This window comes from Streptococcus sp. HMSC065H07, assembly GCF_001837325.1.
Classification (GTDB): Bacteria; Bacillota; Bacilli; order Lactobacillales; family Streptococcaceae; genus Streptococcus; species Streptococcus salivarius_H.
Window position 1 is genome coordinate 1 of sequence record NZ_KV832050.1, and the last position, 57,671, is coordinate 57,671.

Consider the following 57,671-nt stretch of genomic DNA (forward strand, 5'->3'; position numbering starts at 1 on the left):
AAACGACAGCGCCAGCAGTTCTCCTTGAACTTGGCTTCTTGTCAAATCCTCAAGAAGCAGCCCGTTTGAATACCTCTGCTTATCAAGAGACTTTAGCTAACGCAATTGTGGCAGGGATTAAGTCTTACTACGAAAAAGCAGCTAAAGTTTAAGTTATACGGTTAACCCATCAATATGATGGGTTTTTGTGCTATAATTGAGGTAAATACTAAATACAACTAAAGGAGTGCTTATGGGCTACGATTTACTCTTAGAGCGTTTTTTACGTTACGTTAAAATCAATACACGTAGTGACGAAAATGCGACAAGAACACCAACAACACAAAGCCAGGTAGATTTTGCCTTGAAGGTTCTAAAACCAGAATTAGAAGAACTAGGTTTAAGTAACATCCATTATTTGGAAAGTAATGGTTACCTAGTGGCAACCCTTCCGGCTAACGATGACCAATTAACACGTAAGATTGGTTTCATCTCACATATGGATACTGCTGATTTTAATGCAGAAGGTGTGTCACCTCAAGTCATTGACTCTTATGATGGAGGTATTATTCCCCTTGGAAGTTCAGGTTATAACCTAGACCCAGCTGATTTTCCAAATCTCAAGAATTATGTCGGTCAGACACTTATTACGACAGATGGCACCACTCTTCTTGGAGCTGATGATAAATCTGGCATTGCAGAAATCATGACAGCCTTGGCTTATTTGAAGGCTCATCCTGAAATCAGACATTGTGAGATTCGTGTAGGCTTTGGTCCTGATGAAGAAATTGGAATTGGCGCAGATAAATTTGATGTCGATGATTTTGATGTTGATTTTGCCTACACAGTTGATGGTGGCCCATTGGGTGAATTACAGTATGAAACCTTCTCTGCTGCGGGAGCAGAACTTACCTTCCATGGACGTAATGTTCACCCTGGAACAGCAAAAGACCAAATGGTTAATGCCTTGCAGTTGGCAATTGATTTTCATAATCAGTTACCAGCAGAAGAACGCCCTGAATTGACAGATGGCTATCAAGGTTTCAACCATCTTCAAACCATGACAGGTACTGTCGAAGAAGCAAAAGCATCTTATATCATCCGTGATTTTGAAACAGAGTCTTTTGAAAATCGTAAAGCAGCCTTCCAAAAGATTGCCGATGAAATGAATAAAACTTATGGTCAGACACGAGTTGATTTGGTACTCAAAGATCAATACTATAATATGCGTCAGGTTATTGAAAAAGATATGACGCCTGTTGAGTTGGCTAAAGGAGTTATGGAGGAATTGGATATTACGCCAGTTATTGAACCCATTCGTGGTGGAACAGATGGTTCAAAGATTTCATTTATGGGTATTCCAACTCCAAACCTTTTTGCTGGGGGCGAAAATATGCATGGTCGATATGAGTTTGTTTCCTTGCAGACAATGGAAAAAGCCGTAGATGTTATTCTTGGAATTGTCAGTAAACCTTAATAGAGCTTGCTAAATACTGATTTTATGGTAAAATTAGATGTAATGGAGGTGCTGAGATGATTAAAATTTTCGGCAAGTATCGTTACCATTGGCAACCCGAATTATCTTGGCTAATCATCTACTGGTCTTTAGCCATCACGCCAATCTTTATTGCGGCGGCCCTTCTGTTCGAGTTGTACTCGGTGCCCTCACATATTTTGATGCTCTTCACTATTTTCGTTGCCTTGTTTGGTTTAGGTTTCCATCGTTACTTTATTATTGAAGATCATGGGATTCTGCGTATTGTTTCTTTCAATATTTTTAAACCACGCAAAGTGAAAATTAGTGATATTGAAAAAGTCGAAGTTATTAAAACTGGCTTGAGCCTTATTTTTAAAAATGGTAAAAAACGTCAGTTTTATATGAGAAAGTGGCCAAAGAAATATTTCTTAGATGCTTTAGCGCTTCACCCTGATTTCAAAGGTGAGGTAGAGCTATTGGATCATATGACTAACTTTGATTACTTTGCCTTTTATGAGGAATCAAAAAAAGCCCTCAAGCTTAAACTTCGCAAATAAGGGCTTTAGTGGGACAAGACTTGACAGCAGTCAAAGTCTCAGGGGTGTTTTCAATAATTTGATTGAGTTGGTCGCTATCTCTGAATCTAACAATACCTTCGTCATCATAATCGAAGACGGGAGAGTAGGTTTGGCACAAACCACAAGCGATACATTTTTCTGGAATTAATGATACTTTCATAGTATTATTTTAAAATAGATTTATTGTTTTTACAAGGAGAATATCATGAGTAAAAAACCATGGGAAGATAAGGTTTCTGACGAAGAGTTGGAAGAAGTAGTTGACGCTGATTTTCTAGACGATGAAGATGAGTTTGAGGATTATGAAGAAGAAGAGGATGTAACTCCTTCTGATGAAAAACGCGAAAAAGGTGGCGGCTTCATTAATTCATCATTCTTGACAGTCTTGCTTGGATTATTCTTTGTTATTGTTGTATGTATTTTGTTCTTTGTTTTCTATACTTCAAATGTCGGTGGAAACAAAACTGCGGAATCTAAGGAATCATCTGGATTCTACTCATCATCAACTAGCAAAGTTGTTAAATCTTCATCTAGCAAGAAAGACTCAAATAAAGATGAGGAAAGTGACAAATCTAATACAGAAAAATCTTCAAAAGAGAAATCATCTTCAACTAAAGCATCAAGCTCTTCTAAACATGTAGTAAAAGAAGATGCAACTGAGTCAGCTGAGACAACACCATCAAGCGCTACGGCAGCAGCAGATGGTTCATCAATTGTTGTTCAATCTGGTGAAGGTGCTGGTTCAATCGCCGCACGTGCAGGTATTTCTGTAGATGAATTGGAACGTCTTAACCCTGATCACATGACAAGTGGTTACTGGTATGCTAACCCAGGTGACGTCGTTAACGTTCAATAATTTTTAAAGCAAAGGAACATCATGAAAGATATTAGAATTGCTATTGATGGTCCTGCGTCAAGTGGAAAAAGTACAGTAGCCAAGATTATTGCAAAAAATCTTGGCTATACTTATCTTGACACAGGTGCCATGTACCGATCTGCAACTTATTTGGCCTTGCAGAATAGTTTAACTGAGGAAAATGTACCAGAAATTTTGGAGCAACTATCTCAATATCCGATTTCATTCGGAAAAGCAGCAGATGGTAGTCAGCAAGTTTATGTAGGTGATGTCGATATTACACACCCAATTCGTGATAACCAAGTTACAAATAATGTTTCTTGGGTCGCAGCTATTCCTGAAGTGCGTCAAGAACTCGTTGCGCAACAACAACGTATCGCTCAAGATGGGGCTATTATCATGGATGGTCGTGATATCGGGACCGTAGTTTTGCCTGATGCAGAACTCAAGATTTTCTTGGTTGCTTCAGTTGATGAACGTGCAGAACGTCGTTATAAGGAAAATATCGAAAAAGGTATCCCTGCTGATCTTGAGACACTAAAAAAAGAAATTGCTGAACGTGACTATAAAGATAGTCATCGTAAGGTGTCACCTCTTAAACCAGCGGAAGATGCCATCACTTTTGATACTACAGGTGTGTCTATTGATGGTGTTGTGGAATTTATTCAAGAAAAAGCAAAAAAAATTATTGACAAAGGATGACTCACTTGTTATACTATTAACAATGAGAAAAGCAGAAGTGAGAACTTCTCGCCTTGCGACTTAGGTTGTCTGGCCCAACATGTCAAATCCCTCTAGGGATATTATGTGTGCGGGCTTGTATATCAAGTCCGCTTTGTTTTTCTCTAAAAAAATAAAGAGGTGAAGATCATAGCTAAGAAAGATCTATTCATTAACGATGAAATTCGCGTTCGCGAAGTTCGTCTTGTTGGTCTTGATGGTGAACAATTGGGAATTAAACCATTGTCAGAAGCACAAGCTATTGCAGATGATGCAAATGTTGACTTGGTTCTCATCCAACCACAAGCTACGCCACCTGTTGCGAAGATTATGGACTACGGTAAGTTCAAATTTGAGTATCAAAAGAAACAAAAAGAACAACGTAAGAAACAAAGCGTTGTTACCGTTAAAGAAGTTCGTTTGAGTCCAGTTATTGATAAAGGTGACTTTGAAACTAAACTTCGTAATGGCCGTAAATTCCTTGAAAAAGGAAACAAGGTTAAAGTTTCTATCCGATTTAAAGGTCGTATGATTACTCACAAAGAAATCGGAGCTAAGGTCTTGGCGGAATTTGCTGAAAAAACGCAAGATATTGCGATTATTGAGCAAAGAGCGAAGATGGATGGACGTCAAATGTTCATGCAACTTGCACCAATTCCTGACAAAAAATAATTGTCAAACTAACACTATTTTAAGAGGAGAATTTTAAAATGCCAAAACAAAAAACACACCGCGCATCAGCTAAACGTTTCAAACGTACAGGTTCAGGTGGATTGAAACGCTTCCGTGCCTTCACATCTCACCGTTTCCACGGTAAAACTAAAAAACAACGTCGTCACCTTCGTAAAGCGTCAATGGTACATTCAGGTGACTTTAAACGTATCAAATCAATGCTTTCACAAATGCGTTAATTCGCTACAAGCATTACAAATTAACTAAACTAGAATTAATTCGGAGGAATATATAAATGGCTCGTGTTAAAGGTGGCGTTGTATCACGCAAACGTCGTAAACGTGTATTGAAACTTGCTAAAGGTTACTATGGTGCAAAACACATCTTGTTCCGTACTGCAAAAGAACAAGTAATGAACTCTTACTACTATGCATACCGTGACCGTCGTCAAAAGAAACGTGATTTCCGTAAACTTTGGATCACACGTATCAATGCGGCAGCTCGTTTGAACGGTTTGTCATACTCACAATTGATGCACGGTTTGAAATTGGCTGAAATCGAAGTTAACCGTAAAATGCTTGCTGATTTGGCAGTTAACGATGCAGCAGCTTTCACAGCTCTTGCAGATGCAGCTAAAGCAAAACTTGGTAAATAAGAATTAAGGTGGGTCTTACCCATCTTTTTTTTGTGGAGATAATCATGATTCGTTTAGCAAAATCTGAAGATATTCCAAGATTACAGGAGTTATTGGAGCAGATTCTTATTGTTCATCATCAAGCGCGCCCTGATGTTTTTAAGTCAAAAGGCAGTAAATTTACAGATACAGAGTTAGAAGCAGTAATTAATGATTCAAAAAAACCTGTTTTTGTTTACGAGGATGACGAAGGGCGTATCTTGGGTCATCTTTTCTTAATGATTAAAGAAGAAACTGAAAATGATGGTCCACAAAAGGCTGTTAAGACTCTTTTTATTGATGATTTATGTGTTGATAAGGATGCTCGAGGTCAAAAATTAGGAGAAAAGCTTTACCAATTTGCCTTGGACTATGCTAAGGAGCTAGGGTGTTATAATCTGACACTTCACGTATGGAATGATAATGCGGGTGCTGTACGTTTTTACGAACGTTTAGGTATGAAACCGAGATATACAGAAATGGAAACTATCTTAAAATAATACGTTTTCATGAGAGAAATTTCACTTACGAGGAATAAAAATTTTTGATATGCTGAGAGAGAACTTTTAGAAATGGAGAATTTTAATGCCTCGTAATTTTAAAGAAGCTTTGCTTTTTACGATTTTAATGTGTGGAATGATGGTCTATGTGATGAGTCTCTGGAATCTTCTCATCCTTGATTGGACTGGCGTTGTTCCCTTTGCTTGGGGTCACTTTTTCCAAGGTTATCTTCCTGGATTTGTGGTTGCTTTCTTACTTGATATGATTTTGGTGGGACCACTAGCCAAAACAATTGCATTTGCAATTTTGCATAAAGTAAAAGCCCATGATAAACGATGGGCAAAGATTTTAGTGATTTCTGGAACCATGGCGCTATTCATGGTAACGTTTATGTCATTCCATGGATTAGTTTACAACAGTCAGTCGGTAACGCTATCATCCTATGGTCGTGCTTGGTTGACAAATGTTATCATGGCTTTACCACTTAATTTTCTAGTGGTTGGTCCAATTTCACGTTTTATCTTGGGAAAACTACAAAAACCATTGCCTGGTGAAGAAGTCGTTGAGAATTTTGACGACGATGATGAATTACCAACGATAATATAAAAAAACTGGCGTTTCTTTCCAGTTTTTTTATATCAAAAGCAGCCACGGATGTGACTGCTTAATGATGATTAGTTTTTCTTCTTCATTTCACCATGTGGGTAGTAAGTTCCCTCTGGCATATCATTAATGAAAACATGAATGGCTTCTTTAGGTGCTTTGGCAACACGTGATACAACCTCAGTAACTTCGCGAGCAAGTTCGATTTTTTGTTCTTCAGTACGACCTTCAAAGAGATCAATCTTTACAAATGGCATAATGCATCTCCTTAGTTTTGATAGTCCTATTATAGCATTAATGAGGAGAATATTCTAAAGTTTATGGAAATTCTTGAAATGATATTATCGAAATGCTACAATGTGCTGATTCCTAATAGGAGGGCCTAAAGTATAAAGAGCTAGATAGTCAAGAGCTTTACCTCTTAGCTGATATAAATGCTATTACTTTAGATTCGAGTGTTCCTGTTTTAGGAATTTTTCACATTCTATTGAAGATGGTATGAAGTCTTTTGATATTCGGTAAGGGATTGCATTTTTTATTGGCTTTGTTTATAAGGGATGAAAACTCTTACTAAAAATGGTAAAATAGTGCTAACTAGAGACAGTAAGGAGTAAATTATGACAATTGATTTTCGTGCCGAAGTTGATAAGCGCAAAGATGCCTTGATGGAGGACCTTTTTGGTCTTTTGCGTATTAACTCAGAACGTGATGACAGTAAGGTTGATGATAAGCACCCATTTGGTCCTGGACCAGTAAAAGCTTTGGAACATTTTCTTGCTTTAGCTGAACGTGATGGTTATAAAACTCGTAATATTGATAATTATGCTGGTGACTTTGAATTTGGTCAAGGTGATGAAGTATTGGGTATCTTTGCACACTTGGATGTGGTTCCAGCTGGGAGTGGTTGGGATACAGATCCTTATGAACCTGTAATCAAAGATGGCAAACTTTATGCTCGTGGGTCATCAGATGATAAAGGCCCAACAATGGCTTGTTACTATGCCTTGAAAATTATTAAAGAACTCGAGCTTCCAGTATCTAAGCGTGTGCGTTTCATTGTTGGTACTGATGAAGAATCTGGTTGGGGCGATATGGATTATTACTTCGCTCATAATGGGGTGAAAGATCCTGATTTTGGTTTTTCACCTGATGCAGAATTTCCAATTATCAATGGTGAAAAGGGTAATATTACAGCCTATCTCCATTTTGAAGGTCAAAATGATGGAGAATTTAGTCTTGTGTCTTTTAATGGTGGTTTGCGTGAAAATATGGTTCCTGAATCTGCAAGTGCAGATTTCACTGGACCTATCACTTTGAAAGAACTCGAGGCCAAATTAGGAGACTTTGTTGCTGACCAAGAGGTGACTGGTCAAGTGATTGAAGAAGCAGGTATTTTTCATGTGACTATTCATGGAAAATCAGCTCATGGTATGATGCCTCAAAATGGTATTAATGGAGCAACCTACTTGGCACTCTTCCTTAGCCAATTTGATTTCCAAGGTAATGCTAAAAAGTATTTGGGTTTTATTGCTGAAACACTTCATAAAGATTTCTTTGCTGAAAAGACAGGTCTTGCCTATACAGATCCTAAGATGGGTGAGTTGACTATGAATGCAGGTGTCTTTACCTTCAACAAGGAATCTGAAGATAATACAATTGCTTTGAATTTCCGCTACCCTCAAGGGGTTGATACGAATGCTATTAAGGTTGGTCTTGAAAAACTTGAAGGGCCTAAGGCGGTCAGTCTCTCAGAACATGGTCATGTGCCGCACTATGTACCAGTTAATGATCCTATGGTAGAGACCCTTCTTTCAGTCTATGAGAAACAAACAGGGCTTAAAGGTCATGAACAAATTATTGGTGGTGGGACATTTGGACGTCTCCTAAAACGTGGTGTTGCCTATGGAGCTATGTTCCCTGGTTATGTCAACACTATGCACCAAGCCAATGAGTTTACTGAGGTTGAAGACTTGTACCGTGCAGCTGCCATTTATGCAGAAGCTATCTATGAGTTAATCAAATAAAAAAGAGAGACGGTTTTGTCTCTTTTTTGAGGAGGAAAATATGGAAACACTCGATGAATTAACACAAGCAATCATGTCCGATGAACAAAATATAGCTTATACGGAACAAGGTATAAAACCCTTGTTTTCCATTCCAAAAACGGCACGGATTAATATCGTCGGACAAGCTCCCGGTATTCGTGCACAAGAGTCAGGGCTTTATTGGAATGATCCCAGTGGAGATAATCTCAGAGATTGGATGGGAGTTTCACGTGAAGAATTCTATGAATCTGGTATGTTTGCTATTGTACCAATGGATTTTTATTTCCCAGGTCATGGTAAATCAGGTGATTTACCTCCTCGCAAGGGATTTGCAGATAAGTGGCATGAGAAAGTTCTTGCTTTAGCTCCTGATATCCAATTGACGATTTTAGTAGGTAATTATGCGCAGCATTACTATTTACATCAAAAATCGTCAGCAAAATTAACAGATACAGTTAAGCATTACAAAGATTATCTTCCAGAGTTTTTCCCTCTCGTTCATCCTTCTCCTCGAAATAATATTTGGCAAGCAAAAAATCCATGGTTTATGGAAGAAGTAGTTCCAGATTTGAAGGCCTTGGTCAAAAAAATCTTAAGTCGATGATGTCTGATATCTGCACTTGGATTGTCATTTGGTATTGTTTCAAATCAATGAAGCAACTATCAGAACATACCCAAATATTGTAAAGATTTTAGCCCTTTGGGGCTTTTTTTGATGGTTTAATAAATTATTCGGGAAAATAATTAATAAAAAAATCTAATAATATACTTATCTATAGCCACTTAATTCTAATTTTCAGAAGAAGTAACATATAAAATTAAGCTATCTATCCTTTTAAATTAAAGAATCAATTAAATAATACTTATAAATTGAAAATGAGTGTAAAATTTTAAAAAAATTAAGATGATTCTATTGACAGAAAATTTAAAAGTGATAGACTTTAGGTGTTAAGAAAATATAGAAGGAAATGTGTGATATGGGAAGAAAAGATTCACAACGTTTTTCAATCAGAAAGTATAGCTTTGGAGCTGCTTCTGTTCTTTTGGGTACAACCATTCTTGCGATGGGGGCAACTGGTGTACATGCAGATGAGGTTTCAACTTCAGCTGCTACTGATACACCACTTAGTGCTTCTGTACTAACAGATACTGCTGCTGATCCGGCAACAACTGTTGATCATTCGGAGAAGCAAGTTGTTTCTGTCAAAGAAGAAGGAAATACCACTGTAACAACAAGTGTTGTTACAACTGATAGTCTTGAGGATGCTAAAACTTCTGCGGTAAAAGAAGGGGTAGAAGTCGAAGAAACTGCACCTCAAACACATACATCCCTAGAGGGTGCTATTGCTGACAATCAAGCTCAATCAAAAGAGATTAATACGGTTGTTTCGGATTATCAGAAAGCAAAAGAAAGCCACAAAAAAGATGTAGCTGAGTATGATAAAGCTAAGGCTGAGTACGATGCTAAAGTGGCCGAAAAAGCAGCAGCTGATAAAGCAAACGCTGCTTCTAAAGCACAGTATGATACTGATCAAGCTGCTTATGAAAAAGGGTTAGCTAAATACCAAGCTGATAAAAAAGCCTATGATGCAGCATTGGAAGAGTATAATACTCAAAAATTAACTTATGATTTTAAAGTAGCAGAAAAAGCAGCTGCTGATGCAGCTAATGCTAAGTCAGAAGCCGATTACAAGGTACAGTTGGCCGTTTATGAAACTGCTAAAAAGAACTATGAAGCTGCTATGGCTCAGTATACTAAAGACAAGGCAAAATATGATGCTGAGAAGGAAGCTTATGATGCTAAAGTAGCAGAAAAAGTTCGTACAGAAGTTGAAAACAAGGCTGCTCAAGAGCGGTATGAGAAAGATTTAGCTACTTATAATGCCGCTTACGAAAAATATCAAAGCGATTTGGCTGCCTACAAGACTGCTAAAGCAGCCTATGATGCTAAAGTAGCAGAAAAAGCAGCCGCTGATGCAGCTAATGCAAAAGCTAAATCTAAGTATGATGCAGAAATGGTCACATACAACGCAGCTTTGTCTGAATATAAGGCAAATAAGGCTCTGTATGATGCAGCTCTAGCTGAATACAACACGAAAAAAGCAGCCTATGATGTGAAAGTAGCTGAGAAAACGCAAGCAGAAATTACAGATAAGGCTGCTCAAGAGCAATATGAAAAAGATCTTACTGCATACAATACAGCTTATGAAAAATATCAAACTGATTTAGCGACTTATAATGCAGCTAAAGCAGCCTACGATGCTAAAGTAGCAGAAAAAACAGCAGCTGATAAGGCAAATGCGGAAGCTAAAGCCAAGTATGATGCAGAAATGGCTGTTTATAATACAGCTAAAGCACAATACGATAAAGATTTACAAGAATACCAAGCTAAGAAAGCGCAATACGATAAAGATAAAGCAGCCTATGATCAACTTGTTGCTATTAAAGCAGAAGAAGATGCTGCAAAAGCTAAGTATGAGGTTGAGCTTGCAAAATACAATGTAGATTTAGAGCAATACGGCAAAGATTTTGCTACCTACCAAACAAAACTTGCTGAATATCATACAGCTTTGGCACAGTACAAAGATGCTAAAGCAGCCTATGATAAGTACATGAATGATAATGGTTTCCAAGATCTAAAAGATGTAGAAACTGTTCAAGATTTGACCTTCCAACGTGAAGGTGGAGCCATTCATACCATCGATGGCATCAGTGCTTATCTCACTCGTGATGCTCAAGCTCGTTTGAATACAAGCAATGTACATCAGTATGATTCCAATAAATTGGAAGCTTCAGATATTGTAGCAACTACTCCTTGGGCCAATAATGAAACTGAATTTATTCAAATTAAGGAAGGCGATAAATTTGTTGTTACTTATGATAACTTGAATCAGTCAAGCATGCGTGAAAATACGGATATGCATCCGATCAAGCGCGTGATTTATCGCTATGAAATTTTGAGTCTTCCATCAAATGACGGTAAAGGAATTGCAGCCGTTAGCTCAGACCCAACTGTAACACTAACAGTCGGTGCTTCAACAGACCAAAATAAACCCGTTAAAGTTGCTGTAGATGTTGAATTCTATGATGGTAATGGCAATAAGTTTGATTTGACACAGCACAATGCGATTGTTGCTTTGAACTCTCTTAACCACTGGACAGGTGCTTCTTATGTAGATAGTGGGGATAAACCTCGTGCCCTTACAGTAGAAGCCAAGGATAAAAATGGTAACACTGTTCGAGGAACTTGGAATCCATATGCAGATGGTTCATCAATGAGCATTGAAAACAATGCAGTTGTTGTTAAAAATGGAACAGCTGACTTTGGTACTGCTGACGTCACTATCTCTGCTGAAAACCCAATCAAGATTGTGGCACAAAAAGCAACGTGGAATGGTAGTGAATTTACAGTTAGTGAAGAAACTGTTATTGACGCAACTTCAGTCAATGTTTCAGGTGCTGGGAATGGTCACTCTATCGGAACAGATGAGTTCACATTAGACGGTAAAGATGATGTTATCGGTTCTTATACGATTGATTCAACTTCAGGACGTATCATCTTTACTCCTAAGAAGAAATTTGAAAATGTAGAGCACCAAGAATCTGTAAATGTTGGAAACAATAAATACATTCCAATTCCAAATTCAAGTGTTTCTTATGATTCTGCTACAAAAGAGGTGACATCATTTAAAGATAACCAATACATTGAACATGGATCTATCTTTAATGGTGAATCTTCAACGACTCTTGAAGGTTGGGATAATCCATCTTCTCCATACCTCTATTATGGTGGAGCAGGCTTGAAGATGGCTGATGGTCACTTGGTATTTACGGCTAATGGAGCTAATGCTGCTGGTCAACCAACAGTATATTGGTTTGCGATTAACTCAAATGTTGGTATTCCAAAAAATCCAGGTGAAGCGCCAAAAGAGCCAACAGCTCCTGAAGAACCAAAGGCTCCAACACCACCAACGATTACATTGGAAGTTCTTCCAGCGGTACCAACAGAACCAACTCCGCCAACAGCTCCTACGGCACCAACAGAACCTAACTATACAGTTGTTACAGTTGATGCAGAGGAACCAAAGGCTCCAACAGAACCAAAAGCTCCAACGCCACCAACTCCGACAGTTGTTGAAGTTCCAGCGGAACCAAGCAAACCAGAAGAACCTAAAGCGCCAACACCACCGACAGAACCTAACTACACTGTGGTTACAGTTGATGCAGAGGAACCAAAGGCTCCAACAGAACCAAAAGCTCCAACGCCACCAACTCCAGCTTTAGTTGAAGTGCCAGTGGAGCCACGTAAGATTACGGCTCCAGTAGAACCTAAGGCTCCGACTCCACCTACACCAGTAGTTGTAGAGGTACCTGGTGAGCCAAGAAAACCAACGCCACCAACAGCTCCAACAGCTCCAACACCACCAACTATGGTCACAGTTAATGTTCCTAATAAACCTGTTTCACCTAAAGAACTTGTAGCTCCTAAGGTAAAATGGCATAAAAATTATCTTGTTGAGCGCGTAACACGTCCAGTACCAACGACGCCACCAACACCTCAAAAACCAAAAACTCCTGGAACACCTACGGGACCAAGCGTTACACCAACTTCTTCTGTAGTTGCTAAGCAAGAAACAGCAAGAACTAATAGCGCCGTATTGCCAGAAACAGGTGACTCTAACCAAAAATTAGCATCTGTAACAGGTCTAGGCTTGCTTTCAATGGCCCTTACAGGTCTATGGTCAGCTCGCAAACGTAAACATTAATAAGATAAAATGAAAGATTAGGTTGTTTTGCTATACAAGACAGTCTAGTCTTTTTTTGTTACCTGTTCTTTGCATATTATCGCTATAAATAAGTTTGAAACTTAAAACTAATAGGGGAAACGAGAGGACATGATTTAGGTGAAAGAGCTATCCCAAAGCTAAATATCACAATGAAAAGTAAAATGAAAGCTTATAGTTGATTGTTTTTCATAATCTTTTCAATAAAAAAACATTAAAGCGAATTGGACTAGATATTATAAAATTAAACCGCCTATTTGTATCGTAAACACTATTAATTATAGGATTTTGTCTATCAAATATTTTGATATTAAAAAGTATTTGAATTTAAGAATCTAATCGAATTTAAAGGAATGCGTGTTTTTATGAGATATCTCAAATTGACATGGTTCTTTCTTTTGTTAGAATATGAACATAACTAAATATAGAAGGACGTAATTTAAATGGGGAAAAAGGAATTACAACGTTATTTACTCAGAAAGTCTAGCCTTGGTGCGGCTTCTGTTCTTTTGGGGACTGCAGTTCTTGCAGTAGGAGCTTCAAATGCAAGCGCTGATGAGGTAGCAACAACTACAGATTCAGCAACACCAGCAGTTGAAGCAACAGATGCTGTTGAAGAAAACACTTCAGCCGTAGCAGATTCAACTGAAAAGAAAGTTGTTAACGTTACTGAAGAAGGCAACACAACTGTTACAACGAGTGAAGTAACAAATACAAGCTTAGAAGCTGCAAAAACAGCTGCAACTAACGAAGGGGTTGAGGTTAAGGAAGAACCTGCTCAAACCAAAGAAACTGTTGAAGCAGCTGCTGCAGATAATAAAGCACAAGCAGAGAAAATCAATACAGTCGTTTCTGATTATAAAGCGGCTAAAGAACAATACAAGTCAGATAAAGCTGACTATGATAAAGCAAAAGCAAACTATGATGCAAAATTAGCTGAGAAAGCACTTGCTGATAAAACAAATGCTGAAGCTCAGGCTAAATATGATACTGAAAAAACAGCTTATGATAAAGCTTCAGAGCAATACCAAATTGCTAAGCAAGCTTATGACTCAGCTCTTTCAGAGTACAAGACTAAGAAAGTTACTTATGATGCTAAGGTAGCAGAAAAAGAAGCTGCTGATAAAGAAAATGCGTTTTCTGCAGCTAAATACCAAGCAGAATTGGCAACATATAACCAAGCAAAAGCTGATTATGAAGCAGCCCTTGCTCAGTACAATAGCGATAAAGCTAAATACAATGCTGAAAAAGCTAACTATGATAATAAAGTAGCTGAAAAAGTTGTTACTGAAAAACGTAACGCTGAAGCTGAAGCTAAATATCAAACTGAGCTAGCAGCATACAATGAAGCAAAAGCTAAATATGATGTAGAAAAAGCAGCATATGACAAGAATCTTGAACTTTATAACGCTAAGAAAACAGCTTATGAAGCAGATCTTGAAACAAAACAAGCTATTGAAAAATACAATGCAGATGCAAAAGCTAAATACGAAGCTGCCTTGGTTGTCTACAATGAGCAAAAAGCTAAATATGACCAAGAGTACCTTGAGTATCAAAACAAATTAGCTGTCTACCAAACAGCACTTAAACAATATCAAGATGCTAAAACAGCTTACGATAAATACATGAATGATCCTGTATATCGTAACCTTAAAGATGCTGAAGTTGTTCAAGAATTGACTTTCCAACGTGAAAACGATGCGACACACAAAGTTGAAGGTGTAAGCAACTACTTGACAAAAGAAGCACAAGAGCGTCTTAACACAAGTAATGTTTTCCAATATGACTCTAACAAGTTACAAGCATCTGACATTGTTTCAAACAGTCCTTGGACAAACACTGAAGATGAGTGGATTCAAGTTAAAGAAGGTGACAAATTTGTTGTTACTTACGATGGCTTGAACCAATCAAGCATGCTTGTAGAGAATGAAGCGTCAGCAATCAAACGTGTTGTATACCGTTACGAAATCGTTAGCCTTCCATCAAATGACGGAAAAGGTATCGCGAAAATCAGTAAAGATCCAACAGTAACTATGACAGTTGGAGCATCAACTGATCAAGATAAACCGGTTAAAGTAGCTGTAGATGTTGAGTTTTACGATAAAGATGGTAAAATGTTCAACCTTAGTGAGCGTAATGCTATCGTAGCACTTAACTCACTAAACCACTGGAATGGTGCAGCTTATGTTGAAACATCTGAGCGCCCACGTCCACTTACAGTAGAAGCGAAAGACGTTAATGGTAATACTGTCCGCGGTACATATAATCCTTACGCAGATGGCTCTACTTTGGCAATCCAAAACGGTGAAGTTGTTACTAAATCTGGATACGCTGATTTCGGTGGCGCTACTGTTAACATTTCTGATGAGAACCCACTTAAGGTAGTTGTTCCTATCACTGACTGGAATGGTTCAGAATGGGTTGTCTCACGTGAAATTCCATCTGATGTAACAACTCTTAATGCTTCAGGTAGTGGTAATGGACACGCTCTTGGTAACGAAGATTATACATTTGGTGATAAAGATGATGTTATTGGTTCGTACAGCGTTTCTGCTGAAACTGGTTTGATTACATTCACACCTAAGAAAAAATACCAATCAACACGTCACCAAGAATATGTAAATATTGGTGATAACCAATTCATCGCTATTCCAAAATCATCAGTTACTTATGATGCTGCTACTAAAGAAGTAACATCAGTTAATGATAACCAATACATTGACCATGGTGCAGTCTTTAATGGTGAGACAACGTCAGAATTGACAGGTTGGGATAACGCTGATTCACCTTACCTCTATTATGGAGGTGCAGGTATCAAGATGACAAATGGTCACTTGGTATTTACTGCTGAAGGTGCAAATGCTGATGGTGCACCAACAGTATATTGGTTCGCAATCAACTCTAATCTTGGTTTGCCTAAGAATCCAGGTGAAAAACCTGAAGAACCTAAGGCACCAACACCACCAACAGCACCGGTTAAACCAGTTATTAAAACAGTTGGTATCAATCCACAAGAACCAACACCACCAACACCACCAAAAGAGCCAGTGGCACCGACGCCACCAACTCCAGAGGTAGTTGAAGTACCTGGTAAACCACAAGAACCAACACCACCAACAGGTCCAACGGCACCAACGCCACCAACACCAAAAGTGGTTGAAGTACCTGGTAAACCACAAGAACCAACACCACCAACAGGTCCAACGGCACCAACGCCACCAACACCAAAAGTAGTTGAAGTTCCTGCTAAACCAGTAGAACCTAAAACTCCTGAAAAACCAAGTGTTGTATGGCACAAGAACTATGTCGTTGAGAGAGAGTCTCACGTGGTACCACCAACACCACCGACTCCACAAACACCACCAAAACCTGTTACTCCTCCAACTCCAGTGACACCGCCAACTACACCAACTCCAGATACTGAAGTTCCTGTAGTGCCTCAAGCTGAGTTGCCACAAACTGGTGAGCACACTAGCAATGCTGGATTTATTGGACTTCTTTCAATGATTTTTGCGGCCTTTGTAGGATTCTTCAAACGTCGTAAAGAAGATTAAGTGGTGCTATTAAATTAGTTCCCCATCAAAACTAGATTCTATTTAGGATCTAGTTTTTATTTTTGCTAGGTTTTACTCCTTCGTATCATTTCTATTTACTGTTGAAACATGTTATAATTGTTTTGAACGACTATTATAGAAAGATGCAAGGAGACGAGCATGGAAGAACTTAAGAAAATCGCTGGCGTAACCGCTGCCAAATACGTTGAAGATGGAATGGTTGTTGGACTTGGTACAGGGTCAACAGCTTATTTCTTCGTGGAGGAAATTGGCCGTCGTATTAAGGAAGAAGGCCTTAGTGTTGTTGGAGTAACGACATCCAGTCAAACCACTAAACAAGCTGAAGGATTAGGTATTCCTTTGAAGGCAGTGGATGATATTGACAGTATTGATGTTACTGTTGATGGCGCCGACGAAGTAGACCCTCAACTCAATGGGATTAAAGGTGGCGGTGGTGCCCTTTTGATGGAAAAAATCGTCGCTACACCTACGAAAGAATATATCTGGGTAGTTGATGAGTCAAAAATGGTTAATCAATTAGGTGCTTTCAAATTACCAGTTGAAGTGGTTCAATATGGTGCTGATCGTCTCTATCGTGTCTTTGAGTCGAAGGGCTATAAGCCATCATTCCGACTTACGGAGGAAGGTAATCGCTTTGTTACAGATATGAAGAACTATATCATCGATCTTGATTTAGGTAAGATTGAAAATCCAGTAGCTCTTGGTGAAGAACTAAAAGCTATGACAGGTGTTGTCGATCATGGATTATTCAATGGTATGGTTAACAAAGTCATCGTTGCAGGAAAAGACGGTGTTAAGGTCGTTGAAGTCAAGGCCTAGTCCAATTTTGATTTCCCCTCACTTTTTATGAGGAAAACTAATTAATTTTTGTCAAACTATTAAATAATATAGAAAGGCAAGAGGTAATTTCGAAAAGATTTTATCTCTTTGTGGTGTTATTATGTCCAAATTTAACCGAATGCATTTAGTCGTTCTTGATTCAGTAGGAATTGGTGCTGCTCCAGATGCCAATGACTTTGTCAATGCAGGTGTGCCAGATGGTGCTTCAGATACCCTTGGTCATATCTCTAAATCAGTAGGATTGAATGTGCCAAATATGGCTAAGCTTGGTCTAGGAAATATTCCTCGTGAAACACCTTTGAAAACAGTACCGACAGAAAGCAACCCAACTGGTTATGCAACAAAATTGCAGGAAGTGTCTCTTGGTAAAGATACGATGACTGGTCACTGGGAAATCATGGGTCTCAATATTACTGAACCTTTTGATACTTTCTGGAACGGATTCCCAGAAGAAATTCTCACTAAAATTGAGGAATTCTCAGGCCGTAAAGTCATTCGTGAAGCTAATAAACCATACTCAGGTACAGCTGTTATTGAAGACTTTGGACCTCGTCAAATGGAAACTGGTGAATTGATTATTTACACTTCAGCTGACCCAGTTCTTCAAATTGCCGCACACGAAGACGTTATTCCTTTGGATGAATTGTATCGTATTTGTGAATATGCGCGTTCAATTACCCTTGAGCGTCCAGCTCTTCTAGGGCGTATCATTGCTCGTCCTTACGTTGGTGAACCTGGAAACTTCACTCGTACGTCTAACCGTCGTGATTTGGCTGTTTCACCATTTGCACCAACTGTTTTGGATAAATTGAATGAAGCTGGTATCGATACTTATGCCGTTGGTAAAATCAATGATATTTTCAATGGAGCTGGTATCAACCACGATATGGGACACAACAAATCAAATAGCCATGGTATTGATAATTTGATTAAAGCTATGACTTCTGAAGACTTCAAACATGGTTTCTCATTCACAAACTTGGTAGACTTCGATGCCCTTTATGGACACCGTCGTGACCCACATGGATACCGTGATTGCTTGCACGAATTTGACCAACGTTTGCCTGAAATCATTGCTGCTATGCGTGAAGATGATCTCTTGATGATTACAGCAGACCACGGAAATGATTCAACTTATGCAGGTACAGACCATACTCGTGAATATATTCCTTTCTTGGCTTATAGCCCATCATTCAAAGGGAATGGACTTATTCCAGTAGGTCATTTCTCTGACATCTCAGCAACTGTCGCTGAAAACTTTGGTGTAGATAAAGCCATGATTGGTGAAAGCTTCTTGGATAAACTTGTCTAAAATGAAGCGCTATGCATTTTTGGTTCGTGGGATAAACGTTGGTGGTCGTCACAAGGTAGTCATGAAAGAATTTTGTCGTGAGTTAGAAGAACTCGGTATGTCACATGTTTCTTCCTATATAAATAGTGGAAATCTTTTCTTTGATTCTACCTTGATGAAAGAGGAACTCCTCTTAGTTTTAGAGGGATTTCTAAATAAGGCTTATCCATTTATTAAGGTATTTTCTCTTTTTACTCTTGAAGATTATCAAAATGAAGTGGCCTCATTACCTAAGTGGTGGGAAGATGATTTCTATAGAAAAGACGTCCTCTTATTCACTGAAAGACTTGATAAGAACGAAATGAAGAAGATTATTAACTCTTTAGAGTTGAAAGATGAAAGACTTCATTTTGGTCAACTTGGTGTCTACTGGGTAAAGTATGATAAATCAACTTATAGACAAACAGCTTATCATAAGAAGTTATTGAAAACACCTTTTTATCCTGATATAACCATTCGAAATGCAAGAACTTTTTCAAATATTGGTCACTTTTTAAGAATGAAATAAAATTAAGGGAGAAATAACATGTCGCTACTTGAAAAAATTAGAGTTACTCAAGCCTTCTTGGAAAGCAAAGGAATTGAAAAACCTGAATTTGGTTTGATTTTGGGCTCTGGACTTGGTGAGCTAGCTGAAGAAGTTGAAGATGCCATTGTCATTGATTATGCGGACATTCCTAACTGGGGACAATCAACGGTTGTTGGTCATGCTGGTAAACTTGTATATGGTACATTGTCTGGACGTAAGGTTTTGGCTCTACAAGGACGTTTCCATTTCTATGAAGGAAATCCGCTAGAAGTGGTTACTTTCCCTGTACGTGTTATGAAAGCTCTTGGATGTGAAGGAGTTGTTGTAACCAATGCAGCAGGTGGTATCGGCTATGGTCCTGGTACTTTGATGGCCATCACTGACCACATTAACATGACTGGTCAAAACCCATTGATTGGTGAAAACTTGGATGATTTTGGACCACGTTTCCCTGATATGTCTAAAGCTTACACACCTGAATACCGTGAAACCGCTCATAAAGTGGCTGATAAACTTGGTATCAAATTGGATGATGGTGTTTATATCGGTGTGACAGGTCCAACCTATGAAACACCAGCTGAAATCCGTGCTTATAAGACACTTGGTGCAGATGCTGTTGGGATGTCTACCGTTCCTGAGGTTATTGTTGCAGCTCACTCTGGCTTAAAAGTTCTTGGAATTTCATGTATTACCAACTTTGCGGCTGGTTTCCAAGAAGAATTGAACCACGAAGAAGTGGTGGAAGTGACAGAGCGTGTTAAAGGGGACTTCAAAGGATTGCTAAAAGCGATTCTTGCTGAACTCTAAAATATGATAGCTCGGGGAATAAAACCTATAACGTCATTACCCAAGTCGACTAGGTTAAGTTTAGCTGTTTTTGGAACCGGTATTGCTTCAGGTTTGGTAGGCATTCTTTGTCATTACCTTTTGGAGTTTATACAAATTCTTGTATTTGGTAATGATAAATCGAATTTATTGTCACAGTTTAACTCTGTAAGTCCCTTTCGACGATTTGCAGTATTGCTTGTAGTAGGTGTTTTGGCTAGTTTATTTTGGTATTTCCTTCAGCGACGAGTGTCCCTCCTTTCTATTAGTAAGGCTAAGCAACTCGTTGGTAAGAAGAGTCCAAATTTTCTTGGCCAGAGTCTACACGCTTTGATGCAGGTTGCAATCGTTGGGGCTGGTTCCTCAATTGGTAAAGAAGGAGCGCCTCGAGAATTAGGCGCTCTATTTGGTGGTAATCTCTCCAAAGCCTTGCACTTGGATATTATTGATAGACAGTTGCTAATTGCTTGCGGGGCTGGCGCTGGCTTAGCTGCGGTTTACCAAGTCCCCTTTGCCAGTACACTGTTTGTTCTGGAAACCTTAGGTGTTGCTTGGAAATCAAAAAATATTATTATCATTCTTGTGACAACCTACTTGTCAGCTTATTGTGCTCGACCAATCGTTGGTAAGGAGGCAATGTACCTAGTCAGTAAAGTTAGCTCAGACCCTGCTAGTCTGATTCAGGTTATTGTTCTTGTATTAGTGATAACTCCGCTGGCGATGATGTTTAGCTTCTTAGCCAAAAAGGCTAGCAAAAGTCGTATTACTGATAAACGTATTCTGTGGACCATGCCACTATCTTATGTAGTATTAGGTGGGATTGCAGCTTTCTATCCTTTAATCATGGGAAATGGTCAGGTTCTAGCACAATGGTTATTTTCAGGTGGGGTTTCAGCATACCTACCTCTTATCCTTGTCGTCAAAGGACTTGTGGTATGTTTGCTTTTATGGGCAGGCTCTTATGGAGGAACCCTAACCCCTTCCTTTACTTTAGGTGCTGGATTGGGTTTCTTATTGACAAGTTGTCTTGAGATTTTTGGCTTATCACTCAATCCTACTCTAGGAATGTTACTCGGTGCAACCGTATTTTTAGGAACAACTTTAGATGCTCCTCTAACTGGGATAGCCTTAGTTCTAGGTTTTACTGGTCAAGGAGGGCTGGTAGCAGTACCACTAATCTTAGCGAGTCTACTATCGAGGATAATTAAAAATAGATGGAAGAAAAAACAATGAATATTCATTTTATTTTACACGAAACGTTTGAAGTTCCAGGAGCCTATTTAAAATGGGCTCAAGACCGTGGGCATAATATCACATCAACCAAGGTATATGAGGAAGAGCCTCTTCCTGAAACCGTTGAAGGTATTGATTTTCTAATTGTTATGGGTGGCCCTCAGTCACCTGATGAGGATCGTCAGGCCTTCCCTTATTATGACCCAGAGGCTGAGATTGCATTTATGCAAAAAGCAATTGCTGCTGATATCTATATTGTTGGGGTTTGCCTAGGTGCTCAACTTTTATCTGTAGCCTATGGTGGTAAGTATGAACATAGTCCAGAACGTGAGATTGGGGTTTTCTCTGTAACATTAACTGAGGCAGGTTTAGCGGATGAGCATATCAAAGGTTTTGGCGAAACCCTAAATACTGGTCACTGGCATGGTGATATGCCTGGATTGACTGATAATGCAGTTGTTCTTGCTACTAGTCAAGGTTGTCCACGCCAAATTGTTCGCTTCAGTCCTAAACATTATGCCTTTCAGGCACACTTGGAGTTTGATCCTGAAGCCATTGATTTACTTATAGCTGCTGACGGTGAAGAGCATTTACGTAAGCAAAATAAAGTCTTGCCTTTTGTTCAAACACCTGAACAATTGCGTGCCAACGATTATTCTGAAATGAACAAAAAGTTATACGATTTTCTTGATTCATTGACTCAAGCTTAATCCACTTTTAAAGTAGTTATTTATCCACTATATAATAGTGGAAAAATATTTAAAAAATAAAAATTAAGAAAGGTAGAGCGTGTGTTCTGATTTGAACACGAGCGGAAAGCTCGGAAAATAGATAGTCTTCATTTGTTTTCTGTCTGCTCCTTTACCATCAAAAAATGAAAGGAAGGGTAGTTCGGGTTTGAAACTGAACCCGGGCTAGAGGCTGTGTAAAAAAGATAAAACCTCCTAGATGCGAAGCATCTTTGTCGGATTTCCTATTTTTACTTTGCCTCTTTAACGCCCTTGGTATCTTATATTATGTCTATCCATATTGCTGCTAAGCAAGGTGAAATTGCTGATAAAATTCTCCTACCTGGAGATCCTTTACGTGCGAAATTCATTGCCGAGAATTTCCTCGAAGACGCTGTATGTTTCAATGAAGTTCGTAATATGTTTGGTTACACAGGAACATACAAAGGTGAACGTGTCTCAGTAATGGGAACTGGAATGGGGATGCCATCTATCTCTATCTATGCTCGTGAGCTTATTGTTGACTACGGGGTTAAAAAATTGATTCGTGTGGGAACTGCTGGTTCATTGAATGAGGATGTTCACGTTCGTGAGTTAGTTCTAGCGCAAGCGGCAGCGACAAACTCTAACATTATTCGTAACGATTGGCCACAATACGATTTCCCACAAATTGCAAGTTTCAATCTCTTAGATAAGGCTTACCACATTGCTAAAGAGCTTGGTATGACTACACATGTTGGTAATGTCTTGTCATCTGATGTTTTCTATTCAAATTATTTCGAAAAAAACATTGAGCTTGGTAAGTGGGGAGTGAAGGCTGTTGAAATGGAAGCAGCAGCACTTTACTACCTTGCAGCCCAACACCAAGTAGATGCTCTTGCCATCATGACTATTTCTGATAGTTTGGTCAATCCAGATGAAGACACTACAGCTGAGGAACGTCAAAACACTTTCACTGACATGATGAAAGTTGGTCTTGAAACACTTATTGCAGACTAATTTGTAAAAGGACGCCATTAGGTCGTCCTTTTGTGTTGTAACTACTATCTACTCGAAGAATCAATAGGTTAAAAATTTTCAAACTACTAGAAAAAAATAAAAATATTTGGAAGAAAAAGACTTATAATAAATAGGTAAATATCCGACAATTTAAAGTTTAACCACTAAAAATGTGAAAAATAGTTTACAATATTATGAAAAATGATAGAAATTAAATGCTTGATATCATAATGAAAAACGGTTTCTTCTTTTTTAAAAAGAATGACAATTGAAATGAAGTTATAGTAATGTTATAATGATAATGGGAAATGTCTAATTTTAATTTTTAGGAGCAATTTATATGAGTTCGCGTACGAATCGTAAGCAAAAACGTACGAGTAATAGATCATGGGGGATGGTCAACGTTGGGTTGACCATTCTGTATGCTATTTTAGCATTGGTCTTATTATTCACAATGTTCAATTATAATTTCCTATCATTTAGGTTTTTGAACATCATTATCACCATTGGTTTGTTGGTAGTTCTTGCTATTAGCATCTTCCTTCAGAAGACTAAGAAATCACCACTAGTGACAACGGCTGTATTGGTTATCTTCTCGCTAGTTTCTCTGGTTGGTATTTTCGGTTTTAAACAAATGATTGATATCACTAACCGTATGAATCAGACGGCTGCATTTTCTGAAGTGGAAATGAGCATCGTAGTTCCAAAGGATAGTGACATCAAAGATGTGAGTCAGCTTACTAGCGTACAAGCACCAACTAAGGTTGATAAGAACAATATCGACACCTTAATGTCTGCTCTAAAGAAAGACAAAAAGGTTGATCTTAAAGTTGATGATGTTGCTTCATATCAAGAAGCTTATGACAATCTTAAGTCTGGCAAATCTAAAGCTATGGTCTTGAGTGGCTCTTATGCTAGCCTACTAGAGTCTGTCGATAGTAACTATGCTTCAAATCTAAAAACAATCTATACTTATAAAATTAAAAAGAAGAATAACAATTCTGCAAAACAAGTAGATTCAAAAGTCTTCAATATTTATATTAGTGGTATTGATACCTACGGTTCAATTTCAACAGTGTCACGTTCAGATGTCAATATCATTATGACCGTTAACATGAACACACATAAGATTCTCTTGACGACCACTCCACGTGATGCGTACGTTAAGATTCCTGATGGTGGGGCAGACCAGTATGATAAATTAACCCACGCAGGTATTTATGGCGTCGAAACATCTGAAAAAACACTGGAAAATCTTTATGGCATTAAGATTGATTACTATGCACGAATTAACTTCACATCTTTCCTTAAGTTGATTGACCAACTTGGTGGTGTGACAGTTCATAATGATCAAGCCTTCACGAGTCTTCACGGGAAGTTTGATTTCCCAGTTGGAGATATCCAAATGAATTCTGAACAAGCCCTTGGCTTTGTTCGTGAGCGTTATAGTTTGGATGGAGGAGACAATGACCGTGGTAAGAACCAAGAGAAAGTGATTTCTGCGATTGTAAACAAGTTAGCTTCACTAAATTCTGTATCAAACTTTACTTCAATCGTTAACAATCTTCAAGACTCTGTTCAAACGAATATGTCTCTAGATACCATTAATGCTCTGGCCAATACACAACTTGATTCAGGTTCTAAATTTACGGTGACTTCTCAAGCAGTAACAGGTACAGGTTCAACCGGACAATTGACCTCTTATGCTATGCCAAATTCTAGTCTCTACATGATGAAACTGGATGATTCCAGTGTGGAAAGCGCCTCTCAAGCTATCAAAAATTTGATGGAGGAAAAATAAGTGATTGACGTTCACTCACATATTGTTTTTGATGTTGATGATGGTCCTAAAACTTTAGAAGAAAGTCTTGACCTCATTGGCGAAAGCTATGCGCAAGGAGTGCGTACGATTGTTTCAACATCCCATCGTCGTAAGGGAATGTTTGAAACCCCAGAGGATAAAATCTTTGCAAATTTTTCTAAGGTAAAAGAAGAAGCAGAAGCACTTTATCCAGACTTAACTATTTGTTATGGTGGTGAACTTTATTACACCTCAGACATTGTGGAGAAACTCGAAAAGAATCTCATTCCACGGATGCACAACACTCAATTTGCTTTGATTGAGTTTAGTGCTCGCACCTCTTGGAAAGAAATTCATAGTGGGCTTAGCAATGTTTTGCGAGCAGGGGTGACACCAATTGTTGCTCACATTGAGCGCTATGATGCCCTCGAAGAAAATGCTGATCGTGTTCGAGAAATCATCAATATGGGCTGCTATACTCAAGTCAATAGCTCACATGTCCTCAAACCAAAGCTCTTTGGCGATAAAGATAAAGTAAGAAAGAAACGTGTTCGTTATTTCTTGGAAAAAAATTTGGTTCATATGGTTGCTAGTGACATGCATAATCTTGGTCCAAGACCACCATTTATGAAAGATGCCTACGCTATTATTGAAAAGACTTACGGAACGCGACGTGCTCGTAACCTTTTCATTGAAAATCCACAAACACTACTTGAAAATCAATACATATAGGAGAAACTATGACTCAGGAAAACACGAAGCGTGTTGAAATCGACGTGCTTGCATTATTGCACAAACTTTGGACTAAAAAGGTATTTATTCTATTTACAGCCTTCTATGTCGCTGTCTTTGCCTTCTTGGGAACTTATTTCCTCATTCAACCAACATATACGTCGTCTACACGTATCTATGTGGTTAATCAAGCTAACGATGGCAAAAACCTTTCTGCTCAAGATTTGCAGGCCGGTACATTTTTGACAAAAGACTACAAAGAAATTATTACATCAAACGATGTCTTGTCAGAAGTTATCAAAGATGAAAAATTGAATATGACAGAAGCAGAACTTGCTAAAATGATTTCAGTTAATATTCCTACTGATACTCGTCTTATTTCAATTTCTGTTAATGCTAAAACTGGTCAAGATGCGCAAACTCTTGCCAATAAGGTTCGTGAAGTTGCTTCAGAAAAAATCAAGAACGTGACAAAAGTTGAAGATGTCACAACACTTGAAGAAGCTAAATTGCCAGAGTCACCATCTTCACCAAATATCAAACGTAATGTGCTTCTTGGAGCAGTGCTTGGAGGATTCCTTGCAGTGGTTGGTGTATTGGTACGTGAAATCCTAGATGATCGTATTCGCCGTCCAGAAGATGTGGAAGATGCCCTTGGAATGACACTTCTTGGAATTGTCCCTGATACAGATAAAATTTAAGGAGAAGAAATGCCTCTATTAAAGTTAGTAAAATCTAAAGTAAACTTTGCCAAACAAACAGAAGAGTATTACAATGCTATTCGCACAAATATTCAATTTTCTGGTGCTCAGATGAAAGTGATTGCGGTTAGCTCTGTTGAAGCTGGTGAAGGAAAATCAACGACATCTGTTAACTTGGCGATTTCATTTGCTAGTGTTGGGCTCCGAACACTTCTCATTGATGCGGATACTCGTAACTCTGTTTTGTCAGGTACATTTAAATCAAATGAGCCTTATAAAGGCCTTTCAAATTTCCTTTCTGGAAATGCTGATTTAAATGAAACGATTTGTCAAACTGATATTTCTGGTTTGGATGTCATTGCATCTGGTCCTGTACCACCTAATCCAACAAGTCTTTTGCAAAATGACAATTTTAGACATTTGATGGAAGTTGCTCGTAGTCGTTATGATTATGTCATCATTGATACACCACCAATTGGTTTGGTCATTGATGCTGTTATTATTGCCCATCAGGCTGATGCCAGTCTTTTGGTTACAGCATCTGGAAAAATTAAACGTCGCTTCGTAACTAAGGCCGTTGAACAATTGGAACAAAGTGGTTCTCAGTTCTTAGGTGTCGTCCTTAATAAAGTGGATATGACAGTTGATAAGTATGGATCATATGGTTCTTATGGCTCATATGGCGAGTACGGGAAAAAATCAGACCAAAAAGAAGGTCATTCAAGAGCACATCGTCGTAGAAAAGGATAGCATTAATGGGGATGATGCGGCTCCTTATACCTTAACAGATTAAAAAGGGGTTTAGAGTGAAAGAAAAACAAGAAATTCGTCGCATTGAAATTGGTGTTATACAGTTGGTTGTGGTTGTTTTCGCAGCCATGGTAGCTAGTAAAATACCATATACAGAGATTACCCAAGGAAGCATCGTCCTTTTAGGTGTCGTACATGTAGTGTCTTACTATATCAGTAGTTATTATGAAAATCTTAAGTACAGAGGCTACTTGGATGAACTCATTGCAACTGTCAAATATTGTTTCATTTTTGCTCTAATTGCAACTTTCCTCTCTTTTTTTGCAGATGGAAGTTTTTCAATCTCACGTCGCGGACTTCTTTACGTTACCCTAATTTCAGGTGTTCTCTTATACGTTACAAATACAGTTCTTAAGTATTTCCGCTCATCTATTTATACACGTCGTAAAAGTAACAAGAATATTCTCTTGATTTCTGATCAAGCACGTCTTGATAATGTTTTATCTCGTATGAAGGACAATATGGATGGTAGGATTACGGCAGTTTGTGTCTTGGATAATCCTTATTTCACTGATCCATTTATCAAGAGTGTTAAACCTGAAAATTTGATTGAATATGCGACACACTCAGTAGTAGACCAAGTTTTGATTAATCTGCCAAGTGAGCAGTACAAGATTTGGGATTATGCGTCACCATTTGAACTTATGGGAATCCCAGTATCCATTAATTTGAATGCCCTTGAATTTATGAGTCAGGGTGAAAAACGTATCCAACAATTGGGTCCTTTCAAAGTTGTTACGTTTTCTACGCATTTTTATAGCTATGGAGATATCTTGGCGAAACGCTTCCTCGATATCTGTGGGGCTCTAGTTGGTTTGGTGCTCTGTGGTATTGTTGGGATCTTCCTTTATCCTCTTATTCGTAAAGATGGAGGACCAGCTATTTTTGCTCAAGATCGTGTGGGAGAAAATGGACGTATCTTCAAGTTTTATAAATTCCGTTCTATGCGTGTTGATGCGGAAGAAATCAAGAAGAATTTGATGGCACAGAATCAAATGTCTGGTGGTATGTTTAAGATGGACAATGATCCACGTATTACCAAAATTGGACATTTCATTCGTAAAACGAGTCTTGATGAACTTCCACAATTTTGGAATGTTTTAAAAGGTGATATGAGCTTGGTAGGAACACGTCCACCAACATTGGATGAATACGAAGCTTATACACCGGAACAAAAACGTCGCCTCAGCTTTAAACCAGGTATTACCGGTCTTTGGCAAGTAAGCGGTCGAAGTGAAATTACTGATTTTGATGAAGTTGTAAAACTAGACGTTGCTTATATGGACGGATGGACAATCTGGCGCGATATCAAAATTTTATTGAAAACAATTAAAGTAGTAGTAATGAAGGATGGAGCAAAGTGATGGCTTTCTCCATTTCTTTTAATGGTGATTAAATGACAAAAACAGTTTATATCGTTGGTTCTAAGGGAATTCCAGCAAAATATGGTGGATTTGAGACCTTTGTTGAGAAGTTGACAGAGTTCCAACAAGACAAAGATATCCAATATTATGTAGCTTGTATGCGTGAAAATTCTGCTAAATCAGGAATTACAGCAGATACTTTCGAACATAACGGTGCTAAATGCTACAATATTGACGTCCCAAATATCGGGCCTGCACGTGCCATCGCTTATGACATCGCAGCTCTTAATAAGGCCATTGAAATTGCTAAGGAAAATAATGATCAAGCACCGATTTTTTATGTTTTGGCCTGCCGAATTGGTCCATTTATCTCAGGTATTAAAAAGAAAATCAAGGCTATCGGTGGTACCCTTATGGTTAACCCGGATGGTCATGAATGGCTTCGTGCAAAGTGGAGTCTTCCGGTTCGTAAGTATTGGAAAATTTCAGAGCAACTCATGGTTAAACATGCAGATCTTTTGATTTGTGATAGTAAAAACATTGAATCTTATATTCAAAAGGATTATGCTAAGTATCGTCCTCAAACAACCTATATTGCCTATGGAACTGATACAACTAAATCTCGATTGACTAAGGTTGATGATAAGGTACGCACATGGTACTTCGAAAAGGGTGTTATTGAAAACAATTATTATCTTGTTGTGGGGCGTTTTGTGCCTGAAAATAACTATGAGGCTATGATTCGTGGTTTTATGGCGTCTAGCTCTGACAAGGACTTTGTTCTCATTACCAATGTTGAAGAAAACAAATTTTACGACAAGTTGCGCCAGGAAACTGGTTTTGACAAGGATCCTCGTGTGAAGTTTGTCGGAACTGTTTATGACCAAGAATTGCTCAAGTACATTCGTGAGAATGCCTTTGCTTACTTCCATGGCCATGAAGTAGGTGGTACTAATCCATCTCTTCTTGAGGCTCTTGAGTCTACTAAGCTCAATCTCTTGTTGGATGTTGGCTTTAACCGTGAAGTGGGTGAAGATGGTGCTCTCTATTGGAAAAAAGACCAATTGGCAAGTGTCATTAATCAAGCTGAGCAATTAGATGAACAAGCTATCGCAGACCTCAATCAAAAATCAAGTAAACGTATTGCTGAAGCCTTTACTTGGGAAAAAATTGTTACAGACTACGAGAAAGTATTTAAAGGATAGAAATGCAGAAAATTTTATATCTTCACGCTGGTGCCGAAATGTATGGTGCTGACAAGGTTTTGTTGGAGCTTATTAAGGGGTTGGATAAAGATGCCTTTGAAGCTCATGTCATCTTGCCTAACGATGGTGTCTTAGTGAGTGCATTGGAAAAGGTTGGGGCTAAGGTAAAAGTTATCGATTATCCAATCTTGCGCCGTAAATATTTTAATCCTAAGGGAATTCTTGAGTATTTTGGCTCTTATAATCGTTATTCAAAGCAAATTGCTAAATATGGTAAGGATAATGGCATTACTCTTATTCACAACAATACGACTGCGGTACTTGAGGGGATTTATCTCAAACGTAAGTTGAAATTACCTTTGATTTGGCATGTGCATGAAATTATCGTTAAACCAAAAGCAATCTCTGATTTTATCAACTTTTTGATGGGGCGTTATGCGGATACGATTGTGACAGTTTCAAATGCTGTTGCTAATCACGTCAAGCAGTCTCGCTTTGTAAAAAATGACCAAGTTCAAGTCATCTATAATGGTGTTGACAATGCCGTATATCATGAAATGGATGCTAGTGCAGTCCGTGATCAGTTTGGTATTGCACAGAATGCTTTGGTTATCGGAATGGTTGGTCGAGTGAATGCATGGAAAGGTCAAGGCGACTTTTTAGAAGCCGTGGCTCCAATCTTAAAGGCTAATCCAAAAGCAGTAGCCTTTCTTGCAGGGAGTGCTTTTGAAGGTGAAGAATGGCGAGTTGATGAGCTGGAGAAGGCTATATCAGACTCACCTGTAGCTGGGCAGATTAAACGTATCGATTATTATAGCAAGACGACAGAGCTCTATAATATGTTTGATATCTTTGTCTTGCCAAGTACCAATCCAGATCCTCTACCAACTGTAGTTCTCGAATCAATGGCTTGTGGCAAACCCGTAGTCGGCTACCGTCATGGTGGTGTCTGTGAAATGGTTAAGGAAGGTGAAAACGGCCTTCTTGCTACACCAAATCAGCCTGCAGAATTGTCTAAGGCTATTCAAGAATTGGCTGATAACACCGAGAAGAGAGAGCAATTTGGCAAGGCCTCTGTCAAACGCCAAAAAGAACTCTTTTCATTACAAAGTTATATTCGTAATTTCTCGGAGTTATATAAGAAATAAAAAGAAGTACTAAGAAGTACTAAGAAGTACTAAGAAGTACTAATATGAACAGTGAAACACTAAAAAATAAATTAAAACCAATCGTTTATCCAATTATTAATTTTATTCCTAGACGAAGACTTAAGAATAAAAATTTTACGATCATTTGTGATAATTGTTGGGCTGGAAAAGTCTATCAGGAATTGGGCTTGCCTTATCAAACTCCATTTGTAGGGATGTTTATCTTTTCTCCTGATTACATCAAGATGCTCAAGAATTTAAAACACTATTTGAGTGGTAATATTCCTTTGACATTTGTTAAGGAATCGAAATACATCAAAGACTTTGATAATGCCTATCCTCTAGCACTTCTTGATGATATTGAACTTCATTTCCTGCATTATGCTGATGAAGAAGAAGCAACTCAAAAATGGAATCGTCGTTTAGAAAGAATACATTGGGATAATTTGTATTTCAAGTTTAATGATAATGATGCCTGCACTTATGAGCTGATGAAAGAGTTTGAAGAACTTCCATACAAGAGTAAGGTGATTTTCTCTTCGAAGAATTACAGTGACCTACCTTCATTGGTCCACTTTAAATCAGCTGAGAAGCAAGGACATGTTGGAATTGATTTAAAAACTTACCACCGCTATTTTAATGCTGTTACCTGGTTGAATAAGGGTGGTGAAGATTTAACATAAAATAAAAATTTAGGTGAAGAATCCATGAAACCACTTTTAACTGTTGTCATTCCAGTTTATAATGTCGAAAAGTATTTAAAACGTTGTGTAGAGAGCGTTCTTGTCCAAGAGTGGCATAATTATGATATTTTACTTGTAGATGACGGAAGTACTGATAGTTCTCCTCAAATCTGTGATAATTATGCTAAAGTTTATGACTTTATCTCAGTGATTCATAAAAAAAATGGAGGGCTTTCTGAAGCTCGTAATACTGGTATTTCACATGCTAAGGGTGATTATGTTTATTTCCCTGATTCTGATGACTGGCTTGAACCACAAACATTTAAAGAATTAGCAGAGGTGTTGGAATCCCAAGAGTTTGATATCGTTTCTTTTAACCGTGAGTTTGTGAAGGGTGAAGAAGATCCTATAGTTTCAGATCCGTTAGTAACTCAAGTGTTTGAAGGTAAAGATGCTTTTGTCCAAGTGCTCAAGCATAGTTATATCACAGGTTTTGCCAACGACAAAATTTATAAAAAGTCTCTATTTATTGATAATAATATTTCTTTTCCAAAAGGAAAATATTATGAAGACTTGGGAACGAATTACAAGCTTTTTCTTTCAGCTGAGAATGTCTTTGCTACCAATCAAAAGTATTATCACTATTTAATTGATAATCCTGATTCCATTACACAGTCTTGGAATGAGCAGAAGTTTAGTGATATGTTTGAATTTTATAAAGATATTTTCTATTCTGATTTTGTTCGTTCACAATTAAATCAAGAAGAATTACAAACTTCACAGCTATATTATGTGAATGGCTTGACTCATATCTTGGCAAGTTTATATAAATCTGAATTAGATAAAAAATATATAGACATTACTAATCAAGTGAAACAAGAGTTACTTAAGAATAGTGTTTCTCTTTCTCAAATGAAAAATCAACCAAATAAGTTAAAATATATACTGTTTAGACTTAAAGTATTAAAACTGGCTTTCAGTATTCAAAACATTTTCTGATATGATTTAGGAGTCTATTTTGAAATATTCTGTTATTATTCCAGTTTATAATGTTGAGAAATATATTGACCGTTGTTTAAAAAGTATTATTTCTCAGAACTATGATGACTTGGAAATTATAGTGGTAGACAATGGGTCTACGGATAGTAGTGGCAGTATTTGCGATACTTATGCTAACGAGTACTCAAATATCTCAGTCTATCATATTGAGAACCACGGTGTTGGTTCGGCACGTAATTTTGGCTTGTCCAAAGCCAGGGGAGAGTTTATCTACTTCGTTGATAGTGATGATTATCTTGTTGGTAATCTCTTTGCTGATTTTGCTGATAAGCTAGTCTCAGATTTGGATTTGGTTGTTTTTAGTTATTACAATTCTTTTGAGGAAGATTTAACTGAGAAGAGCCGTACTGAAAAGTCACTTCCGTTTAAAGGGAGTTACGACAAGGATGGTTTTATCAAGATATTTAAAGAACTATTCTTATCGGATATGCTTTACACGGTTTGGAATAAGATATATCGCAGAGAATTTCTTCTTGAAAATAACCTTTCTTTTGAGCAGTATGAGTTAGGTGAAGATGTCCGCTTTAATCTTGATGTTTATCGTAAAGTCAACAAGATTTATCTTTCTCAAGATTCCTACTACGTTTATGTCATTGGTAGAAAAGGTTCCGCTATGTCGTGCTATAATCCTAAGCGTCTTCAGTATCAGCTTGAAGAATTGAAGATAGTTGATAGTCTACTATTTGACTGGAATTTGGATAGCTTAGAGCTCGTTAATACTGTAAAAGCAAGAATTTTGATGAGTAATATCTACAATATTACCAAACAAAAGTTACCAGTTAATAAAAAAGTTAAGCTGGTTAAAGAAATTTGTAAGAAACAGGATATAGCGGATTTTATTAAGAATGATTCTTCAATATTAAATCCACTCATAAAACTGTTGTTAAAATGTCGAATGTATGTTGTTCTGATTTACCTCAAAAAAATGCAGATGATATTACAACATTTATAAGAATAATTGAAAGGTATGGAAAGTACTTGTGAATAGCAGTCGCTTTATCTCAGAGAAAATCTATTTATTTACACTCTTTGTTTGGGTATTATTTGCATCTCTGGTAACTACAACTTATTTTATAAGGCTGGATGGTTTTTTGTCACTCTATCGTAACTTGCTCTATTTTACAATAGGTATGATTACGATAAAGGAACTCATTAATCTTCCTGATACCATAAATTATTTCAGATACCACTTGAAGGAATTAATAATTTTCCTATTATTTACCTTGACCATGTTAATTGTGTCAAAAAATCGAGATGGTCTTCCTGATATTAATGTTTTGCTGTTGGTTTTTTCAGCTAGGGATATAGAGTTCAAGAAGTTATTAGGGACTTTCTCCTTCGCCACATTTTTAGTGCTGTTTGTAACTATACTAGCTAGTAAGATGGGCATTATCTCAAATATGTTGATGAGTGCAGATAGTGGTTATCGTTATAGTTTAGGATTCAACTATGTGTCCTTTGCCTCTCAACGTATGTTCTTTGCCCTATGTAGTTACTTAATGTTCAGAGGAAAGAAAGTTTCTTATCTAGAGTTGTTAGCTCTACTGTTTGCTACATTTTATATGTACCAACAGACTTCAACCTCAAGTCCACTTTATCTGAGTCTTTTGATTTTGACTTATGCGTTATTTAGTCTTAAAGTCTTTAAATTTGATTTTATAGACAGTAATGTTATTACGGCAAATATTGCTAAATATGGTTTTATTATTGCATTGCTCATTACTCTCTATTTCTGTTTCTATTCAACGGGTGATTTATTCCACCTAGTTGACCAATTTACGCATAACCGTCTAAGACTAAGTGTTCAAGGGTTCCGAAATTTTGGTGTTTCCTTATTAGGTCGACCAATTTCATTTACGACCATGGATATCTTCGGTAACTATTCAAGCAATTATAACTTTATTGATAGTTCATTTGTGCAGTTACTCGTAATTGATGGATTGGCTGTTAGTGCATTCATGTTATTTGCATTAACACGTGTCATGAATTATTTTGTAACTAATCGAAAAGATATTGTTCTTGCCTGCTTGGGGGTTATGATCATTCATGGCATGTTTGATCCCCAAATGCTCGTTCTTCGTTACTCACCTCTTATCCTATTGATTAGTCGACTCTTTGTGATGAAGACTGATAAAGATTTTTTGTAATTGAAGCAGAGGTATATCATCTAGAAAGTCTAAACAGAGTCATATACTTATGAAAGTTTTAAAAAATTACGCCTACAATCTTTCCTATCAATTACTGGTCATTGTTTTACCAATCATTACGACACCATATGTTACTCGGATTTTCAGTTCCAAGGATTTAGGTACTTATGGTTACTTTAATTCTATTGTGACCTACTTTATTCTTTTGGCGACTTTGGGAGTTGCTAACTATGGTACTAAAGAGATTTCAGGGCATCGGAAGGATATTCGTAAAAATTTCTGGGGTATTTATACCCTCCAATTGATTGCGACTATTTTGTCTCTTGTCTTGTATACATCATTATGTTTGTTCTTTCCTGGTATGCAAAATATGGTGGCTTATATCTTAGGACTAAGCTTGATATCAAAAGGAATGGACATTTCTTGGTTATTCCAAGGTTTGGAGGATTTTCGTCGTATTACTGCAAGGAATACAACGGTGAAGGTTTTAGGAGTTATTTCCATCTTCCTATTTGTGAAAACACCTGGTGATTTATATCTCTATGTTTTCCTATTGACCTTCTTTGAATTGCTTGGTCAATTGAGTATGTGGCTACCAGCAAGACCCTATATCGGTGAGCCTCAATTTGATTTATCCTACGCTAAGAAACATCTCAAACCTGTTATCTTGCTGTTTCTTCCTCAGGTTGCCATTTCACTGTACGTGACATTGGATCGTACTATGTTGGGTGCCTTGTCATCTACCAATGATGTCGGTATTTATGACCAGGCATTGAAGATTATCAATATCCTTTTAACATTAGTAACGTCTTTGGGAAGTGTGATGCTTCCAAGGGTATCTGGTCTCTTGTCTAGTGGTGACCATAAGGCCGTTAACAAGATGCATGAGTTGTCTTTTTTGATTTATAATCTGGTGATTTTCCCGATTATAGCAGGTCTATTGATTGTCGATAAGGACTTTGTGAGTTTCTTCCTAGGGAAAGATTTCCAAGAGGCATATCTTGCCATTGCCATAATGGTCTTTAGGATGTTCTTTATCGGTTGGACAAATATTATGGGAATCCAGATTTTGATTCCACATAATAAACATCGTGAGTTTATGCTCTCTACGACGATTCCAGCCGTTGTCAGTGTGGGACTTAATCTCTTATTGATTCCTCCATTTGGCTTTGTCGGAGCCTCCATTGTATCAGTTTTAACAGAGGCTTTGGTATGGATTATTCAATTGAACTTTTCAAGGAGATTCATCAAGGATGTTTCAATCCTTCCAGCCATGTCAAAAATTATCTTAGCATCAGTTGTCATGTATCTTGGACTCTTTGTCTTTAAGATGTTTGTCCAATTTAAACCTATGCTTAATGTAGCAGTAGATGGTCTTGTCGGTGCTATCATTTATATCGTCTTGATTATTGTCTTACGTGTCGTTGATATGAAAGACTTGAAACAACAGTTAATGAAAAACTAAGGAGAAAAATATGTACGATTATCTTATCGTTGGTGCTGGTTTGTCTGGAGCAATCTTCGCACATGAAGCTACTAAACGCGGTAAAAAAGTAAAAGTGATTGACAAGCGTGATCACATCGGTGGTAATATCTACTGTGAAGATGTTGAAGGTATTAACGTTCACAAGTATGGTGCCCACATTTTCCATACCTCAAACAAAAAAGTTTGGGACTATGTCAACCAGTTTGCTGAATTTAACAACTATATCAACTCACCAATTGCTAACTACAAGGGCAGTCTTTACAATCTTCCATTCAACATGAATACTTTCTATGCTATGTGGGGCACTAAGACTCCTCAAGAAGTTAAGGCCAAGATTGCTGAGCAAACAGCTGATATGAAAGACGTTGAGCCTAAAAACCTTGAAGAACAAGCTATCAAGTTGATTGGTCCAGATATCTACGAAAAGTTGATTAAGGGATATACTGAAAAACAATGGGGACGTTCTGCCACAGACCTTCCACCATTTATCATTAAACGTCTTCCTGTTCGTTTGACTTTTGATAACAACTACTTTAATGACCGTTACCAAGGAATTCCAATCGGTGGTTACAACGTCATCATTGAAAACATGCTTGGTGATGTAGAAGTAGAGCTTGGAGTTGACTTCTTTGCCAATCGTGAAGAGCTTGAAGCTTCAGCTGAAAAAGTTGTCTTTACAGGAATGATTGACCAGTACTTTGATTATAAACATGGTGAGTTGGAGTATCGCAGTCTTCGTTTTGAACACGAAGTCTTGGATGAAGAAAATCATCAAGGAAATGCCGTGGTCAACTACACAGAGCGTGAGATTCCTTATACTCGTATCATTGAGCATAAGCACTTTGAGTATGGTACACAACCTAAGACAGTTATTACACGTGAATACCCAGCTGATTGGAAACGTGGAGATGAACCATACTACCCAATCAATGATGAAAAGAACAATGCCATGTTTGCTAAGTACCAAGAAGAAGCTGAGAAAAATGACAAGGTTATCTTCTGTGGTCGTCTTGCAGATTATAAATACTACGACATGCACGTGGTCATTGAGCGTGCCTTGGAAGTCGTTGAGAAAGAATTTAATAAATGACACAAGAAAAGATTGATATCGTTGTTCTCTGGGTGGATGGTAGTGACCCAGAGTTTATCCGTGAGAAACAAGAAGTAACAGGCCAAATCTCAGTTTCTAATGAATTAGTTGATGGAGATTTAAGATACCGTGAATTTGGAATTTTTAATTACTGGTTTCGAATGATTGAAAAGCATGCTCCTTGGGTAAATAATGTTTACTTAGTCACCAATGGTCAAAAACCGGAATGGTTGAACTTGGATCATCCAAAACTTAGATGGATTACTCATAAGGAATTTATGCCTAAAGAGTACTTGCCTACCTATAATTCTGCGGCCATTGAGCTTAATCTCCATCGTATTGAAGGCTTGTCGGAAAACTATCTCTATTTCAATGATGATGTGTACTTGATTAGAGATAGTCAACCATCGGATTTTTATAAGAATGGGCAACCTAAGCTATTTGCGGTATATGATGCTTTGGTTCCTTGGTCATCATATACAAATACTTATTACAAAAATGTTGAGTTAATTTATCGTCATTTTCCTAATAAGAAGGCCCTAAAGACCTCGCCTTGGAAATTTTTTAATTATCGCTATGGATATTTAGTTTTGAAAAACTTGCTACTTTTGCCATGGGGGCCAACTGGCTATGTGAACAACCATTTAGCTACACCAATGAAAAAAAGCACCTTGGCGAATTTATGGAAAATTGAGGGTGAAACCTTAGATAGAACGTCACGAAATAAAATTAGAAACTACGAAGTAGACGTTAATCAATACATCTGTCAGTATTGGCATATTGAAAGTAATCAGTTTTATCCTATATCAAAGAATTTTGGTGAAACGATAAATTTACATCAAATAGATAGGTTAGAGAGTATCTTTAAAGATAAACATAAAAAATTGCTTTGTGTGAATGATGAAGTTGACTTTAAAGAGGAGAATATCATTCGTTTTAAGGAAATCTTACAAGAACGCTATCCTGAAAAATCGGCTTTTGAAAAATGAGAAATAAGAGATGAAATACTATTTAAAAGAAGAATTTTTACACGATAACAATGTTAAAAATGCCGGTAATAAGGCACGTAATGATGTTGAAGAAATTGTAAAGAGAGAAGGTTATCAAGCCTTGGTTCTTTCAGTTGATAATTGGTACGAGATGAGTACACTTAAAGCACAACTTCATAAATCGAAGGCTTTTGGACAGGCCTTGAATCAACTAAAGCAAGGTGATGAGCTACTTATCCAGTTCCCAATGCTTCATCATAGTTTTTTCACAACACATCATGTAAAGAAAGCACAGAAAAAAGGCGTAAAAGTTCATTTTATTATCCACGATTTGGAAGTTTTACGCTATGCCAATTTGGATACAGTACCTTTGAAACATAAGATTCGGGTTCAAATTCAAGAATCAGGTCTTCTTGCTGCAGCTGATGGCATTATTGCCCACAATCCAATCATGAAATCTGTATTGGTAGATAAAGGGATTGCGGCAGATAAGATTGTTAGCCTTGGCATTTTCGACTATTTGATTCCAAATTTCCAAGAGAAATCAGGTTTCACGAAGAATCAGCCAATTATTGTAGCTGGTAACTTGGCACAAGAAAAAGCTGGTTACCTTTACTCTCTTCCTGCAGAACCTGCTTATAACCTTTATGGTGTCGGCTTCGACGAAAGCAGAGCTCTTGAGAATGAGAACTACTTTGGTTCCTTCCTACCTGATGAGCTTCCTGCAGCCCTTGAGGGTGGTTTTGGGCTTGTCTGGGATGGCGACAGTGCTGAGACATGTAGTGGTGTTTTCGGCGAGTACCTTCGCTATAATAACTCTCACAAGGCGTCACTTTACTTGGCCTCAGGATTCCCGCTTGTGGTTTGGAAACAGTCAGCCTTATCTCATTTTGTGCTTGAGAACGGCTGTGGAATTGCAGTAGAGTCACTTCATGAATTGAAGGCGACAATTGACAATCTTTCAGATACTGATTACCAAGATTTGGTTGAAAATACCAAGCGTGTCGGTAAAGGTATTCGTGATGGTCACTACCTACTTACTGCATTAAATAATTTGAAATAAGATAAAAAATCCTCATTTTAGTGAGGATTTTTTGCATTATTTGGAGACTTCAAACTGGTATTGGGTTCCTGGGACTTTGCCATTTGAGTAGATTGCTTGAATATAGTCGTCGTAAGTGATTGACTTGGACTTACCAGCTTTTACGAGCTCTGGATCTCGCCATATATTTGGATCAGTAGCATTGCTATCTCGCTTGGTGAGATAGAGGTACTCAATATAAGTTCTATTGTCGACAAAGGCACCAGCAACCTTTTCCTTACCATTATCAGATCGCGTGTACATACGAGTCGTTCCACCACCATCTAGTAGGAAGGCAAGACGAATATTCGAGTAGCCTATATTTTTTAAAAGCTTATAGACGCCTTCGTGATTCAAGCCCTTATTAAGGGAGTTGTGGCCATAGGTTTGGATAATACGGATAATACCATCATAGGTCTCTACGTAAATGGAACGAGCATTTGGTTGGTCAGGATCACCTTTTTCCCAGGTTTTATCTACTTTTTTATCTTTAATGAGAATACCAAAGGCACCTGTATCCCAACCGTTGCTTCCCATGTGGGTAAACATTTTAGCTGTGTCGATATTTGGATAGGTTCCGGCAGTGATATTATTTTGATCATCTCCATATAGAAGGCCTGTTTTGCCCAATTCGATTTCCTTTTGAGCGAAAGGACGATCTAGCCCTTCGTAAGACCAAAAACCAGAGTTAATAAGAGCAAGAGCTTCTCGTCGCTTAGCTTCGTACTTAATACTTTGCTCTGTGAGTTCAGGATTATTATCTTCGGTTCTTCCTTTTTGTAGGACATACTTTCCGTCCTTCTTGAAGGAGAGAATCTGCATGTCTACATTTTTAATATTGGCTTTTTCAAGTAGCACGGATTGGTCGAGGAGCTCTTTATTCTTTATAGTAAAGCTTAATCCATCCTTATTTGATGGCATGGAGAGTTTCTTAATATCTCGGTTGCTAAAGTAGATGGTGAGGTAGAGGAGTCCACCAACGATGGCACCTATCATTAGAAGAGAAAATAGTATTCTTAAAATATTCTTCAATTTCATACTATCATTATAAACAATCTAGGCTGACAAAACAATCCTAAGACCATTAAATATCCAAGAATAGTATCAGTTTTTCCTAGTATGGTACTGGTAAGCGTTTTCCAAAAGGGTTATAATAGGGATAAGTTAGTCAAGGAGGTGCTTTATGACCATTAAGGTGATTGCATCAGATATGGATGGAACATTTTTAGACGATAAAGGAAGCTATGATAAGGAGCGTTTTAGTCAGATTTTGGATGCCATGGCTGCGCGTGATATGCACTTTGTCGTTGCATCAGGTAATAGTATGAGTCGCCTTAAACCCATGTTTGCGGAGACTTTTGACCGCCTGCATTTTGTAGTCGAAAATGGTGGTTAGGTGGTTAGCTATGGCAAGCTTCTGTGTCAGGAGTTTATGGCATCAAATGATGTTGAAAACTTGCTAAGCTATTTTAATTACGATTTGTTAGATAAACCGACTATATTTAATGGGGCTAAATCTGCTTACATGCTATCAGGAACGAAACTACATTTTGGTAAAGAGATGATAACAGAAGAAGAGCAAGCCGCTATGGAAGCATCCATTCACCGTTTGAATAGGTTGGAGGATTTAGAGGATGATTTCATAAAGATTACCATGTTGCTGAGTCCTGAAGAGGCTAATCAGGTTTCGTAAGCCTTTAATCGTGATTTTGATGGTAATCTTGTCACTGTTCCAAGCGGTTTTGGTGCTATTGACTTCATTCAAAAAGGCATGCACAAGGCTTGGGGGCTTAAGCAGCTTCTTAACCATTGGGACTTGAATGAGGCAAATGTTATGGCTTTTGGTGATGGTGACAATGATATTGAGCTCCTACGTATGGCTAGTCATTCTTATGCGATGGAAAATGCCAGTCCAGCTATTTTACAAGTGGCTGATCAGATTGCTCCCCACCACAAAGACCAAGGAGTATTGACTGTCTTAGAAGATTATTTAGGATTGGTTTAAAGATAGAGTGGTAGAGTAATGAAGTTATATTTAATGAGACATGGTGAGACGTTATTTAATACACAAAAGCGTGTTCAGGGATGGTGTGACTCTCCCCTAACGGAAAATGGAATCTGTCAGGCAGAACAAGCTAAGCAGTACTTTGCGAAGAAAGGTATTTCCTTTGATGCTGTCTATTCATCTACGCAAGAGAGAGCAACTGACACGGCAAAGATTGTGGCGCCTGAGTACACTGTAACCCAGCTCAAGGGAATTAAAGAAATGAATTTTGGGTCTTTTGAAGCTCAACCAGAGCATCTCCTACCCAAACATCGTCCAGGTTCACGATCCTTTGAAGATCTCTTGGTCCCATACGGTGGCGAAGATATTCGCAAGGTTGGACAGAGGGTTTTGAAGACTGTATTAGAGAAAGCAGAAGAACACACTAAAGATGGTGCTGAGAATCTCCTATTTGTCAGTCATGGGGCGGCTTTATGGGGATTAATCATTACCATGGACTTGGCCTTTCCTGAAGGAGTGCGTTTTGGGAATTGTAATATTTGTGTTTATGATTATAACCAAGGTCAATTGGAGCTTCTTCAGGTGATTGATCCGATTTCTGGTTTAGAGGTAACATTATGAAAGAATTTTATTTAATGAGGCATGGAGAAACACGATTTAATGTTCAGCATAGGCTTCAGGGGGTCTGCGATGCCCCTTTGACGGAAGTCGGGATTGAACAGGCTAAAAAGGCTGGTCAGTATCTAGCCAAGCAAGAGCCAATTTTTGATCATGTCTTTACGTCAACCTCTGAGAGAGCTAGCGATACTCTAGAAATTGTGACAGGACGAACAGATTATGAAAGACTTAAAGGTCTTAAAGGACAGGATTTTGGTGCTTTTGAAGGGCAGCCAGAGTATCTTACTCCTAAAACCTTACCTGATGGACAAGGCTTTGGTGATTACTTTGTTCAATTTGGTGGCGAGAGTACGAGCCAGGTCCGGGATCGTATGGAGTTGACGATTAGGGCCATCATGGAGAGTGTGGCCGATGGTTCTAAGTCCTTGCTGGTTAGTCATGGTCCATCTATTTTGCAATTCTGTAGACGTGTTTTAGATCCTGTTCCAGATATTCGTGGTCTTAAAAATTGTTGTATTTTACACTTTACTTATGACCAAGGTCAATTTGAACTGGTCTCAGTTTATAATCCAGTAGAAGAAGAGTATATCTATGGAGGTGAAGAATGACACGATTCTATTTAATGCGACATGGACAAACACTTTTTAACACACTCAATCGAATTCAAGGTTGGTGTGATTCCCCTTTGACTGAAAAAGGTCAGGACCAAGCTCGTCAGGTGCGTGCCTATTTTGAAAAACATGGTTTGACTTTTGATCAGTATTACTGCACGACTACTGAAAGAGCTTCTGATACGCTTGAATTGGCTACTGGGGGTACTGATTATAAACGTGTTAAGGAACTTAAAGAGATGCACTTCGGTATCTTTGAGGGGCAACCGGAGTATCTTCATCCTAAAATTCAAATTCAGGGGCATTTCGGTGACCATTATGCTCAGTTTGGTGGGGAAAGTCAAGATCAGTTTGTAGAACGAGTGGTAAATGGTGCAAGAGAGATAGTGGATAAACATCCTAACCAATCTATTTTGGCTGTCAGTCACGCAGGAGCCTTGATGACTTTTCTTCATGCTGTGGAGCCGGAGCGTGCCTTTCAGTCTTGTCCAGGCAATTGCGCCATCTTAGTCTTTGATTACGATGGATTGAACTTTCACTTTGTCAAACTGATTGATCCTTTAACGGATCAAGAGTTGGTGGAATTTTAGTGGCTTTCATGATCAAAGATAGTAAGAAACCCTTTCTTAGTGTATAATGGAAGGGTATTTTAAATTATGGAGTGTCTATGAAATTTTCAAAAAATCAGTTCATTTGGTTGGCTGTCCTTTTTTTCAGCTGTTTCTTGATCTATACTTACTGGGAAACAGTTGTTTCAATTTGTAACACCATTTACGTTGCCAGTCAGCCCTTCCTGGTTGGAGCAGGGATTGCCTTTGTGGTAAATATCCTGATGTCTTTTTATGAGAAGCTGCTGGTCAAGTTTATTCCATTTGGTTTTATCGCTAAAATCAAGCGACCTATTGCTCTGCTCTCGGCATTGGGAACCATTGGCTTGGTCTTTACTTGGGTAGTATTCACTGTCCTTCCTGATTTGATTGACAGTATCAACACCTTAATTAGTCAAGACCGCTCAGCTATTAATAACTTGATTAATTGGTTGCTTAAAAACAAATCCTTGCAAAAAATTATTCAAGATTTTGGTGGTGTGACACAGGTTAGAGAGCTAATCAATAGCTACAGTGCTCAGTTGCTTCAACAAATCATGAATGGTTTGACCAGTTTCTTGACTTCTTTAACGAGTCTGCCATCAACCTTGATTAATCTTTTTATCAGTATTGTCTTTTCTTGTTATGTCTTAGCTGGAAAAGAGAAACTTGGGAATCAAGTCAATCGTTTGGTAGACGTCTATTTAGGACGTTATGGTAAGACTTTCCACTATGTAGTTGCTATTCTCAATAATCGATTCCGTAATTTCTTCGTCTATCAGTCGCTTGAGGCTTGTATTTTGGGGACCTTGTGTTATATTGGGATGATTATCTTTAATTTCCCATACGCAGCGACTATCTCTATCCTGATTGGTTTTTCAGCAATGATTCCAGTTGTGGGGGCTTACATTGGTGTGACGATTGGTACCATCTTGATTATGACGCACTCTGTGACCTTGGCGCTTTTGTTTGTTGCCTACGTGGTTATTTTGCAGCAGTTTGAAGGGAATCTCATCTATCCTTATGTGGTCGGTGGATCTACCGGACTTCCTGGTATTTGGGTTATCTTCGCAATCACCATAGGTTCTGCCTTGGGTGGTATATTGGGTATGTTGGTTTCTGTGCCAGTAGCCGCGACCCTATATCAGATTGTTAAAGATAATGTTGTTAGGCGAGAAGAAGCCAAAGCAGCAAATGCTCTTGAAAGTAATGACTAATTCAAACAGACTTCGGTCTGTTTTTTTTTCGTGCTATAGTATCAGATTCCAATAAGATAGTATAAGTGTAATCGTTTTCTAAGTGTTATACTATTAGTAACTTGAACAATGCAAGGAGATAAACGATGACATATACATTTCCAAAAGATTTTCTCTGGGGTGGTGCAACAGCTGCCAACCAGTTTGAGGGTGCTTACAACCTAGATGGCAAAGGCTTGTCCGTACAGGATGTAACGCCAAAAGGCGGTGTTCCCTTTGAACCCGGGGCCTTGAATCCTTTGATTACTGACCAACCAACACTAGATAATTTAAAACTAGAAGGTATAGATTTCTATCACCGTTATAAAGAAGACATAGCACTTTTTGCAGAGATGGGCTTTAAGGTCTTCCGCATGTCAATTGCATGGACTCGTATCTTTCCAAATGGTGATGATGCCGAGCCAAATGAAGCAGGTCTAGCCTTCTACGATAAGGTTTTTGATGAATTGGCCAAATATGGCATCGAACCGCTTGTAACCTTGTCCCATTATGAAACACCACTCAACTTGGCGCGTCGGTACAATGGATGGACTAATCGTAAATTAATTAGTTTTTATGAGAATTATGTTCGTACAGTCTTCACACGATATAAAGATAAGGTCAAATATTGGTTGACTTTTAATGAAGTGAACTCTGTTTTACACGCACCGTTCATGTCAGGTGGGATTGCAACTCCGATGGAAGAGCTCTCTAAACAGGATCTTTACCAAGCAGTTCACCATGAGTTAGTTGCTTCGGCTTCAGCAACCAAGATTGGTCATGAGATCAACCCTGACTTTAAGATTGGTTGTATGGTTCTTGCCATGCCAGCTTATGGAATGACAGCTAATCCTTTGGATCAGTTGGCTGTTCACGAGTTTGAAAATCAAAACTATCTCTTCTCAGATATCCATGCGCGTGGGAAATATCCAAACTATATTAAACGCTATTTCAAAGAGAATGGTATTGAAATACAATTTTCTCCAGGTGATGAAGAAATCTTGAAGAATACCGTTGATTTTATTTCATTCTCATATTATATGTCTGTGGCAACAGCACACAATCCGCAAGACTATAAGGTTGGAAAAGGCAACATCTTAGGTGGTGTCGAAAATCCCTATCTTGAAAAATCTGAATGGGGTTGGGCTATTGATCCAATCGGTCTTCGACTAGTTTTGAATGACTTTTATGATCGATATCAGTTGCCATTGTTTATCGTCGAAAATGGTTTAGGTGCCAAGGATGTTCTTGTTGATGGCCCAGATGGTCCAACAGTTGAAGATGATTATCGTATTGATTACCTTCAAAAACACTTGATTCAAGTTGGCGAAGCTCTTCAAGACGGTGTAGAACTTTGGGGCTATACGACATGGGGGCCAATTGATTTGGTATCAGCTTCAACGGCTGAAGTCAGTAAACGTTATGGCTTCATCTACGTTGATCGCAATGATGATGGTAGTGGTAGCTTAGCTCGTTATAAGAAAAAATCATTTGTTTGGTATAAGTCTGTTATCGAAAGTAATGGTGAAGCCCTTTACAAATAGAATATGGCTAAGAATCTCAAAATTACTCGAGATTCTTTTTTAGTATTAAAGTACAACATTGATATATCTGGATTACTATTGCTATGAGTGAAAATAGAGTATTTCAATACACAATAACTTTGTTTATGTTCTTCCACATATTTTCTGAAAAAGTGGTAGAATAAAAGTGTGAAAGCGTTCTTATATTTTCCGAAGAAGTAGCGAGTCTATCTCTTTGCTTTTCCTACTTAGATGGAGGTAACGATAATGAATGATTTGAAAAAAGTTCTCTTAGCTGGAATCGGGTTGACTGCTATGACAGTTGATAAGGCCGATAGCTTTGTCAAAGAGTTGGTTGAAAAGGGGCGTTTGACTGTTGAAGAAGGTAAGGAACTGGAACAAGAGCTCAAACGTCAAAGTAAGGAAGAAGCTCAAGAATTTTTAGCGAAACTTGATGCTAAGAAATCTTCAGTTGAGTATGCGACTAAGGATGATGTGAAACGTCTTGAAGAAAAACTTGACGCTTTGCTCAGTCAAAATAAATAAAATGTAAGGAGTCTAAAATGGCTAGTAAACGATTGAGACATGTGTTGAAGGTTTTCTCGTCAGTTGGTCTCCTTTCTTATCGTGAAAAACACCTTCCTCAAGATCAACAGACAACACCTGTCAAGCTACGCCAAGCCTTTGAGCAATTAGGACCTAGTTTTGTTAAAATTGGTCAAATCCTATCCACGCGCTCTGACCTTTTGCCAGAAAACTATATCAAAGAATTATCAAAGCTCCAGAGCTCAGTTCCTCCCTTGAATAAAGAGGAAGTCATGACTGCCATTAGGCGAGAATTACCTAATGAGCTTTCTGACAGTTTCCTTGATTTTTCGGAAGAACCCTTAGCTTCTGGTTCTGTCGCTCAGACCCATAGAGCTAGATTATTGTTTGGTCAGGAAGTGATTGTAAAAATCCAGAGACCTGGTATTGATGAGGTCGTTAAGGAAGATATTCAGCTTCTCATTAAGCTTGCACGGCATATACCAAAGCATTTTATCCCCATGGTCGATGTTCAGGAGGTTTTGGAAAATCTGCGTGAAACCTTAATTAAGGAACTAGATTTCAGGAATGAAGCAGAGGCCATGAAGTGCTTTAAGGCCAATAACAGGGCTGTTGCTTGTCTAGGTGTCCCCGAGGTCTATGATACCTTCACGACACCTCACCTCATAGTTGAAGAGTATATCAATGGGATTCCGCTTAATCACTACAGCCAACTGATTGAGGCTGGCTATGACTTAGAAGATGTGGGCAAGAAGCTTATGCTGTCATTTATCAAGCAAGTCTTCAAAGATGGCTATTTTCATGGTGACCCCCATCCTGGAAATCTGTTGGTACGTGATGGCAAGATTTATTTCATTGATTTTGGAATTATGGGGGAGTTGGAAGTGGGGATGCGTGCGTCCTTAAATGACATCCTGTACAGTTTTACCGCACAAGATGTTGATGGTATGACCAAGGCCATCTTGTCCGTTACACAATTTGATAATGGTCTTAATCGTGCAGTTCTAAGTCAAGATGTAGAGCAAATGTTAGGTCGTTATTCTGGTATTGACTTGGGAAGTCTCTCTATAACAGATTTGCTGCAGGATTTGATGGCTATTTTCCAGAAAAATCATCTTAAAGCCTCCTCTCAAATTACCATTTTGGAGAAGGCTTCGCTTCAAATTGAGGGGATTTTCCGAGAGTTAGCGCCAAATATGGATCTTATGACCCTGGCCAAGGATTACTTCCTAGAAAATATGGGACCTGACATGCTTAAGCAGGCCCTGAATAAAGAGAGTATCTTGATTGAACTCTTTTATCTGATTCGCAATGGGAAGAACATTCCACGTCGTCTGCATCAGCTTTTGGAGCAAATTTTAAACGGACGAATTGTGGTGAACCATGATTTTATTAACTTTTCGGGTCGAATTAAAGTTTTTGAGAAAGCATTAAATAATCTGGTTTTAGCCTTATTGTCATTGGGATTTCTACTTTCCGGTGCCCTTTTGGCTAATAAATCAGGTTTTGAAAATCTTGCCTGGCTATTTCTTGGACTTGGAACTTTTCTAGCTTTAATCACAGTAGTGCGTATAATATTTAAGAAAAAAGGATAAAGTATGATTGAAACAACTAGGCCTGAGCTTGTGGCTTATCAAGAAGAGCGTTTAGCCAAATTTGTGAATGAAAATCAAAAGTTAGACAAAAGCCAAATCGTTTTTGCAGGGGACTCCATCACGGAGTTTTTTGCATTGAAAAAATATTTGGGTCGAGAGTTTCCCCTTGTTAACCGTGGGATTGCAGGAACAGACTCGGTTTGGCTTTTAGAACACCTTAAAGAGCAGCTCTTAGATTTGGAACCAAGTAAATTGGTGCTCTTGATTGGCATTAACGACATCGGAAGAGGTTACCCTATTCGAGATATTGTCACTCGTATTTCCGATATTATCATGACAGTTCGTCAGGAATCCCTCTTTACTGAGGTCTATTTGCTGAGTGTCTTTCCAGTTAGTGAAGAATCACAGTATGCTTCTAAGGTTAAGATTCGAAATAATACGACTGTACGTGAGCTAAATCAACAATTAGCTGTCCTCCCCGGTGTGACCTATGTCGATCTTTTTGATTACCTTACTGATAACATGGGACAGTTAAATGACAACTATACAACGGATGGTTTGCACTTGAGTCCACAAGGTTATCAAGTCCTTGCGGAACCAATCATAAAGGAGATTTTAGAATGAAAGTTGGCTTAGTCCTCGAAGGCGGGGGGATGCGTGGCTTATATACGGCTGGTGTATTAGATGCCTTTTTAGAAGCTGGAATTAAGGTGGATGGCGTTGTTTCGGTATCGGCTGGAGCACTTTTTGGTGTTAATTACCTTTCTAACCAGCCCCAAAGAGCCCTTCGCTACAACAAGCGTTTTATGGGAGACCGTCGTTATATGAGTTTCTGGTCATGGCTGACAACAGGTAACTTCGTTAATAAGGAATTCTCCTATTATAAGGTTCCCATGGAGTTGGATGTTTTTGATCAGGAGGCCTTTGCTGATTCAGGTGTTCCCTTCTATGTGGTCACTACAGATATTGAGACCGGAAAACCAGACTATATCAAGATTGACCATGTCTTTGAGCAAATGGAAGCCCTTCGTGCAAGTTCCGCCCTACCTCTGGTTTCTGAAATTGTCGAGTACAAGAGTAAACGCTACATGGATGGTGGTCTGTCTGATAGTCTCCCTATTGATTTTATGGAAAATTTGGGTTTTGACAAACTCATTGTAGTTTTGACACGTCCTAAAGGCTACCGTAAACAGCCATCTAAAACGAGTAAGCGAATCTACAAGCTCTTTTACCGCAAGTATCCTGAATTTGTCCAAGTGGCTTCGAATCGCCACATCCACTACAATAAGAGTATTGAAAAGATAGAGGCTTTGGAAAAAACTGGAAATCTTTATACTATCCGTCCAGAACACGCACTTGAAGTTAGTCGTTTGGAGAAGGATCCTGAAAAGTTTGAAGCCATTTATCAAGAAGGATTGGATCAAATGCGTAATGATATGTCTAATCTCAAAACATTTCTTGGAGACAACTAAAAACGTGCTCGGTTGAGCACGTTCTTTTAGTTATTCATTTGTCTTGCTTGACGACGTTCTTTAACTTTTTGACGACGTCCTTTTTCATTAAGGTAAATGAAGTAGAGGAGTCCAACTGGGACAAGACATAGCAACCAGAAATAAACTGGGAGTTGGCTCTTATCTGTTGTTTTAGTAGCCTTTTTATCTTTCTGGTTACTTCCAAAATCGAACCATCCCTTAACTTTAGTTGCCTTAACAGAAGTAGCTTTGATATTAGGTGACACTGTCTTCAGACCATTATCAATGACAATGTGATCATCTTTAACAGAGATTTTAGGGTCTTTACCTTTTTTAACGGTGGCATAGACGTCTTTTTCGACATTGTATTTTTTACCGTCGATTTCTTGTTCACCCTTGCTAAGAACTTTCTTGTAAGAGAAGTCTTTGTACATCTTCTCAACGAGAGCATTACCAAAGGTATGACGAATCTCTTCACCTGTTTGGTCAGACCAATCACCAGAACCCATGATGACAGCAATCATACGTTGATCACCACGCTTGATGGTATCAATATAGTTGAAAGCACCTTCTGGACTAGAGCCTGTCTTCAACCCATCAACCCCATCAATTCCGTATTTAGCACCTGGAATAGAGTAGTTGTAGGTTTCAAAAGTTTCCTCGTAAGGTGTTCCCTTTTTAACTGTGACAACAGGTTTGCTAGTGTACTTGAGAATGTCAGGGTATTTCTTGATGAAGTTATAGGTCATGATAGCCAAATCACGCGCAGTTGTTTGGTTGGTTTGGTTGTTATCATAACGTTGAGGACTGTAGTAACCTTTGAAGGCAACAGCAACGGCACCAGAAGCGTTGAACCATTTGGTATTGGTCATCCCTAGCTCTTTAGATTTCTCATTCATCATGTCTAGCCATTTATCAGGATCATTATTGGTCAAGTAGTTGGCTAGCATCACGGTTGTAACGTTAGAGGAAGGCACCGCTGTCATAGTGATGAGTTCTGAAACGGTATAATCAACACCCGCAACAATCTTGTTGTTTGAAATTTCGTAAATATCGGCAATAGCTTGGTCGGTTGGAGTAGCTGTGATAACAGTATCTTCAGAAATCTCTCCTTTAGACATGGCTTCAAAGACCAAATAAAGTGTCATGGCCTTAGACATAGAAGCTGGGTCACGCACCTCATCAGCATTTTCTTCCCAGAGGACATCTCCGGTATTTCCATCGATTAAGAGGGTTGATTTGGGGCGATAGGCCTCAGTGGCTTCAGTATAACCAGCAGCGCGTGTGATATCCATCAATTCGTCTGCACTAGACAAACTCGGTGCTAGGGCTAGACAAGCTGCTAAAAGGACGGCAACAATTTTCTTTTTCACAATGTGTCTCCTTTAATATCTATGGGGTTCTGTAGCTGCCAGAACCTATTTTTATCTATTAATATCATTTGCCTGTCAAAACCCTAAATTCGGTAGTGACAAACACTTTCATTATAACATATAAAAGTTAGAGTTTTCCTAACATTTAGTATTTTAATGTATTTTTTAGAATCGATTGAATGTTACACAAAATCTATTTGAAAGCAGAAAAAAACGAGCTTGCTTGCTCGTTACTTTTCATCTTTTATCCTTGTGACTTGGTGGTAAATCATGAACCAGGTTTCATTTCGACGCCAGATACTAGTGTGGAAATTTCCTCCCAACTCATAACTAATTAATTTCGTTTTTTGACTAACAGATGTCATCTTGAAGCTGTCAAAATTATTGAGAAGTGGTTGGTGATTGGCAATGACTTCTTCACGATTGTGGTGGTGACCATTTTCATCGATTAAGTAGAAGTCTGGTGCTAAGAGATTTTCATAGTCAGGAATTTTTGACAGAATAATCTTTTCATTGCGAGAGAGTTTGTGAAGGACATTGCCATAAATTTCATCTTCGGGAATAGCAGCTGGTTCTACATGGACATCAGTGTCATAGACAGAGAAACGCTTGCTGAGAACCTCTTCAATTTGTTCAGTAATGGCATGACTCTCGTAAACAGAGAGGTCAGGATTCATTTCAACCACAATATCAAGATAGACGTTGCTACCATAAGAACGGCCACGCTGCTTCTTAACCTTAGTGACTTTTGGAATCTCAAGAATCGCTTTCTCATAGGCTTTGAGGTTTCTCTCATCGAAACCGTCTGACAAACTAAAGGTTGCTTCCATGAAGATATCATAGGCTGTCTTTAGAATGAAGGAGGTAATGATAATGGCTGTAATATAGTCAATAATCGTGAGGTTGAAGGATGCTGCAACAATGGCGATTGACGTTCCAATAGAAGTTACGGCATCGGAGAGATTATCCTTAGCAGCCGCAATCAAAGCGCTAGATTTCAGCTTTTTGGCAAGTCCTTTATTGTATAAGTAAACGCCACACATGACGATAGCAGAAAGAACTCCGACGGTTGCACCAAGGGGATTGACTACAGTTTCCTCTCTTAGAAAAATCTTTCGGACTGTTTGAATTAGGACTTGGAAGCCCACCACGAACATGATAAAGGAAGTGACTAGGCTTGATAAGTCTTCAATCTTCCAATGACCAAACCTATGATCTGCATCAGCAGGTTGACTAGCTAGGTGCAATCCAATGAGTAGGGCCACGTTCCCTAAAATATCTGACAAGTTATTGAAACCATCGGCAATCAAAGAGCTAGAATTTAAAAAGTGTCCAGCTAGAAGTTTTGCAATGGTAAGAAGAAGGTAGGCAGCGATGCTGACAATGGGACCTCGTCTGGCTGCTCTTAAATTTTCATACGTAGTCATAGGGTTACCTTTTCTGTTAAAATACAAGTTTAAATTATAGCATAAAACTATAACGAGTTAAAGGTTGTAAGCCCTTTAAACTTGTGGAGTAATGTATTTTTAAAACTTGATAGGAAATGCTTCGTAATCATGGTGTTTTTTCAGTATTTTCCGAATATTCCCTACAAATTATGGTATAATTTAGGGTGTAAAACAATCTAAAAAGAGGTTTTTATGGAACATTCGACATGGCACAAGCTTCTGAAAGAGGAACTGCCTGACCATTATTTTTCAAAGATAAATCAGTTTATGGACAAGGTTTATGAAGAGGGAACAATTTATCCCCCACGTGACAAGGTTTTTAATGCCTTGTTAGAGACTCCGTTTGAAGAAGTGCGGGTGGTGATCCTTGGTCAGGACCCTTATCATGGGCCTCATCAAGCACAGGGACTTTCCTTCTCGGTACCTGATAGCCTTCCAGCTCCCCCGTCTTTGAAAAATATTCTCAAGGAATTAGAGGAAGATTTAGGTCCTAGATCCTTTCATGATTTAACGTCATGGGCCGAGCAGGGGGTGCTTTTGCTTAATGCCTGTCTAACAGTTCCAGCAGGTCAAGCAAATGGGCATGCTGGTCAGGTTTGGGAACCTTTTACAGATGCTGTGATTAAGGTCCTCAATCAAAAGGATACTCCTGTTGTCTTTATACTTTGGGGTGGCTATGCTCGTAAGAAGAAGTCACTAGTGACTAATCCTAAACATGCCATTATTGAGAGTGCCCATCCGAGTCCCTTGTCGGCCTATCGTGGTTTTTTTGGCAGCAAGCCATTTTCAAAAGCCAATGCCTACCTTGTATCTCAAGGCCAATCCCCAATTGATTGGTTGAAGTAAAATAGAAAGTTGGAAGATTATGTTACTGATTAAAAATGGTCGTGTTGTAGACCCTAAGTCTGGTTTGGATACGCAAGCTGATGTTCTTGTTGATGGTAAAAAAGTCGTTAAAATTGCTGAAAATATCGAAGCTGGAGATGCTCAAGTCATCGATGCGACTGGTCTTGTGGTTGCTCCTGGCTTGGTGGATATCCATGTTCACTTCCGTGAGCCAGGTCAAACTCATAAGGAAGACATTCATACTGGAGCCTTGGCAGCAGCTGCTGGTGGTTTTACAACAGTTGTAATGATGGCTAACACTAATCCAACGATTTCAGATAAGGAAACCTTGGAGGAGGTCTTGACTTCGGCATCTAAGGAAAATATCCATGTTAAGTCTGTTGCGACTATTACTAAGAATTTTGATGGTGAAAACCTCACTGATTTCAAGGGTTTGCTTGAAGCCGGTGCTGTCGGATTCTCAGATGATGGTATTCCATTGACCAATGCTGGTATTGTCAAAAAAGCCATGGAGCTAGCTAAGGAGAATAATACCTTCATCAGCCTTCACGAGGAGGATCCTGATCTAAATGGTATTCTCGGTTTCAATGAAAATATTGCTAAAAAAGAATTTCATATTTGTGGGGCAACTGGCGTAGCTGAGTACAGTATGATTGCGCGTGATGCCATGATTGCTTATGATACACAAGCCCATGTTCATATTCAACACTTGTCAAAAGCTGAATCTGTAAAAGTGGTTGAATTTGCTCAAAAACTTGGAGCACAAGTTACAGCCGAAGTGGCACCACAACATTTCTCTAAGACAGAAGACCTCTTGCTCTCAAAAGGTGCTAATGCCAAGATGAACCCACCACTTCGTTTGGAATCTGACCGTCGGGCCGTCATCGAAGGGTTGAAATCTGGAGTCATCTCAGTTATTGCCACAGACCATGCGCCACACCATGCCGATGAAAAGAATGTCGATGATGTGACTAAAGCACCATCAGGAATGACTGGTCTTGAAACATCTCTATCTCTTGGATTGACCTACTTGGTTGAAGCAGGACACTTAAGCTTGACTGAACTTTTGAAAGTGATGACTAGCAACCCATCTGATCTTTATGGTTTCGATGCCGGTTATTTGGTTGAAAATGGACCAGCAGACCTTGTTATCTTTGCAGATAAGGAAAAACGTCAAGTTACAGCAGACTTTAAGTCTAAAGCAGCCAATTCACCATTTGTAGGCGAAGAGCTTACTGGAAGTGTTAAATACACTATCTGTGATGGTGAAATTGTCTATCAAGCCTAGTCATAAGAGAAGAGAGGTAAAACGCTTATGTTTCAATCTCGATATTTAAAGATTGACTGATATGTAAGGAGTGACTGATGAAAAAAGGACTGCTTTGGTTAGGACTAGTCTTAGCTATGATACTAACGATTGGAGCTTGTGACATCGCTAAAGCCAGTGATAGCGATAATGAGGTGTCGTATAGCATTCCAAGTTATAAGGGACACTTGGCTATTCACGAGGATGGCGGAGCGACCTTTACCCAAGAAGTGACTTATGATTTTTCAAGTTCTTATAATGGTCAGTACGTGACATTAGGCAGTGTAAAACCACTTCCAAAAGGTTTTAATATTGAAGAAAATCCAACTGTCACAGTCTCTGATAAAGCTGAAAAAATAACCACAGAAAATGGTGTGGAAACTGTCTTTACGAAAAGACAGATACGTGTGGAATCAGAAAAACTCAAAGACGGTATCAAACTAAAGGTCTATAATCCTGGGGCTTATGATAAAGTGGTTCTTAAGGTGACTTGGCAAATCAAACACATGTTAGACCTCTATTCTGATGTGGCTGTCCTCAATTGGTTTCCGATTTCCGATTGGGATAAGTCAATTGGTCATGTTGATTTTACTGTTGATGGTTTAGATTCCAATAAGGGTGAGCTTTATGCTCATGCAGGATTCTTTCAAAAAAATCCTCAGGTTCAAAGGACGGATGAAGGCTATAATATTCAGTTTGATAATTTTCCTGCAAAGGGAAAACTTGAACTTCATGCTTATTGGCCTATGACAGCAAGTCTAAAATCTAAAAATTCCACTAATATCATCGATAGTTCAGCTAAAGATAAATTCCTAAAACAGGAAAATGATATTGTGAGAAATAGAAAGATTTATCACATAATTTTCTATGGTCTTTTTCCAGGACTTCTCCTCGTCTTGTTTGTTATAGCAATCGTTTTATATAGTTCAGTCTTGAGAAGCACGAGACCACCACGTTTCCCAAAGGATAGTAGACTTTATGACATTCCTCAAAATCTAGCTCCTCTTGTTCTTGCTCAGAACGTCTACAACCAACGATTTGACATTAGTGGTCTGAATAGTGTGACTTACCCAATATCCTTTAACCATATGGTTCAAGCGACGATACTGGATCTTATAGATAGAGGAAACTTATCCTTTAGTCAATCAACGGAAGAGCCAATTCTTGAATTTGTTAAAAGGGATGGTTTAGCTGATTTTGAATTAGCTTTTATTGAGATGCTTTTTGATGGTCAAACTCAAGTCAAAGAGAAAGATATGTTCTCACGATACTATATTAACGAAGATGAAATTGAGAGTCAGTATAAAAAAGCTAAAAATAGTACGGAAAGAGATAAGCTTCGCTCTATAGGTAGAAATATTAGAAGTCTGTTTTTGGATGATGCTACAAGGGTTACCCAAGGTGTCGAAAGGCAAGAAAAGCAACTCGGACTACCAAGCCTATATAGGCAACTTACTTCTTCAGAAACTCATTTATCTTCAGTGGCGAACAACATATTTGTATTCCTCTACATACTTATTGCGATTGGTTTCTTCCTTCTCTCAATTGGTTTCTCCTCTAATTTATCCTTGTTATATTTACTCTTTTTCTTCCCAGTTATTACCATGCATCTTATTTATCGTTTTCAAATCAATGGGCGGGCAAACGGATGCCTTGTTCCAGAAAACTCAGATATTTATTATCAATGGCATAGTTTTAACAACATGATTAAGAGTATTGGGCAGTTTAATCAAGCGGAATTACAATCCATTGTTTTATGGAATCGTATTCTAGTTTATGCGACACTTTATGGAGAGGCCAAGAAAGTCAGTGATGTTCTGAAACGTTACAACATTCACCTTAGCAATCCATCTTTAGACGCTTTTACTTATTCACCTGTATCTTTTGCAATGCTATACAATTCAACTGTATTGCAAAACTATGTTTCTGCTTCAGATACCGTAAGTAACTTCTCTATTAACTCAAGTAGTGGTAGTGGAGGCTTTAGTGGCGGTGGCTTCTCTGGGGGCGGAGGAGGCGGTGGCGGCGGTGCCTTCTAAACCCCACCTATCCATCGTAGAATATTAGCAGAAAACGTCACTCAGGTTTGTAAACTGGGTGTCCTTGTTTAGCACGAGGATTATCTGGTTTACCTCCTCTCATTTCAAGATATTTTAGTAAGAAGATATATGAGGTTGCAAAAAAAGAGCCATTGGCTCTTTTTCTTATCGTTTAATAACCAGGTTCAAAGATTTCAATAATTTGAGTCAGATAACCTGCATGTAAGCCGATACGATAGTCAACATTTGGCAAACTCTTTACTATATCATTCAGTTCTTTATCTTTGCTAACCTTATCAGCCAAAACTGGTAATTCAACAACAAGGAGTTGTGAGTGATCTAGTTGAAGGTAACTACTATTGACCTTGACATCAGGACGAAGTAGTTTAAATATCGCTCTATCCGAAGCTTGGAGCAGTTGATATAAATCGAGGTCAGATAAAGGAATCTCACCAAACTGAGGACTAATATTAATGGAAATATCGACATGTGACGCTCTCATTTCCAAAATACGATTTGAAAGAAAACTAGCTATTATTGGATTGCTAAGCCTATCCAAGTTTTCTTGAGTCTCTGGATTACCAATGCTAGTATTGTCTGTTTTATAAATCTCAAGTAGACTAGTAGCTTTGGCAGTATCTTCATTTTCCAAGGCAAGAGAAACCTCCTTGAGATTTTTCTTGAATAAGTCGAAGGACGTTTGCTTTTGCATAATAATCTGGATAAAGGCTTTGCTATAGTTAGTCATAGTACCCAACAATTTATGACGTTCTTTGTTCAGTCTATCGATAGATTGTTGGTGGACAGCCTGGTTCCAATTGTAAAAATCCCATAGTAGTAGGGCAATATAGAGAACTAAGATAACAGAACTATTAGGACTGACCTTGAAAACTATTTCAAATAAATTTTTAGGGTCATTTGCTGTTGGAAGAATACTGTTAAGACCATGGATAACAGTAAAGAAGACATAATAGACAGCTAGGAAGGCAGTGCTTCGCAACCAGTTACGTCTAGCCCAAGCTTCGTCAAGACTACTCATCTGATTTAGGTCTACAGCGAAGATTTTAAGCATTAGGTAAATGATTAATGGTGCTAAGATGTAGGTCAAGATATGTAAGTTAGTGTTGAGGGTAATATCACCTTTGATATGTAAGACGTGAGGGATAATGACAATTGAAAGTAGTCGTGTTGCCATATCAAAAA

56 protein-coding genes, 1 pseudogene and 1 other annotated feature (1 of these 58 running past the window's edge) are annotated in these 57,671 nt (G+C 38.4%); of the genes and pseudogenes, 51 read left to right on the forward strand and 6 right to left on the reverse strand.

The features are described from left to right. The 3 genes from HMPREF2637_RS10985 to HMPREF2637_RS09700 all read left to right on the forward strand — a co-directional run. Nucleotides 1–152 (forward strand): N-acetylmuramoyl-L-alanine amidase family protein (locus HMPREF2637_RS10985; RefSeq protein WP_141760041.1); only part of this gene is annotated, 152 nt, incomplete at its 5' end. Nucleotides 153–232: 80 nt separating this feature from the next. After that, nucleotides 233–1,456 carry a peptidase T gene (gene pepT / locus HMPREF2637_RS09695; protein ID WP_064524796.1) on the forward strand — a complete coding sequence of 408 codons (1,224 nt, stop codon included), beginning with the start codon at nt 233–235 and terminating at the stop codon, nt 1,454–1,456. A gap of 56 nt (nt 1,457–1,512) precedes the next feature. Beyond that, complete coding sequence (locus tag HMPREF2637_RS09700; protein ID WP_002890860.1) at nt 1,513–2,013, forward strand: EbsA family protein; 501 nt, start codon at nt 1,513–1,515, stop codon at nt 2,011–2,013. Here the strand turns inward: HMPREF2637_RS09700 and HMPREF2637_RS10990 are convergent. Then, the gene (locus HMPREF2637_RS10990; protein ID WP_002890861.1) at nt 1,997–2,194 is read right to left on the reverse strand and encodes a ferredoxin; all 198 of its coding nucleotides are present in this window, start codon (nt 2,192–2,194) and stop codon (nt 1,997–1,999) included. The genes HMPREF2637_RS09700 and HMPREF2637_RS10990 overlap by 17 nt on opposite strands. A gap of 45 nt (nt 2,195–2,239) precedes the next feature. Between HMPREF2637_RS10990 and HMPREF2637_RS09705 the strand changes: the two genes are divergently transcribed. The 7 genes from HMPREF2637_RS09705 (at nt 2,240) to HMPREF2637_RS11585 (ending at nt 6,062) form a co-directional block, all read left to right on the forward strand. Continuing rightward, entirely contained in the window at nt 2,240–2,890 is a 651-nt protein-coding gene (locus HMPREF2637_RS09705) for an SAG1386/EF1546 family surface-associated protein (protein ID WP_037600535.1), read from the forward strand. A 21-nt stretch (nt 2,891–2,911) separates the two neighbouring features. Next, on the forward strand, nt 2,912–3,592 hold the full coding sequence (gene cmk, locus HMPREF2637_RS09710; protein WP_064524794.1) for a (d)CMP kinase: 681 nt from the start codon (nt 2,912–2,914) through the stop codon (nt 3,590–3,592). A gap of 23 nt (nt 3,593–3,615) precedes the next feature. Continuing rightward, nucleotides 3,616–3,738 (forward strand) — a sequence feature (ribosomal protein L20 leader region). A 13-nt stretch (nt 3,739–3,751) separates the two neighbouring features. Next, nucleotides 3,752–4,282 carry a translation initiation factor IF-3 gene (gene infC / locus HMPREF2637_RS09715; RefSeq protein WP_002885108.1) on the forward strand — a complete coding sequence of 177 codons (531 nt, stop codon included), beginning with the start codon at nt 3,752–3,754 and terminating at the stop codon, nt 4,280–4,282. Between the two features lie 38 nt (nt 4,283–4,320). Beyond that, nucleotides 4,321–4,521, forward strand: coding sequence for a 50S ribosomal protein L35 (rpmI, locus tag HMPREF2637_RS09720; protein WP_002885093.1), 201 nt, complete (start codon nt 4,321–4,323; stop codon nt 4,519–4,521). Between the two features lie 56 nt (nt 4,522–4,577). Beyond that, nucleotides 4,578–4,937, forward strand: coding sequence for a 50S ribosomal protein L20 (gene rplT, locus HMPREF2637_RS09725; protein ID WP_002885090.1), 360 nt, complete (start codon nt 4,578–4,580; stop codon nt 4,935–4,937). A 44-nt stretch (nt 4,938–4,981) separates the two neighbouring features. After that, the gene (locus HMPREF2637_RS09730) at nt 4,982–5,455 is read left to right on the forward strand and encodes a GNAT family N-acetyltransferase (RefSeq protein WP_064524792.1); all 474 of its coding nucleotides are present in this window, start codon (nt 4,982–4,984) and stop codon (nt 5,453–5,455) included. 85 nt (nt 5,456–5,540) lie between these two features. Continuing rightward, nucleotides 5,541–6,062, forward strand: coding sequence for a DUF2798 domain-containing protein (locus tag HMPREF2637_RS11585; protein ID WP_064524790.1), 522 nt, complete (start codon nt 5,541–5,543; stop codon nt 6,060–6,062). 68 nt (nt 6,063–6,130) lie between these two features. Here HMPREF2637_RS11585 and HMPREF2637_RS09740 read toward each other — a convergent pair whose 3' ends face one another. Further along, the gene (locus HMPREF2637_RS09740; protein ID WP_002885057.1) at nt 6,131–6,316 is read right to left on the reverse strand and encodes a 4-oxalocrotonate tautomerase; all 186 of its coding nucleotides are present in this window, start codon (nt 6,314–6,316) and stop codon (nt 6,131–6,133) included. Between the two features lie 360 nt (nt 6,317–6,676). Here HMPREF2637_RS09740 and pepV point away from each other — a divergent pair, with 360 nt between their 5' ends. The 26 genes from pepV (at nt 6,677) to HMPREF2637_RS09870 (ending at nt 39,246) form a co-directional block, all read left to right on the forward strand. Continuing rightward, nucleotides 6,677–8,083, forward strand: coding sequence for a dipeptidase PepV (pepV, locus tag HMPREF2637_RS09745; protein WP_064524788.1), 1,407 nt, complete (start codon nt 6,677–6,679; stop codon nt 8,081–8,083). Between the two features lie 40 nt (nt 8,084–8,123). Next, nucleotides 8,124–8,708 carry a uracil-DNA glycosylase family protein gene (locus tag HMPREF2637_RS09750; protein WP_070840051.1) on the forward strand — a complete coding sequence of 195 codons (585 nt, stop codon included), beginning with the start codon at nt 8,124–8,126 and terminating at the stop codon, nt 8,706–8,708. Between the two features lie 373 nt (nt 8,709–9,081). Then, nucleotides 9,082–12,870: a GbpC/Spa domain-containing protein gene (locus tag HMPREF2637_RS09755; RefSeq protein ID WP_064524784.1), complete on the forward strand. Its 3,789-nt coding sequence runs from the start codon at nt 9,082–9,084 to the stop codon at nt 12,868–12,870. A 461-nt stretch (nt 12,871–13,331) separates the two neighbouring features. Beyond that, nucleotides 13,332–16,442 (forward strand): LPXTG cell wall anchor domain-containing protein, encoded by a 3,111-nt coding sequence (locus tag HMPREF2637_RS09760; RefSeq protein ID WP_070840054.1) that lies wholly within the window; start codon nt 13,332–13,334, stop codon nt 16,440–16,442. Nucleotides 16,443–16,601: 159 nt separating this feature from the next. Then, on the forward strand, nt 16,602–17,282 hold the full coding sequence (gene rpiA, locus HMPREF2637_RS09765) for a ribose-5-phosphate isomerase RpiA (protein WP_014634433.1): 681 nt from the start codon (nt 16,602–16,604) through the stop codon (nt 17,280–17,282). Nucleotides 17,283–17,403: 121 nt separating this feature from the next. Next, the gene (locus HMPREF2637_RS09770) at nt 17,404–18,615 is read left to right on the forward strand and encodes a phosphopentomutase (RefSeq protein ID WP_064524780.1); all 1,212 of its coding nucleotides are present in this window, start codon (nt 17,404–17,406) and stop codon (nt 18,613–18,615) included. A gap of 1 nt (nt 18,616) precedes the next feature. Continuing rightward, nucleotides 18,617–19,162, forward strand: a complete 546-nt coding sequence (locus tag HMPREF2637_RS09775) for a DUF1697 domain-containing protein (protein WP_064524778.1) — start codon at nt 18,617–18,619, stop codon at nt 19,160–19,162. A gap of 18 nt (nt 19,163–19,180) precedes the next feature. Further along, complete coding sequence (locus tag HMPREF2637_RS09780) at nt 19,181–19,990, forward strand: purine-nucleoside phosphorylase (RefSeq protein WP_064524776.1); 810 nt, start codon at nt 19,181–19,183, stop codon at nt 19,988–19,990. 3 nt (nt 19,991–19,993) lie between these two features. Further along, nucleotides 19,994–21,241, forward strand: coding sequence for a chloride channel protein (locus HMPREF2637_RS09785; protein ID WP_064524774.1), 1,248 nt, complete (start codon nt 19,994–19,996; stop codon nt 21,239–21,241). Then, a complete protein-coding gene (locus tag HMPREF2637_RS09790; protein WP_064525660.1) occupies nt 21,238–21,951 on the forward strand; it encodes a type 1 glutamine amidotransferase in 714 nt (237 codons plus the stop codon). Before HMPREF2637_RS09785 ends, HMPREF2637_RS09790 begins: the two co-directional genes overlap by 4 nt. Nucleotides 21,952–22,257: 306 nt before the next feature. Next, nucleotides 22,258–22,968, forward strand: a complete 711-nt coding sequence (gene deoD / locus HMPREF2637_RS09795; protein ID WP_070840057.1) for a purine-nucleoside phosphorylase — start codon at nt 22,258–22,260, stop codon at nt 22,966–22,968. Between the two features lie 340 nt (nt 22,969–23,308). Continuing rightward, nucleotides 23,309–24,769 carry an LCP family glycopolymer transferase CpsA gene (locus HMPREF2637_RS09800; protein ID WP_014634440.1) on the forward strand — a complete coding sequence of 487 codons (1,461 nt, stop codon included), beginning with the start codon at nt 23,309–23,311 and terminating at the stop codon, nt 24,767–24,769. Further along, nucleotides 24,770–25,501 carry a capsular polysaccharide biosynthesis protein Cps4B gene (gene cps4B, locus HMPREF2637_RS09805; protein WP_002890887.1) on the forward strand — a complete coding sequence of 244 codons (732 nt, stop codon included), beginning with the start codon at nt 24,770–24,772 and terminating at the stop codon, nt 25,499–25,501. A gap of 8 nt (nt 25,502–25,509) precedes the next feature. Then, nucleotides 25,510–26,202, forward strand: coding sequence for a capsular polysaccharide biosynthesis protein (locus tag HMPREF2637_RS09810; RefSeq protein WP_002884894.1), 693 nt, complete (start codon nt 25,510–25,512; stop codon nt 26,200–26,202). A gap of 9 nt (nt 26,203–26,211) precedes the next feature. Beyond that, nucleotides 26,212–26,952, forward strand: coding sequence for a tyrosine-protein kinase (locus tag HMPREF2637_RS09815; protein WP_064524772.1), 741 nt, complete (start codon nt 26,212–26,214; stop codon nt 26,950–26,952). A gap of 56 nt (nt 26,953–27,008) precedes the next feature. Further along, nucleotides 27,009–28,376 (forward strand): sugar transferase, encoded by a 1,368-nt coding sequence (locus HMPREF2637_RS09820; protein WP_064524770.1) that lies wholly within the window; start codon nt 27,009–27,011, stop codon nt 28,374–28,376. Nucleotides 28,377–28,408: 32 nt separating this feature from the next. Then, nucleotides 28,409–29,581, forward strand: coding sequence for a beta 1-4 rhamnosyltransferase Cps2T (gene cps2T / locus HMPREF2637_RS09825; protein ID WP_064524768.1), 1,173 nt, complete (start codon nt 28,409–28,411; stop codon nt 29,579–29,581). Nucleotides 29,582–29,583: 2 nt separating this feature from the next. Further along, nucleotides 29,584–30,729, forward strand: a complete 1,146-nt coding sequence (locus HMPREF2637_RS09830; RefSeq protein WP_064524766.1) for a glycosyltransferase family 4 protein — start codon at nt 29,584–29,586, stop codon at nt 30,727–30,729. Nucleotides 30,730–30,773: 44 nt separating this feature from the next. Beyond that, complete coding sequence (locus tag HMPREF2637_RS09835) at nt 30,774–31,412, forward strand: DUF1919 domain-containing protein (RefSeq protein WP_064524764.1); 639 nt, start codon at nt 30,774–30,776, stop codon at nt 31,410–31,412. 24 nt (nt 31,413–31,436) lie between these two features. Beyond that, the gene (locus HMPREF2637_RS09840) at nt 31,437–32,411 is read left to right on the forward strand and encodes a glycosyltransferase (protein WP_064524762.1); all 975 of its coding nucleotides are present in this window, start codon (nt 31,437–31,439) and stop codon (nt 32,409–32,411) included. A gap of 19 nt (nt 32,412–32,430) precedes the next feature. Continuing rightward, nucleotides 32,431–33,423, forward strand: a complete 993-nt coding sequence (locus tag HMPREF2637_RS09845; RefSeq protein ID WP_064524759.1) for a glycosyltransferase family 2 protein — start codon at nt 32,431–32,433, stop codon at nt 33,421–33,423. A 28-nt stretch (nt 33,424–33,451) separates the two neighbouring features. After that, on the forward strand, nt 33,452–34,618 hold the full coding sequence (locus HMPREF2637_RS09850; RefSeq protein WP_064524757.1) for a hypothetical protein: 1,167 nt from the start codon (nt 33,452–33,454) through the stop codon (nt 34,616–34,618). Between the two features lie 49 nt (nt 34,619–34,667). Beyond that, complete coding sequence (locus tag HMPREF2637_RS09855; protein WP_064524756.1) at nt 34,668–36,083, forward strand: flippase; 1,416 nt, start codon at nt 34,668–34,670, stop codon at nt 36,081–36,083. 10 nt (nt 36,084–36,093) lie between these two features. Then, on the forward strand, nt 36,094–37,194 hold the full coding sequence (gene glf, locus HMPREF2637_RS09860; protein ID WP_064524754.1) for a UDP-galactopyranose mutase: 1,101 nt from the start codon (nt 36,094–36,096) through the stop codon (nt 37,192–37,194). Next, on the forward strand, nt 37,191–38,183 hold the full coding sequence (locus tag HMPREF2637_RS09865) for a stealth family protein (protein WP_064524752.1): 993 nt from the start codon (nt 37,191–37,193) through the stop codon (nt 38,181–38,183). Before glf ends, HMPREF2637_RS09865 begins: the two co-directional genes overlap by 4 nt. Before the next feature lie 10 nt (nt 38,184–38,193). Beyond that, on the forward strand, nt 38,194–39,246 hold the full coding sequence (locus HMPREF2637_RS09870) for a glycosyltransferase (protein ID WP_064524750.1): 1,053 nt from the start codon (nt 38,194–38,196) through the stop codon (nt 39,244–39,246). Between the two features lie 36 nt (nt 39,247–39,282). Here the strand turns inward: HMPREF2637_RS09870 and HMPREF2637_RS09875 are convergent, their stop codons facing one another. Beyond that, entirely contained in the window at nt 39,283–40,302 is a 1,020-nt protein-coding gene (locus tag HMPREF2637_RS09875; protein ID WP_171963612.1) for a phosphodiester glycosidase family protein, read from the reverse strand. A gap of 145 nt (nt 40,303–40,447) precedes the next feature. On the opposite strand from HMPREF2637_RS09875, the gene HMPREF2637_RS11360 reads away from it, so the two are divergent. From HMPREF2637_RS11360 to HMPREF2637_RS09925, 12 genes and pseudogenes are all read left to right on the forward strand, one after another. Continuing rightward, on the forward strand, nt 40,448–40,660 hold the full coding sequence (locus tag HMPREF2637_RS11360) for an HAD hydrolase family protein (protein WP_073945497.1): 213 nt from the start codon (nt 40,448–40,450) through the stop codon (nt 40,658–40,660). Nucleotides 40,661–40,696: 36 nt separating this feature from the next. Beyond that, on the forward strand, nt 40,697–40,957 hold the full coding sequence (locus HMPREF2637_RS11590; protein WP_253183489.1) for a hypothetical protein: 261 nt from the start codon (nt 40,697–40,699) through the stop codon (nt 40,955–40,957). A gap of 18 nt (nt 40,958–40,975) precedes the next feature. Continuing rightward, nucleotides 40,976–41,269, forward strand: a pseudogene (locus HMPREF2637_RS11365) (HAD hydrolase family protein); the annotation flags it as partial. An 18-nt stretch (nt 41,270–41,287) separates the two neighbouring features. Beyond that, entirely contained in the window at nt 41,288–41,890 is a 603-nt protein-coding gene (locus tag HMPREF2637_RS09885) for a histidine phosphatase family protein (protein ID WP_064524746.1), read from the forward strand. Beyond that, nucleotides 41,887–42,495, forward strand: a complete 609-nt coding sequence (locus tag HMPREF2637_RS09890; RefSeq protein ID WP_060972909.1) for a histidine phosphatase family protein — start codon at nt 41,887–41,889, stop codon at nt 42,493–42,495. Before HMPREF2637_RS09885 ends, HMPREF2637_RS09890 begins: the two co-directional genes overlap by 4 nt. Then, nucleotides 42,492–43,088, forward strand: a complete 597-nt coding sequence (locus tag HMPREF2637_RS09895) for a histidine phosphatase family protein (protein ID WP_064524744.1) — start codon at nt 42,492–42,494, stop codon at nt 43,086–43,088. The genes HMPREF2637_RS09890 and HMPREF2637_RS09895 overlap by 4 nt, the downstream gene beginning before the upstream one ends. Before the next feature lie 77 nt (nt 43,089–43,165). Continuing rightward, nucleotides 43,166–44,302, forward strand: a complete 1,137-nt coding sequence (locus HMPREF2637_RS09900; protein ID WP_037597769.1) for an AI-2E family transporter — start codon at nt 43,166–43,168, stop codon at nt 44,300–44,302. 125 nt (nt 44,303–44,427) lie between these two features. Then, entirely contained in the window at nt 44,428–45,864 is a 1,437-nt protein-coding gene (locus HMPREF2637_RS09905) for a glycoside hydrolase family 1 protein (RefSeq protein ID WP_064524742.1), read from the forward strand. Between the two features lie 246 nt (nt 45,865–46,110). After that, complete coding sequence (locus HMPREF2637_RS09910; RefSeq protein WP_013990645.1) at nt 46,111–46,389, forward strand: phasin family protein; 279 nt, start codon at nt 46,111–46,113, stop codon at nt 46,387–46,389. Between the two features lie 17 nt (nt 46,390–46,406). Further along, nucleotides 46,407–47,984, forward strand: coding sequence for an ABC1 kinase family protein (locus HMPREF2637_RS09915; RefSeq protein ID WP_064524740.1), 1,578 nt, complete (start codon nt 46,407–46,409; stop codon nt 47,982–47,984). 3 nt (nt 47,985–47,987) lie between these two features. Next, a complete protein-coding gene (locus tag HMPREF2637_RS09920) occupies nt 47,988–48,608 on the forward strand; it encodes an SGNH/GDSL hydrolase family protein (protein WP_064524739.1) in 621 nt (206 codons plus the stop codon). Further along, a complete protein-coding gene (locus HMPREF2637_RS09925) occupies nt 48,605–49,456 on the forward strand; it encodes a patatin-like phospholipase family protein (protein WP_064524737.1) in 852 nt (283 codons plus the stop codon). The genes HMPREF2637_RS09920 and HMPREF2637_RS09925 overlap by 4 nt, the downstream gene beginning before the upstream one ends. 26 nt (nt 49,457–49,482) lie before the next feature. Here the strand turns inward: HMPREF2637_RS09925 and HMPREF2637_RS09930 are convergent, their stop codons facing one another. Next, nucleotides 49,483–50,829: a D-alanyl-D-alanine carboxypeptidase gene (locus HMPREF2637_RS09930; RefSeq protein WP_064524735.1), complete on the reverse strand. Its 1,347-nt coding sequence runs from the start codon at nt 50,827–50,829 to the stop codon at nt 49,483–49,485. Nucleotides 50,830–51,059: 230 nt separating this feature from the next. Further along, nucleotides 51,060–52,256, reverse strand: a complete 1,197-nt coding sequence (locus tag HMPREF2637_RS09935) for a cation diffusion facilitator family transporter (protein ID WP_064524734.1) — start codon at nt 52,254–52,256, stop codon at nt 51,060–51,062. Nucleotides 52,257–52,469: 213 nt separating this feature from the next. Between HMPREF2637_RS09935 and HMPREF2637_RS09940 the strand changes: the two genes are divergently transcribed. From HMPREF2637_RS09940 to HMPREF2637_RS09950, 3 genes are all read left to right on the forward strand, one after another. Further along, entirely contained in the window at nt 52,470–53,123 is a 654-nt protein-coding gene (locus tag HMPREF2637_RS09940) for a uracil-DNA glycosylase (protein WP_064524732.1), read from the forward strand. Between the two features lie 19 nt (nt 53,124–53,142). Next, nucleotides 53,143–54,411, forward strand: coding sequence for a dihydroorotase (locus tag HMPREF2637_RS09945; RefSeq protein ID WP_064524730.1), 1,269 nt, complete (start codon nt 53,143–53,145; stop codon nt 54,409–54,411). 77 nt (nt 54,412–54,488) lie between these two features. Beyond that, nucleotides 54,489–56,468, forward strand: coding sequence for a DUF2207 domain-containing protein (locus tag HMPREF2637_RS09950; protein ID WP_070840060.1), 1,980 nt, complete (start codon nt 54,489–54,491; stop codon nt 56,466–56,468). 172 nt (nt 56,469–56,640) lie between these two features. On the opposite strand, the gene HMPREF2637_RS09955 is transcribed toward HMPREF2637_RS09950, so the two are convergent. Further along, nucleotides 56,641–57,671, reverse strand: the 3' portion of a protein-coding gene (locus HMPREF2637_RS09955) for a hypothetical protein (protein WP_070840063.1). Its footprint extends 259 nt past the window's final position; the window shows 1,031 of its 1,290 coding nt (coding positions 260–1,290); its start codon lies off the right edge, out of view; it ends in the stop codon at nt 56,641–56,643.

Excerpts from the sequence above, each read along its gene's own strand:
- pepT (WP_064524796.1), top strand. The coding sequence starts at position 233 with ATGGGCTACGATTTACTCTTAGAGCGTTTTTTACGTTACGTTAAAATC.
- HMPREF2637_RS09700 (WP_002890860.1), top strand. The coding sequence starts at position 1,513 with ATGATTAAAATTTTCGGCAAGTATCGTTACCATTGGCAACCCGAATTA.
- HMPREF2637_RS10990 (WP_002890861.1), bottom strand. The coding sequence starts at position 2,194 with ATGAAAGTATCATTAATTCCAGAAAAATGTATCGCTTGTGGTTTGTGC.
- HMPREF2637_RS09705 (WP_037600535.1), top strand. The coding sequence starts at position 2,240 with ATGAGTAAAAAACCATGGGAAGATAAGGTTTCTGACGAAGAGTTGGAA.
- cmk (WP_064524794.1), top strand. The coding sequence starts at position 2,912 with ATGAAAGATATTAGAATTGCTATTGATGGTCCTGCGTCAAGTGGAAAA.
- rpmI (WP_002885093.1), top strand. The coding sequence starts at position 4,321 with ATGCCAAAACAAAAAACACACCGCGCATCAGCTAAACGTTTCAAACGT.
- rplT (WP_002885090.1), top strand. The coding sequence starts at position 4,578 with ATGGCTCGTGTTAAAGGTGGCGTTGTATCACGCAAACGTCGTAAACGT.
- HMPREF2637_RS09730 (WP_064524792.1), top strand. The coding sequence starts at position 4,982 with ATGATTCGTTTAGCAAAATCTGAAGATATTCCAAGATTACAGGAGTTA.
- HMPREF2637_RS11585 (WP_064524790.1), top strand. The coding sequence starts at position 5,541 with ATGCCTCGTAATTTTAAAGAAGCTTTGCTTTTTACGATTTTAATGTGT.
- HMPREF2637_RS09740 (WP_002885057.1), bottom strand. The coding sequence starts at position 6,316 with ATGCCATTTGTAAAGATTGATCTCTTTGAAGGTCGTACTGAAGAACAA.
- pepV (WP_064524788.1), top strand. The coding sequence starts at position 6,677 with ATGACAATTGATTTTCGTGCCGAAGTTGATAAGCGCAAAGATGCCTTG.
- HMPREF2637_RS09750 (WP_070840051.1), top strand. The coding sequence starts at position 8,124 with ATGGAAACACTCGATGAATTAACACAAGCAATCATGTCCGATGAACAA.
- HMPREF2637_RS09755 (WP_064524784.1), top strand. The coding sequence starts at position 9,082 with ATGGGAAGAAAAGATTCACAACGTTTTTCAATCAGAAAGTATAGCTTT.
- HMPREF2637_RS09760 (WP_070840054.1), top strand. The coding sequence starts at position 13,332 with ATGGGGAAAAAGGAATTACAACGTTATTTACTCAGAAAGTCTAGCCTT.
- rpiA (WP_014634433.1), top strand. The coding sequence starts at position 16,602 with ATGGAAGAACTTAAGAAAATCGCTGGCGTAACCGCTGCCAAATACGTT.
- HMPREF2637_RS09770 (WP_064524780.1), top strand. The coding sequence starts at position 17,404 with ATGTCCAAATTTAACCGAATGCATTTAGTCGTTCTTGATTCAGTAGGA.
- HMPREF2637_RS09775 (WP_064524778.1), top strand. The coding sequence starts at position 18,617 with ATGAAGCGCTATGCATTTTTGGTTCGTGGGATAAACGTTGGTGGTCGT.
- HMPREF2637_RS09780 (WP_064524776.1), top strand. The coding sequence starts at position 19,181 with ATGTCGCTACTTGAAAAAATTAGAGTTACTCAAGCCTTCTTGGAAAGC.
- HMPREF2637_RS09785 (WP_064524774.1), top strand. The coding sequence starts at position 19,994 with ATGATAGCTCGGGGAATAAAACCTATAACGTCATTACCCAAGTCGACT.
- HMPREF2637_RS09790 (WP_064525660.1), top strand. The coding sequence starts at position 21,238 with ATGAATATTCATTTTATTTTACACGAAACGTTTGAAGTTCCAGGAGCC.
- deoD (WP_070840057.1), top strand. The coding sequence starts at position 22,258 with ATGTCTATCCATATTGCTGCTAAGCAAGGTGAAATTGCTGATAAAATT.
- HMPREF2637_RS09800 (WP_014634440.1), top strand. The coding sequence starts at position 23,309 with ATGAGTTCGCGTACGAATCGTAAGCAAAAACGTACGAGTAATAGATCA.
- HMPREF2637_RS09810 (WP_002884894.1), top strand. The coding sequence starts at position 25,510 with ATGACTCAGGAAAACACGAAGCGTGTTGAAATCGACGTGCTTGCATTA.
- HMPREF2637_RS09815 (WP_064524772.1), top strand. The coding sequence starts at position 26,212 with ATGCCTCTATTAAAGTTAGTAAAATCTAAAGTAAACTTTGCCAAACAA.
- cps2T (WP_064524768.1), top strand. The coding sequence starts at position 28,409 with ATGACAAAAACAGTTTATATCGTTGGTTCTAAGGGAATTCCAGCAAAA.
- HMPREF2637_RS09830 (WP_064524766.1), top strand. The coding sequence starts at position 29,584 with ATGCAGAAAATTTTATATCTTCACGCTGGTGCCGAAATGTATGGTGCT.
- HMPREF2637_RS09835 (WP_064524764.1), top strand. The coding sequence starts at position 30,774 with ATGAACAGTGAAACACTAAAAAATAAATTAAAACCAATCGTTTATCCA.
- HMPREF2637_RS09840 (WP_064524762.1), top strand. The coding sequence starts at position 31,437 with ATGAAACCACTTTTAACTGTTGTCATTCCAGTTTATAATGTCGAAAAG.
- HMPREF2637_RS09855 (WP_064524756.1), top strand. The coding sequence starts at position 34,668 with ATGAAAGTTTTAAAAAATTACGCCTACAATCTTTCCTATCAATTACTG.
- glf (WP_064524754.1), top strand. The coding sequence starts at position 36,094 with ATGTACGATTATCTTATCGTTGGTGCTGGTTTGTCTGGAGCAATCTTC.
- HMPREF2637_RS09865 (WP_064524752.1), top strand. The coding sequence starts at position 37,191 with ATGACACAAGAAAAGATTGATATCGTTGTTCTCTGGGTGGATGGTAGT.
- HMPREF2637_RS09870 (WP_064524750.1), top strand. The coding sequence starts at position 38,194 with ATGAAATACTATTTAAAAGAAGAATTTTTACACGATAACAATGTTAAA.
- HMPREF2637_RS09875 (WP_171963612.1), bottom strand. The coding sequence starts at position 40,302 with ATGAAATTGAAGAATATTTTAAGAATACTATTTTCTCTTCTAATGATA.
- HMPREF2637_RS11360 (WP_073945497.1), top strand. The coding sequence starts at position 40,448 with ATGACCATTAAGGTGATTGCATCAGATATGGATGGAACATTTTTAGAC.
- HMPREF2637_RS11590 (WP_253183489.1), top strand. The coding sequence starts at position 40,697 with ATGGCATCAAATGATGTTGAAAACTTGCTAAGCTATTTTAATTACGAT.
- HMPREF2637_RS09885 (WP_064524746.1), top strand. The coding sequence starts at position 41,288 with ATGAAGTTATATTTAATGAGACATGGTGAGACGTTATTTAATACACAA.
- HMPREF2637_RS09890 (WP_060972909.1), top strand. The coding sequence starts at position 41,887 with ATGAAAGAATTTTATTTAATGAGGCATGGAGAAACACGATTTAATGTT.
- HMPREF2637_RS09895 (WP_064524744.1), top strand. The coding sequence starts at position 42,492 with ATGACACGATTCTATTTAATGCGACATGGACAAACACTTTTTAACACA.
- HMPREF2637_RS09900 (WP_037597769.1), top strand. The coding sequence starts at position 43,166 with ATGAAATTTTCAAAAAATCAGTTCATTTGGTTGGCTGTCCTTTTTTTC.
- HMPREF2637_RS09905 (WP_064524742.1), top strand. The coding sequence starts at position 44,428 with ATGACATATACATTTCCAAAAGATTTTCTCTGGGGTGGTGCAACAGCT.
- HMPREF2637_RS09910 (WP_013990645.1), top strand. The coding sequence starts at position 46,111 with ATGAATGATTTGAAAAAAGTTCTCTTAGCTGGAATCGGGTTGACTGCT.
- HMPREF2637_RS09915 (WP_064524740.1), top strand. The coding sequence starts at position 46,407 with ATGGCTAGTAAACGATTGAGACATGTGTTGAAGGTTTTCTCGTCAGTT.
- HMPREF2637_RS09920 (WP_064524739.1), top strand. The coding sequence starts at position 47,988 with ATGATTGAAACAACTAGGCCTGAGCTTGTGGCTTATCAAGAAGAGCGT.
- HMPREF2637_RS09925 (WP_064524737.1), top strand. The coding sequence starts at position 48,605 with ATGAAAGTTGGCTTAGTCCTCGAAGGCGGGGGGATGCGTGGCTTATAT.
- HMPREF2637_RS09935 (WP_064524734.1), bottom strand. The coding sequence starts at position 52,256 with ATGACTACGTATGAAAATTTAAGAGCAGCCAGACGAGGTCCCATTGTC.
- HMPREF2637_RS09940 (WP_064524732.1), top strand. The coding sequence starts at position 52,470 with ATGGAACATTCGACATGGCACAAGCTTCTGAAAGAGGAACTGCCTGAC.
- HMPREF2637_RS09945 (WP_064524730.1), top strand. The coding sequence starts at position 53,143 with ATGTTACTGATTAAAAATGGTCGTGTTGTAGACCCTAAGTCTGGTTTG.
- HMPREF2637_RS09950 (WP_070840060.1), top strand. The coding sequence starts at position 54,489 with ATGAAAAAAGGACTGCTTTGGTTAGGACTAGTCTTAGCTATGATACTA.